This is a genomic window from Rhodanobacter denitrificans, from assembly GCF_003335105.1.
Taxonomy (GTDB): domain Bacteria; phylum Pseudomonadota; class Gammaproteobacteria; order Xanthomonadales; family Rhodanobacteraceae; genus Rhodanobacter; species Rhodanobacter denitrificans_A.
Window position 1 is genome coordinate 55,667 of record NZ_QFWQ01000010.1, and the last position, 50,717, is coordinate 106,383.

General features: G+C 65.9%; 50 protein-coding genes (1 of these 50 cut by a window edge). 30 read left to right on the plus strand and 20 right to left on the minus strand.

What is annotated here, in order from left to right; all coding sequences use genetic code 11:
• On the minus strand, positions 1-577 hold the 5' portion of the coding sequence (locus DEO45_RS15210) for a Glu/Leu/Phe/Val dehydrogenase dimerization domain-containing protein (protein WP_114345373.1). The gene continues 527 nt to the left of window position 1, outside the view; the window shows 577 of its 1,104 coding nt (coding positions 1-577); it begins with the start codon at positions 575-577; its stop codon lies off the left edge, out of view.
• Positions 578-846: 269 nt separating this feature from the next.
• Positions 847-1,644, minus strand: coding sequence for a M48 family metallopeptidase (locus DEO45_RS15215; RefSeq protein ID WP_114345375.1), 798 nt, complete (start codon positions 1,642-1,644; stop codon positions 847-849).
• 107 nt (positions 1,645-1,751) lie between these two features.
• Between DEO45_RS15215 and DEO45_RS15220 the strand changes: the two genes are divergently transcribed.
• The 7 genes from DEO45_RS15220 to DEO45_RS16525 all read left to right on the plus strand — a co-directional run bounded on the left by DEO45_RS15220 (position 1,752) and on the right by DEO45_RS16525 (position 10,570).
• Complete coding sequence (locus DEO45_RS15220) at positions 1,752-2,354, plus strand: TetR/AcrR family transcriptional regulator (protein ID WP_114345377.1); 603 nt, start codon at positions 1,752-1,754, stop codon at positions 2,352-2,354.
• Positions 2,355-2,364: 10 nt separating this feature from the next.
• Positions 2,365-3,267, plus strand: coding sequence for an alpha/beta hydrolase (locus tag DEO45_RS15225; protein ID WP_114345379.1), 903 nt, complete (start codon positions 2,365-2,367; stop codon positions 3,265-3,267).
• A gap of 191 nt (positions 3,268-3,458) precedes the next feature.
• Positions 3,459-7,082, plus strand: coding sequence for a methylmalonyl-CoA mutase family protein (locus DEO45_RS15230; protein WP_114345382.1), 3,624 nt, complete (start codon positions 3,459-3,461; stop codon positions 7,080-7,082).
• A 200-nt stretch (positions 7,083-7,282) separates the two neighbouring features.
• Positions 7,283-7,843, plus strand: a complete 561-nt coding sequence (locus DEO45_RS15235) for a hypothetical protein (RefSeq protein ID WP_223250896.1) — start codon at positions 7,283-7,285, stop codon at positions 7,841-7,843.
• Entirely contained in the window at positions 7,840-8,763 is a 924-nt protein-coding gene (locus tag DEO45_RS15240) for a Kiwa anti-phage protein KwaB-like domain-containing protein (protein WP_114345387.1), read from the plus strand. Before DEO45_RS15235 ends, DEO45_RS15240 begins: the two co-directional genes overlap by 4 nt.
• Positions 8,764-9,028: 265 nt before the next feature.
• On the plus strand, positions 9,029-9,628 hold the full coding sequence (locus DEO45_RS16520; protein ID WP_147269706.1) for a hypothetical protein: 600 nt from the start codon (positions 9,029-9,031) through the stop codon (positions 9,626-9,628).
• A 207-nt stretch (positions 9,629-9,835) separates the two neighbouring features.
• A complete protein-coding gene (locus tag DEO45_RS16525) occupies positions 9,836-10,570 on the plus strand; it encodes a sel1 repeat family protein (RefSeq protein WP_147269707.1) in 735 nt (244 codons plus the stop codon).
• A gap of 357 nt (positions 10,571-10,927) precedes the next feature.
• On the opposite strand, the gene DEO45_RS15250 is transcribed toward DEO45_RS16525, so the two are convergent.
• Both DEO45_RS15250 and DEO45_RS15255 read right to left on the minus strand, forming a co-directional pair.
• A complete protein-coding gene (locus DEO45_RS15250; RefSeq protein WP_114345390.1) occupies positions 10,928-11,266 on the minus strand; it encodes a hypothetical protein in 339 nt (112 codons plus the stop codon).
• A 284-nt stretch (positions 11,267-11,550) separates the two neighbouring features.
• Entirely contained in the window at positions 11,551-12,195 is a 645-nt protein-coding gene (locus DEO45_RS15255) for a glutathione S-transferase family protein (protein WP_114345392.1), read from the minus strand.
• Between the two features lie 201 nt (positions 12,196-12,396).
• On the opposite strand from DEO45_RS15255, the gene DEO45_RS15260 reads away from it, so the two are divergent.
• From DEO45_RS15260 to DEO45_RS15275, 3 genes are all read left to right on the plus strand, one after another.
• Positions 12,397-13,551, plus strand: coding sequence for a serine hydrolase domain-containing protein (locus tag DEO45_RS15260; protein ID WP_114345394.1), 1,155 nt, complete (start codon positions 12,397-12,399; stop codon positions 13,549-13,551).
• A gap of 417 nt (positions 13,552-13,968) precedes the next feature.
• The gene (locus DEO45_RS15265; RefSeq protein ID WP_114345396.1) at positions 13,969-15,444 is read left to right on the plus strand and encodes an MFS transporter; all 1,476 of its coding nucleotides are present in this window, start codon (positions 13,969-13,971) and stop codon (positions 15,442-15,444) included.
• A 484-nt stretch (positions 15,445-15,928) separates the two neighbouring features.
• Positions 15,929-16,567 (plus strand): PEP-CTERM sorting domain-containing protein, encoded by a 639-nt coding sequence (locus DEO45_RS15275; RefSeq protein WP_114345398.1) that lies wholly within the window; start codon positions 15,929-15,931, stop codon positions 16,565-16,567.
• 43 nt (positions 16,568-16,610) lie between these two features.
• Here the strand turns inward: DEO45_RS15275 and DEO45_RS15280 are convergent, their stop codons facing one another.
• The 3 genes from DEO45_RS15280 to DEO45_RS15290 form a co-directional block, all read right to left on the minus strand.
• On the minus strand, positions 16,611-18,086 hold the full coding sequence (locus tag DEO45_RS15280; protein ID WP_223250897.1) for a hypothetical protein: 1,476 nt from the start codon (positions 18,084-18,086) through the stop codon (positions 16,611-16,613).
• Complete coding sequence (locus tag DEO45_RS15285; protein WP_223250898.1) at positions 18,083-19,288, minus strand: SPFH domain-containing protein; 1,206 nt, start codon at positions 19,286-19,288, stop codon at positions 18,083-18,085. The genes DEO45_RS15280 and DEO45_RS15285 overlap by 4 nt, the downstream gene beginning before the upstream one ends.
• Positions 19,289-19,592: 304 nt before the next feature.
• Positions 19,593-20,495, minus strand: coding sequence for a hypothetical protein (locus tag DEO45_RS15290; RefSeq protein WP_147269708.1), 903 nt, complete (start codon positions 20,493-20,495; stop codon positions 19,593-19,595).
• Positions 20,496-20,707: 212 nt separating this feature from the next.
• Here DEO45_RS15290 and DEO45_RS15295 point away from each other — a divergent pair, with 212 nt between their 5' ends.
• The 6 genes from DEO45_RS15295 to DEO45_RS15320 all read left to right on the plus strand — a co-directional run bounded on the left by DEO45_RS15295 (position 20,708) and on the right by DEO45_RS15320 (position 25,873).
• Positions 20,708-21,538: an SGNH/GDSL hydrolase family protein gene (locus DEO45_RS15295; protein ID WP_114345403.1), complete on the plus strand. Its 831-nt coding sequence runs from the start codon at positions 20,708-20,710 to the stop codon at positions 21,536-21,538.
• The gene (locus DEO45_RS15300; RefSeq protein WP_114345405.1) at positions 21,535-21,984 is read left to right on the plus strand and encodes a helix-turn-helix transcriptional regulator; all 450 of its coding nucleotides are present in this window, start codon (positions 21,535-21,537) and stop codon (positions 21,982-21,984) included. Before DEO45_RS15295 ends, DEO45_RS15300 begins: the two co-directional genes overlap by 4 nt.
• Before the next feature lie 29 nt (positions 21,985-22,013).
• Positions 22,014-22,424 carry a VOC family protein gene (locus tag DEO45_RS15305; RefSeq protein WP_114345407.1) on the plus strand — a complete coding sequence of 137 codons (411 nt, stop codon included), beginning with the start codon at positions 22,014-22,016 and terminating at the stop codon, positions 22,422-22,424.
• A gap of 46 nt (positions 22,425-22,470) precedes the next feature.
• Positions 22,471-22,872: a DUF1801 domain-containing protein gene (locus DEO45_RS15310; RefSeq protein ID WP_223250904.1), complete on the plus strand. Its 402-nt coding sequence runs from the start codon at positions 22,471-22,473 to the stop codon at positions 22,870-22,872.
• A 99-nt stretch (positions 22,873-22,971) separates the two neighbouring features.
• A complete protein-coding gene (locus tag DEO45_RS15315) occupies positions 22,972-24,924 on the plus strand; it encodes a M61 family metallopeptidase (protein ID WP_114345409.1) in 1,953 nt (650 codons plus the stop codon).
• A gap of 100 nt (positions 24,925-25,024) precedes the next feature.
• Positions 25,025-25,873 carry a class I SAM-dependent methyltransferase gene (locus DEO45_RS15320; RefSeq protein ID WP_114345411.1) on the plus strand — a complete coding sequence of 283 codons (849 nt, stop codon included), beginning with the start codon at positions 25,025-25,027 and terminating at the stop codon, positions 25,871-25,873.
• A gap of 10 nt (positions 25,874-25,883) precedes the next feature.
• On the opposite strand, the gene DEO45_RS15325 is transcribed toward DEO45_RS15320, so the two are convergent.
• The gene (locus DEO45_RS15325; RefSeq protein ID WP_223250899.1) at positions 25,884-27,221 is read right to left on the minus strand and encodes an MFS transporter; all 1,338 of its coding nucleotides are present in this window, start codon (positions 27,219-27,221) and stop codon (positions 25,884-25,886) included.
• A gap of 221 nt (positions 27,222-27,442) precedes the next feature.
• On the opposite strand from DEO45_RS15325, the gene DEO45_RS15330 reads away from it, so the two are divergent.
• Both DEO45_RS15330 and DEO45_RS15335 read left to right on the plus strand, forming a co-directional pair.
• Positions 27,443-28,351, plus strand: a complete 909-nt coding sequence (locus DEO45_RS15330; protein WP_114345492.1) for a DUF5996 family protein — start codon at positions 27,443-27,445, stop codon at positions 28,349-28,351.
• Positions 28,352-28,669: 318 nt separating this feature from the next.
• Positions 28,670-30,244, plus strand: coding sequence for a M20/M25/M40 family metallo-hydrolase (locus tag DEO45_RS15335; protein ID WP_114345413.1), 1,575 nt, complete (start codon positions 28,670-28,672; stop codon positions 30,242-30,244).
• Between the two features lie 85 nt (positions 30,245-30,329).
• Here the strand turns inward: DEO45_RS15335 and DEO45_RS15340 are convergent, their stop codons facing one another.
• The gene (locus DEO45_RS15340; protein WP_114345415.1) at positions 30,330-30,875 is read right to left on the minus strand and encodes a peroxiredoxin; all 546 of its coding nucleotides are present in this window, start codon (positions 30,873-30,875) and stop codon (positions 30,330-30,332) included.
• Positions 30,876-30,980: 105 nt separating this feature from the next.
• Between DEO45_RS15340 and DEO45_RS15345 the strand changes: the two genes are divergently transcribed.
• Complete coding sequence (locus tag DEO45_RS15345) at positions 30,981-31,487, plus strand: hypothetical protein (protein WP_223250900.1); 507 nt, start codon at positions 30,981-30,983, stop codon at positions 31,485-31,487.
• A 126-nt stretch (positions 31,488-31,613) separates the two neighbouring features.
• On the opposite strand, the gene DEO45_RS15350 is transcribed toward DEO45_RS15345, so the two are convergent.
• The 4 genes from DEO45_RS15350 to DEO45_RS15365 form a co-directional block, all read right to left on the minus strand.
• On the minus strand, positions 31,614-33,389 hold the full coding sequence (locus DEO45_RS15350; RefSeq protein ID WP_223250901.1) for a GGDEF domain-containing protein: 1,776 nt from the start codon (positions 33,387-33,389) through the stop codon (positions 31,614-31,616).
• Positions 33,390-33,400: 11 nt separating this feature from the next.
• Complete coding sequence (locus DEO45_RS15355; RefSeq protein WP_114345419.1) at positions 33,401-33,676, minus strand: hypothetical protein; 276 nt, start codon at positions 33,674-33,676, stop codon at positions 33,401-33,403.
• Between the two features lie 127 nt (positions 33,677-33,803).
• On the minus strand, positions 33,804-34,637 hold the full coding sequence (locus DEO45_RS15360; RefSeq protein WP_189339776.1) for an SAM-dependent methyltransferase: 834 nt from the start codon (positions 34,635-34,637) through the stop codon (positions 33,804-33,806).
• Between the two features lie 45 nt (positions 34,638-34,682).
• Positions 34,683-35,525 carry a class I SAM-dependent methyltransferase gene (locus DEO45_RS15365; protein WP_114345423.1) on the minus strand — a complete coding sequence of 281 codons (843 nt, stop codon included), beginning with the start codon at positions 35,523-35,525 and terminating at the stop codon, positions 34,683-34,685.
• Between the two features lie 166 nt (positions 35,526-35,691).
• Between DEO45_RS15365 and DEO45_RS15370 the strand changes: the two genes are divergently transcribed.
• From DEO45_RS15370 to DEO45_RS15400, 7 genes are all read left to right on the plus strand, one after another.
• Entirely contained in the window at positions 35,692-36,261 is a 570-nt protein-coding gene (locus tag DEO45_RS15370) for an NADPH-dependent FMN reductase (RefSeq protein WP_114345425.1), read from the plus strand.
• Positions 36,262-36,335: 74 nt separating this feature from the next.
• Complete coding sequence (locus tag DEO45_RS15375; RefSeq protein ID WP_223250902.1) at positions 36,336-36,965, plus strand: glutathione S-transferase family protein; 630 nt, start codon at positions 36,336-36,338, stop codon at positions 36,963-36,965.
• Positions 36,966-37,133: 168 nt separating this feature from the next.
• Positions 37,134-38,504: an FAD-containing oxidoreductase gene (locus DEO45_RS15380; protein WP_114345430.1), complete on the plus strand. Its 1,371-nt coding sequence runs from the start codon at positions 37,134-37,136 to the stop codon at positions 38,502-38,504.
• 123 nt (positions 38,505-38,627) lie between these two features.
• Positions 38,628-38,975, plus strand: a complete 348-nt coding sequence (locus DEO45_RS15385; RefSeq protein ID WP_114345433.1) for a YciI family protein — start codon at positions 38,628-38,630, stop codon at positions 38,973-38,975.
• Position 38,976: 1 nt separating this feature from the next.
• A complete protein-coding gene (locus DEO45_RS15390; protein ID WP_114345436.1) occupies positions 38,977-40,227 on the plus strand; it encodes an RNA polymerase sigma factor in 1,251 nt (416 codons plus the stop codon).
• A 124-nt stretch (positions 40,228-40,351) separates the two neighbouring features.
• Positions 40,352-40,927, plus strand: coding sequence for a peroxiredoxin family protein (locus DEO45_RS15395; RefSeq protein ID WP_114345439.1), 576 nt, complete (start codon positions 40,352-40,354; stop codon positions 40,925-40,927).
• A gap of 123 nt (positions 40,928-41,050) precedes the next feature.
• Positions 41,051-41,416, plus strand: coding sequence for a YciI family protein (locus DEO45_RS15400; protein WP_114345441.1), 366 nt, complete (start codon positions 41,051-41,053; stop codon positions 41,414-41,416).
• A 34-nt stretch (positions 41,417-41,450) separates the two neighbouring features.
• Here the strand turns inward: DEO45_RS15400 and DEO45_RS15405 are convergent, their stop codons facing one another.
• The 4 genes from DEO45_RS15405 to DEO45_RS15420 form a co-directional block, all read right to left on the minus strand.
• Positions 41,451-42,161, minus strand: a complete 711-nt coding sequence (locus tag DEO45_RS15405) for a DUF899 family protein (RefSeq protein ID WP_114345443.1) — start codon at positions 42,159-42,161, stop codon at positions 41,451-41,453.
• Between the two features lie 139 nt (positions 42,162-42,300).
• Positions 42,301-42,510 (minus strand): hypothetical protein, encoded by a 210-nt coding sequence (locus tag DEO45_RS15410; RefSeq protein WP_114345445.1) that lies wholly within the window; start codon positions 42,508-42,510, stop codon positions 42,301-42,303.
• Positions 42,511-42,587: 77 nt separating this feature from the next.
• Complete coding sequence (locus DEO45_RS15415) at positions 42,588-43,205, minus strand: glutathione S-transferase family protein (RefSeq protein WP_114345447.1); 618 nt, start codon at positions 43,203-43,205, stop codon at positions 42,588-42,590.
• A gap of 47 nt (positions 43,206-43,252) precedes the next feature.
• A complete protein-coding gene (locus DEO45_RS15420) occupies positions 43,253-44,200 on the minus strand; it encodes a threonine ammonia-lyase (RefSeq protein ID WP_114345450.1) in 948 nt (315 codons plus the stop codon).
• Positions 44,201-44,335: 135 nt separating this feature from the next.
• Here DEO45_RS15420 and DEO45_RS15425 point away from each other — a divergent pair, with 135 nt between their 5' ends.
• A complete protein-coding gene (locus DEO45_RS15425) occupies positions 44,336-44,815 on the plus strand; it encodes an Lrp/AsnC family transcriptional regulator (RefSeq protein WP_114345452.1) in 480 nt (159 codons plus the stop codon).
• A gap of 118 nt (positions 44,816-44,933) precedes the next feature.
• Positions 44,934-45,656 carry a glutathione S-transferase family protein gene (locus tag DEO45_RS15430; RefSeq protein ID WP_114345455.1) on the plus strand — a complete coding sequence of 241 codons (723 nt, stop codon included), beginning with the start codon at positions 44,934-44,936 and terminating at the stop codon, positions 45,654-45,656.
• Between the two features lie 21 nt (positions 45,657-45,677).
• On the opposite strand, the gene DEO45_RS15435 is transcribed toward DEO45_RS15430, so the two are convergent.
• Complete coding sequence (locus DEO45_RS15435) at positions 45,678-46,922, minus strand: MFS transporter (protein WP_114345457.1); 1,245 nt, start codon at positions 46,920-46,922, stop codon at positions 45,678-45,680.
• A gap of 34 nt (positions 46,923-46,956) precedes the next feature.
• Positions 46,957-47,355: a DUF3224 domain-containing protein gene (locus DEO45_RS15440; protein WP_114345460.1), complete on the minus strand. Its 399-nt coding sequence runs from the start codon at positions 47,353-47,355 to the stop codon at positions 46,957-46,959.
• Positions 47,356-47,675: 320 nt separating this feature from the next.
• On the opposite strand from DEO45_RS15440, the gene DEO45_RS15445 reads away from it, so the two are divergent.
• Positions 47,676-48,830 carry a GGDEF domain-containing protein gene (locus DEO45_RS15445; RefSeq protein ID WP_114345463.1) on the plus strand — a complete coding sequence of 385 codons (1,155 nt, stop codon included), beginning with the start codon at positions 47,676-47,678 and terminating at the stop codon, positions 48,828-48,830.
• Positions 48,831-49,607: 777 nt separating this feature from the next.
• Here the strand turns inward: DEO45_RS15445 and DEO45_RS16530 are convergent.
• Positions 49,608-49,886 (minus strand): hypothetical protein, encoded by a 279-nt coding sequence (locus DEO45_RS16530; RefSeq protein WP_147269709.1) that lies wholly within the window; start codon positions 49,884-49,886, stop codon positions 49,608-49,610.
• 325 nt (positions 49,887-50,211) lie between these two features.
• Here DEO45_RS16530 and DEO45_RS15450 point away from each other — a divergent pair, with 325 nt between their 5' ends.
• Entirely contained in the window at positions 50,212-50,676 is a 465-nt protein-coding gene (locus DEO45_RS15450) for a toll/interleukin-1 receptor domain-containing protein (protein WP_223250903.1), read from the plus strand.
• The last annotated feature ends 41 nt before the right edge of the window (positions 50,677-50,717 follow it).

Sequence of the window (50,717 nt, forward strand, 5' to 3'; positions counted from 1 at the left end):
CGCGCAGCAGCTTGATGAACTCGCCGCCGACGTGGCCGCAACCCTGCACGGCGTAGCTGTACTTGCCCACGTCCTCGTTGCCGTGCTTGAACTGCAGCGCGGCCATCAGGCCCTGCAGCGAGCCGTAGGCGGTGAACGGCGACGGGTCGCCCGAGCCGCCGTGCACCTGGTGCACGCCGGTGACGTACTCGGTTTCGCGGAACACGTATTCCATGTCGTTGACGTCGATGCCGACGTCCTCGGCGGTGATGTAGCGGCCGTTCAACGAGTTGACGAAGCGGCCGAACGCGCGGAACAGCGCCTCGGACTTGTCCTTGCTCGGGTCGCCGATGATCACCGCCTTGCCGCCGCCCAGATTCAGGCCGGCCACGGCGTTCTTGAACGTCATGCCGCGCGACAGGCGCAGCACGTCGTTCACCGCCTCCTGCTCGGTCTTGTACGGCCACATGCGCAGACCGCCGAGCGCGGGGCCCAGCACCGTGTTGTGGATCGCGATGATGGCCTTCAGGCCGGCGTCCTTGTTGTGGCAGAAGACGACTTCTTCGTGACCCGTGTTGGCGATGGTTTCAAAGATCATTGGAACGGTGACTCCATGATTTACGGTGCCGGTGGGCATCTACAGAGGGTGGCGGAAGAGACCGCGGGAATCCGCCGGACGGTGATGAAAACGCCTGAAACTCATCGCCCCGACCGGAGCCGGGGCGATGAATCAAAGCGTCAAGTTTAGTACGTCGCCCCTGGCGGTCGTGACGCGGCGCAGCAAGTCGCCGGCGCATGGAGCATGGCCGGCGGCGCGCAGCGATAACCGCGCTGGGCGCACATCACCATGCCCGCTGGCCCGGAGGGTCACATGTGGCAGTTCGGCGCGTGGCCGCTGGCGCGCGCCTGCTGGTACACCGGCAGCAGTTGCTGCGCCTGCCTGGTCAGCGCCTGCGCGCGGTTGCCGGAAGACGGGTGGGTGGACAGGAATGCGGGTGGCTTGCTGCCGCCCTGCGCGCCCATCTTGTCCCACAGCGCCGGTGCCGCGCGCGGGTCGAAACCGGCCTGCGCCATGTAGCGCTGGCCCAGCGTGTCGGCCTCGCTCTCCTGGGTGCGCGAGAACGGCAGCAGGATGCCCACCTCCGCGCCTACGCCGAGCAGCGCCGCGGCGGTGCCGGCGTCGGTGCCGCGCGTGCCGGCATAGATGGTGCCGGCGGCCACCGCGGCCTGCGTCGCCATGTTGTCGGAGACGCGCTCCGCGCCGTGCCGCGACACCACGTGCGACAGCTCGTGGCCCAGCACCACCGCCAGCTGGTCCTGGTCGGTGGCGATCTTGAACATGCCCCGGTTCACGCCGATCCGGCCGCCGGGCAGGGCGAACGCGTTGGCCGTATCGTCGCCGATGATCTGCACCTCCCACTGCTGGGTGTTCCACGGCGGCGGCAGCACCGCGATCAGCGCATTGGCCACGCAGGTGGCGTAGGCGCGCTCGCGCGGCGCATCCACGAACTTGCCCTGCTTGCGCATGTCGTTGAACGCGCTCAGGCCCATCTGGCTCATCTGGCTGTCCGACACCATCATCAGCTGCGAGCGGCCGGTCGGCGAGGTGACGCAGGCGGCCAGCAGGGCGGTGGCCAGCGGGATGGTCAGGGTGCGGAACTTCATGGGGATCCTCCTTGGCATGCGGTGGGAAAGCATACCCGCAAGGTTTGCCGAGGCCGCGTGAGCTTGCGCTTGATATAGAACGAACGGTCGTGCTATTTTTCGGGGCCATGACGATCGTTACCAACCCCGGCAAGCGCGCGGCCACCCGCGAGACCATCCTCGACCACGCCTACGCGCTGGCCCGCCGCGACGGACTGGAAGGCCTCTCGATCGGTGGCCTGGCGGCGGACGTGGGCATGTCCAAGAGCGGCGTGTTCGCCCATTTCGGCTCGCGCGAAGACCTGCAGCTGGCCGTGCTCGATACGGGCCGCCAGCGCTTCCTGACCCAGGTGCTGCTGCCGGCGCTGAAGCAGCCGCGCGGCCTGCCGCGCCTGCGCGCGATCGTGGCGAACTGGTTCGAATGGAGCCATGAGCACCAGAGCGGCTGCGTGTTGCTGTCCGCCGCCAGCGAATACGACGGCCGCGATGGCGCGCTGCACGACGGCGTGGTGCAGCAGCAGGCCGGCTGGCGCGACGAGCTGCAGAAGGCGATCACACAGGCGGTCGGGCTGGGCGAGCTGCGCACCGACACCGATGTCGCCCAGCTTGCCTTCGAGATCTACGCGCTGATGCTCGGCCTGCATCACGACGCCGGGCTGTTCGGTTTCGACGAGGCCGGCCGCCGCACCCGCGCGGCCTTCGAGCGCCTTTGGCGCAGCTGGCAAACCTGAGGCAACGCCCATGTCCACGATCATCGACCGACTCAAGCTCACCACCGTGCGCACCGGCTTCGTGCTGGGCGGCCGGCTCGCACCGAAGCGCACGGTGAACCACGCCGCGCGCCTGTTCGCCACGCCGTTCGCCAGCAGCCGCAGCCGCGCCCGGGCGGCGCAGGGCGACGCGGAGATGCGGCGCGGCGAGTTGCAGGCTGGCGGTGAAACCATCGCCACCTACGTCTGGGGCGACCCCGCCACCCAGCCGTATGCGCTGCTGGCGCACGGCTGGTCCAGCTTCGGCCTGCGCTTCCTGCCCTGGGTGGCGGAGCTGCGCGCGCAGGGCCTGGCCGTGGTCGCCTTCGACCAGCCCGGCCACGGCCACAGCAGCGGCAAACTGTGCACGCTGCCGGAATTCATCACGACGATCCGCGCGGTCGGCGCGCGCTACGGCACCGCCGCGCTGGCCATTGGCCACTCGCTCGGCGGCGCCGCGCTCGCCCTCGCGCAGGGCGAGGACTGGCATGCCAAGCGGCTGATCCTGGTGGCGCCGGCCGCCGACATGAAGGCGGCGGCGGGGCGCTTCTTCCGCTTCGTGCACCTGGCCGGCTACCTGCGCGAACCGTTCTACGCATGGCTGCACCGGCGCACCGGCGTGCACATCGACGAGCTGCGGGTGGAACGCAAGCTGCCCGCGCTGGGCCAGCCCGCGCTGATCGTGCACGACCTGGACGACGCGGACGTGCCATGGGCCGAGGGCGAACGTTACGCCCAGCACTGGCCGGGCGCGCGGCTGTACACCACGCAGGGCCTGGGCCATCGCCGCGTGCTCGACGCGCCCGAGGTGATCGGCGCCGCGCTCAGCTTCGTACACGGCGGGGAGGTGGGCGTGCGCGTGGTCGGCAGCCCGAACCTGGTGCTCTGCCTGTAGGTTTGCCGTCATCCCGGCGAAGGCCGGGATCGCTTTCCTCCGCCGTTTTTCAGAAGCGATCCCGGCCTTCGCCGGGATGACGTGATGATGGGCCGTGACGCGCCATTCTTTAATGGCTAAAGACCCGAAACTCCGCGCTCCCTGTCGATCCACTAGAATCGACGCGATCAAGCACAGATGTCGGAGTTGCCATGAGTTCCCCCGCCAAGCACGTCCCCGCCAGCGCCACGCAGACGGAAACCACCCCGCTGCGCTTCGTCACCGCGGCCAGCCTGTTCGATGGCCACGACGCGGCGATCAACATCATGCGGCGGATCATCCAGTCGCAGGGCGCGGAGGTGATCCACCTCGGCCACAACCGCTCGGTGGAAGACGTGGTGCGCGCCGCGCTGCAGGAAGACGCCGACGCGATCGCGCTGTCGTCCTACCAGGGCGGCCACGTCGAATACTTCAAGTACATGGTCGATATGCTGCGCGAGCGCGGCGCCGGCCATGTGCGCGTGTTCGGCGGCGGCGGCGGCACCATCACGCCGGAGGAGATTCGGGAGCTGCAGGCCTACGGCGTCGAGCGCATCTACCACCCGAACGACGGCATGAAGCTCGGCCTGGTCGAGATGATCGAGGACGTGATGCAGCGCGCCGGCGCGGGCGCCGCGAAGCGCGCCGAATCCGAGCGCTCCGCATCGAAGCAGCACGCCGTGCCCAAGGTCGACATCGACGACGAGATCTCGATCGGCCACATGCTCTCGGCCATCGAGGAAGGCAAGCTCAGCGACGGCGAACTCGAACACCAGCGCAAGCAGTGGAAACTCGCCGGCAAGCACACCCCCGTGCTCGGCCTCACCGGTACCGGCGGCGCCGGCAAGTCGTCGGTGGTGGACGAACTGCTGCTGCGCTTCCTGCACGCGTTCCCGCACATGCGCATCGCCGTGCTCGCGGTCGATCCGACGCGTCGCCGTTCCGGCGGAGCCCTGCTGGGCGACCGCATCCGCATGAACTCACTGCGCAGTCACCGCGTCTACATGCGCTCGATGGCCACCCGCCGCCAGCACGCCGCCACCAGCGTGGTGCTGCACGACTGCATCGACTTCCTGAAGAGCCAGCCGTACGACCTGGTGATTGTGGAGACCGCCGGCATCGGCCAGAGCGATTCGGAGATCGTCGACCTGGTCGACTTCCCGGTCTACGTGATGACCAGCGACTACGGCGCCGCCAGCCAGCTGGAGAAGATCGACATGATCGACTTCGCCGACCTGGTGGTGCTGAACAAGTTCGACAAGCGCGGCGCCGAAGACGCGCTGCGCGACGTGCGCAAGCAGTGGAAACGCAACCACACCGCGTTCAAGGTGGCCGACGAGGACGTGCCGGTCTACCCGACCATCGCCAGCCAGTTCAACGATCCGGGCGTGACCTGGATGTTCGCCAACCTGTGCCGGCTGCTGCGCGAGAAGCTCCATCTTGAACCCTCCCCTTCCAGGGGAGGGCAGGGTGGGGTTGCTTCTGCCGTGCATTGCGACTGGACGCCGCAGCTCGACACCACGCTCAAGGAGCCGCGCGCCACCGTGCTGATCCCCGGCAGCCGCGTGCGCTACCTCGCCGAGATCGCCGAGCAGGGCCGCGCCATCAACAAGGGCATCGAGACCCAGGCCGAATACGCCAGCAAGGCGCAGCACTACTACGAGGCGTTGAAGGAACTCGGCGACGACAAGCTGCCGCGTCCGCTGGAGTTGTACCGTAGCGCCGACCTGCAAATGCCGCCAACCTCCCAGTCCGTCATCCCGGCGCAGGCCGGGATCGCATCACCCACGGACGATCAGCCGAAGAGCGATTCCGGCCTGCGCCGGAATGACGAGCACGCAGTGGACCGCAGCCTCCTGCTCCTGCGCCAGCGCTACAACACCGCGCTGAAGGAACTCAGCCACGAAGCCATCCATCAGCTGCGCGAATGGCCCGCGCTGTACGCCTCGGTTACCGCCGACGTCAACGAATACAAGGTGCGCGACAAGGTCATCCGCGTGGAGAACTACCGCGAATCGCTGAGCCACCAGAAGGTACCCAAGGTGGCCCCGCCGAAGTCGAAGGACTGGGGCGAACTCGTCACCTTCCTCGGCAAGGAAAACCTGCCCGGCCACTACCCGTACACCGGCGGCGTGTACCCGTACCGCCGCAGCGGCGAAGATCCCACCCGCATGTTCGCCGGCGAAGGCACGCCCGAGCGGACCAACCGCCGCTTCCATTACCTGAGCCAGGGCGGCGCCGCCACGCGCCTGTCGACCGCGTTCGACTCGGTCACCCTGTACGGCGAAGACCCCGCGCCGCGCCCGGACATCTACGGCAAGATCGGCAACTCCGGCGTCAACATCGCCACCCTGGACGACATGAAGAAGCTGTACTCCGGCTTCGACTTGAGCGCGCCCAGCACCTCGGTATCGATGACCATCAACGGCCCCGCGCCGATGATCCTGGCGATGTTCATGAACACCGCCATCGATCAAAACGTGGAGAAATACCTGCGCGAGGACGACGCGCGCTGGGCCGCCGCCGAAAAGAAGATCGCCGCGCTGTACAAGGACAAGCCGCGCCCGCAGTACCAGGGCGAGCTGCCCAAGGGAAACAACGGCCTCGGCCTCGGCCTGCTCGGCGTCGCCGGCGACGAACTGGTCGATGCCGAAACCTACGCCCGCATCAAGACCGAAACGCTGACCCAGGTGCGCGGCACCGTACAGGCCGACATCCTGAAGGAAGACCAGGCGCAGAACACCTGCATCTTCTCCACCGAGTTCGCGCTGCGCATGATGGGCGACATCCAGCAGTATTTCGTCGACCACAAGGTGCGCAACTTCTACTCGGTGAGCATCAGCGGTTATCACATCGCCGAAGCCGGCGCCAACCCGATCAGCCAGCTCGCCTTCACCCTCAGCAACGGCTTCACCATCGTCGAGTACTACCTCGCCCGCGGCATGAAGGTGGACGACTTCGCGCCGAACCTCAGCTTCTTCTTCTCCAACGGCATGGACCCGGAATACACCGTCATCGGCCGCGTCGCCCGCCGCATCTGGGCCCGTGCCATGCGCGAGCGCTACGGCGCCAGCGCGCGCAGCCAGATGATGAAATACCACATCCAGACCTCCGGCCGCTCGTTGCACGCGCAGGAGATCCAGTTCAACGACATCCGCACCACCTTGCAGGCGATGTACGCGCTGTTCGACAACTGCAACTCCCTGCACACCAACGCTTACGACGAAGCCATCACCACGCCCACCGAGGAAAGCGTGCGCCGCGCGGTGGCGATCCAGATGATCATCAACAAGGAACTCGGCCTCAACTTCAACGAGAACCCGTGGCAGGGCAGCTACGTGGTCGACACCCTCACCGACCTGGTCGAGGAAGCGGTGTACAAGGAGTTCGAGGCGATCAGCGAGCGGGGCGGCGTGCTGGGGGCGATGGATACGATGTACCAGCGTGGCAAGATCCAGGAAGAGTCGATGTATTACGAGCACAAGAAGCATGATGGGTCGTTGCCGTTGATCGGCGTGAATACGTTCCTGCCGAAGGATCATGGTGGGGAGATTGCCACCGAGATCGAGTTGATCCGGTCGACGCCCGAGGAGAAGGGGGCGCAGATCGCCAACGTGAAGACGTATGGCGAAGCGCGGAATTTGCTGGTGCCGGAGAGCCTGCGCACGCTGCAGAACACGGCGAGGGAGCGGCGGAATGTGTTTGAGCAGTTGATGGAGGCGGTTAAGTACAACTCGTTGGGGCAGATTAGTCATGCGTTGTATGAGGTGGGGGGGGAATATCGGAGGAATATGTGATCTCACATGATCAAAAAGCGTCTGAAGTCTCGAGCGCTTTTTGTTATCTATCGTTTGCTCGATATATCCCTCTGCAACAGTAGTACTGTCCGGTAGGTATTGTGGTACGGGAAGTACCTGATTTCGACATCCAATGTCGGCATGGGATATCTAAGAAACTGAATGACGGGGGCAGGATGCAGTTCCGACTGATATCTGCGATGGTTCTTTTCATCGGATCGTACTTTCCGTTGGCAGTCATAATGCTGGTGCAGGATATCCCGAAGAAATACCTGGGTGCGCCATTCTGTGGGATGGCATCTCGATCAAATTGCACCTTTCAGATATTTGAGCACCCATGTTTAGCGCTGGGCAGCGTGTTACTCACTGGTGTTTCGTTGCTCTTTACTCATTGGAGTCTTCAAAGGATAAAGCTACGGTTTGATGTGGAAGTTATTGAGACAAAGTCGATACCGAACGACCTTATCAATTATGTTTTTCCCTACATCGTCTCTTTCATGGGGTTAAGCTACGGAGACTCGGGAAAGACGATGGGTTTTGTTGTCTTTCTAATTGTCTTGTTCGTCATTACGTATAGATCTGGCCAGATTGTGATGAATCCGTTGCTCATCATTTTTGGCTGGAGGATCTACGAAGCGAAGATGGTAATCGGGCAGAACAAAGAAGTAAGAATCACTAGGGTACTCAAGCAAGGCAAGCTGCTACCAGGAAAGCAGCGAGCTGAAGAAGTGCAAGACTTTTACTTTACGGGGAATCCATGACTAAGGAAGCTTTTGATAGCCTTCAGGCCTTCGACTTTGACAATGCGGACGTCCATCTGTGGGTCTTCAAGCGAAGTACGACCGCAGCAAAGTATATTGCGAACTATGTGCGGACAGATGATGAGCTCGATTCGGCCATGAGGACATTCGCCAAGCATGAAAAAGGGCGAATCACAGAGTGGTCGCCGTACAACTATCTGGCGCAAACCAACGAAAATGGATGTCTGTCGGTCGGTGTGGGTGAGACCAACTTTGGACTGCTGAAAGAACTTGTAGATCGCCCCGAGGCAGACTGGGCGGTCAATGACATCAAGAGACTTCGTGGGACTGTTGGCTATTTGGTTAAATTCGTGCATGGAGGTAAGACTGTCTACGCAGCGAGGCGTTCACCAAATACTTGGAGGCCAGCGTACAAGAAGAAAGGCGTCATTAATGTTCTCTTTCAGAACGGCGAGCTCTCAGCAGTCCAAGGAGATGAATTTACTCTGGAGCCCAACTTTGACCTGTTCTGCTTGGATGACAGCATCCTGATAGCCAACAAGGGTGGCTTCGAGTCTGTGATGCAGTATCGGAGTGGCTATGTTGTTGCATTTGGTGATCTTCAGCAGCAGCAGCAGTTCGTTGCTCTGTTCACGGATATACAACCGCTAATTGATCACGTTGGAACCAATTCGACACACCTTCGCCGTATGGCGGTGGTCCAAGAAAAGAGTCTCTACGCGAATCCTGGTTTCATCGCAGCTGTGCAGCAGGTGAATGCCAATCGGAATTGGGGCATCGTTTTTGATGCGAGCAATCGGATCGTTCCGACTCCTGAAACTGCGGCAGTAATTTTGAAAATTCTTCTCGATCAGCGTCTATTGAGCGAAATTACCCAGATCATGTATGACGTTCCGGACGGTGTTCCAGTTCACGCGTAAATTCACAAAACGGCTAAAAAAAGCGCCACCATTTCACGGGAAAAAGGTGCTAGGGACAATTTCTGACAGCGCTTTACAGCTTACGAACAAAGGGGCCGGATTCATTTAATTTTGATTTTCGGCGGGCTTGGGGGGTCTTCTGCGGAGCCTTATGCCGGCTGACCGCTGGGCATCCAAAAAAAGGGGTGGCGTTAATTTAGCTGCCGGAAAAGTGATCGAGCTCAACAGATTATTTAGGCGGTACGTTTAAAAAAGGAGGAGGGGGATGAACGCAGCGCTTACGGTGTCCGGGGCTTTGGTTGTATTTCAGTTCTTTATTGCGTTGATATTATCTATCGGCGTTGCTATCACGTCTCGTGGATATAATCCTGAGCATGGTATTAGGATTCAAGCTGCCAAGAATCCGGTTGTCATTTTGTCCCTTATTTTAGTATCAACGATTATCACTTTGGGGCCAATCTTGGTTACTGATAGCTTTGCTGCCACGTGGGGTCCTGCCTATGGCGCGACTTCGCATTTCGGATTTAGCATTGGTCATGTGAAATTGTGGGTATTTGTTGTTGATATATTAATGATATCGTGGATTATATCTAAGACGGGTGGTTGGAAATCCAGTCCGTTTCCGGCATTGCCTTTCAATATCCCAGTGATAGCCATTTTGCTTGGAGAGAGTGGCTTGCGTGTGGGGGCCTATGTTTGCCTGATATCAGCTATATATGGTTTGTCGCTTTACGTTGGGCGAAGTCACTTCGTTGGCTCAAGGGCAGGAAGGGCGGAGGATGATGTATCTTTGTGGGTGGTAACTGTCTTGGCACTTACCATGACGACGCTTATTGGCGTGTTTACGCGCCATGTTGTTCAGTGACATCGAGAAAAGGTGTCAGGGACATATTTTTTATAGCCGCCGAAACCGGGACGGAGGAAGTTAAATCCGACCCGTTTAACTTCCTCCGTCCCCTTTGCTCTGCTTTGTAGAAGAAACAAAACCGAGGACTGGGAAGAATGAGCGCGCGCACATGTACCCATAGCTGAACCAAGCATTGGTTCTAGAATTGGCCAAAGGCATCAACGCATGAATCTGTTTCAAGGCAGCTGGTTTAAGAGCACGAACGACTCGATTGAGAGCCGGTATCAACAAGGTGTCAGCTACTTAAAGGCTAACTATCACTCCGGCGCCGACAGATGCCTTCGTGAGGCCGCGGCCGGTGGCCACGCGTCGGCGTTGTACAATCTCGCAATACTTCATGGCTGCGGCGTGTTGAGTCCGTATGACCTCGACTTTGCTGCTACGTGCTACTACAAGGCGGCAAAGCTTGGACACCCATCCGCCGCAAAGAGTGTTTTCATGCTAGAGGCCGCAGATCGTGGCGGCTTCGGCTCCGATAACTTGGCCCAACTAGCAGCCAAGACTCCACCAGACCGGTGGTTTAGTTCGATCCTGATGATTTGTGCGACTCGCTATTTCAGCGCCGTCTCAAAGCTCCATGGTGCGACCGATTTGGTGATCGCAAGTGAACTCCATGGTGCGTCCATTAGTGAATGCCCAGGCATTCTTAGCTTTATTGAAAGGACGGGCGTGCCGACAAGCCTCTATAGCGACCATCGAACGTATCTTGAGCCAGGGTCGGCGGCGGATCAGATAACGGATGGACTCAATAGTTTCTCGGCCGCGCTGAGGGCGGCCGGCAACGAAAGGATGCTTTGGATTGCAGCAAGGTGCACGATCGTGGGCTATATGATTTCCAAAACATCTCTAGGTGACAGCAGCAAACCACTACTTGGTCTGGTCGACTTTTACAACCAGTAGCTGTCGAGGTCGGTAGCGGAAAACCGTCTGAAAAAGGTGTCAGGGACAATTTCTGACAGCGGTTGGGGGTTTGGGACGAGGCGGCCGCTGGAACTGTGCTGATGGTCGTCGGCGGGCCGGGGTGGGACGCTGTCGGGCATGGCTCGACTTCCACGTTTCGACCTTCCCGGCATTCCCCAGCATGTGGTGCAGCGGGGAACAACCGACTGCCTTGTTTCCTGGATGACCTGGATCGCCAGCGCTACCTGCAGTGCCTGCATCATGCGCTCGAGCGTTTCGAAAGTCGGGGTCAGAGTGCACTTTTCGCGTGCGCACTCTGATCCCGGTTTCTGTTCGACGTTCAGTACAGCACGTTGTCTAAATCGATCGGGCAGGTATGGGCAACTGGCTGAGCTGTTCGGCTTGCTCGCTGAGGAAGTACAGGGCGGCGAACAGGCCTTCGGTGGTGGGAGCATCCAGCGGGCTGCAGCCGGGTTCGATGGCGTCGCTTTGGCTGTTTGCGTGGAGGTCGCGGAAGGCTTCGCTGTTGGCGAGGACGCGGGCGAGGGCGCGAATGGCGATGGTGATGCCTGCCAGGGTGGCGGCCTCGTGTTGGCCGAAATCGGCCTCGGCGAGTGTCCAGTAGGGGCGCGAGAGCGGGTTGGTGGGAAGGCGCGCAGCGTCGCGCGCGACTGCCGTATGATCGGACTTAGCCATGATCAACTCCTTCGAAGTTGGTTGTGGTCAGCGGGTCACATGGGTTGCAGCCCATGCGGCCCGCGCTGGTTTTGGTCTTGAGGATTTCCTTCGGTGGCGGTTTTCTCCGGCCGGTGGCTATTGCGCTTCGGCGGTTTTCATCATAAGGCGCAAGGAAAAAAAGTCTGTCAGGTGGGTGGGTTTAATTTGTAGGGAATGGACTTTATTTTGTAATCCATGTTTTTGATTAATTCATGGGGTGTTGTTGGCGCTTTTCGGAATGAATGCGAATATGCCAATAGTGGTTATTGAACAGGCGTTCTGGCGAACCATGCCTTCCTGGATTCACAGGTCTCCATGGCGCGCTGGTAGCCTTCGCGGGCGCTGGTGCGGGCGATATAGGATTTCTCTGTTTCGCCAAGGGCGATGCCTGCACCGTATTGCGCCAGTTCCAGCGCGTACGTCACCGAAATGTCGGCGGCTGTAAACATCTCACCGGCGAGATAGGGCGTGTGCGCCAGCTGCCGCGTCACCAGGCCCAGCCGGCTTTGGAAAACGTCCAGCGCCTGACCGGCGCTCCAGTTCTGCCGCTCGGACTCCGGCGCAAAACCGCGCGCGCCGACGACAAAGTAGATGGAGGCCGCGAGGCCGGCTTCACCAAGATGAAGGAACTGCTGGTAAGCGGGGAACGCCGGATCGTGCGGTGCGGGCGCCAGCGGCGTCGGCCCGTAGCGGGCCATCAGGTACTCCATGATCGCAATGGACTCGACCATGGTGACGTCGCCGTCCCGGATCGCCGGGATGAAACCGGCAGGGTTGATGGCCAGGAACTCTGGGTCTTTCTCGACGCCGGCCAGCAGGTCCACCGGCCGCAACCGGTACGCGAGCCCCATCTCTTCCAGCAGCCAGACGACCCGAAAACCTCTTCCTTCGCCAAAGACGGTAATCATCGCCAGTCATCCTCCTGTGGTTCGGCCTTGTCGGCCCTGCCACAGGAAGACGAACGGGGCCTTCGACAATCGACATCGACCACTCGCCCGTTGGGCGAGGCCAGCGAGGGAAATGGTGACACCTTTTTACTCATATGCGCCGAGGCCTCCGTCTGGAAGAATGGCCCATCGCCCCGCCGAGGGCTTGCTTGAGCGGGATTCATGATCAAGGAAGGTCGCCTCCGTCGGGTGGGGCTCGTGGTGTTGCTGCTGGCGGCGCTGGCGAGTGCGTGGTGGGCATGGTTCCGGCCCGTGGGGCCGCGCCAGGGACCCGCCCCGGTTGCACTGCAGGATGGATGGACCGTGTCCTCCCCCGTGGCCGAAGGGCTCGACGCGCGCGCGTTGGAGCAGGCCGTCGGGGGCGTGCTGGATAAGCCGCTCGACGTCCACGCTGTGCTGGTGGAGCGCCACGGGCGGCTGGTCAGCGAGTCCTATCAGGGCGGCATGGACCATTCGGTGTATGCGCTGGTCTCGATCAGGCAAGGCTTCGGACCGCAGCAGCTGCACGACGTGCGGTCAGTGGGGAAAAGCATCACCAGCCTGCTCTATGGCATCGCTCTCCGCGAGGGGCGCGTGCCGGATCCGTCGGCCCGCGTGCTGGCCTCGTACCCCGCCCTGGAACGCACCGCCTCGCCCGAATCGCGTGCCATCCGCATACAGGACCTGCTCGACATGAGCAGCGGTCTCGACTGGCGCGAGGGCGAGCCCGGACGGGACGACGAACTGCGCCTGTTCTGGAGGCGCGACGTGCCGGGCTACGTGTTTTCCCGCCGGGTCATCCATGCGCCCGGTACGGCGTTCAACTACAACGGTGGCGGCACCGCGGTGCTGGCCGACCTGATCACGCGGGGCGCGGGCATGCCGCTCGATGCGTATGCGCGCCAGCGCCTGTTCGCGCCCATGGCGATCACGCACTGGGCTTGGATCGAGGACCTGCACGGTCGGCCCATGGCCTTCAACGGACTGCGCATGCGCCCACGCGACCTGCTGAAGATAGGGCAACTGGTGCTCGCGCATGGGCAATGGGACGGGCGCCAACTCGCGCCCGCGACATGGATCGATCGTTCGATGCAGCCGCACCTGGCGACGGGCGTGAGCGATTTTCGCTACGGCTCACAGTGGTGGAGCGGCAGCGTGCGGTGGCACGGGCAGCCGGTCACCTGGCATGCCGCGTTTGGCAATGGCGGGCAACGCCTGTTCGTGCTGCCGGCGCTGGACCTTGCCATCGTCACCACCGCTGGCGCGTACGACCAGCTGACCACCGCCATCGCGGTGAACCGGCTGGTGCAGGGCGTGGTGGACTCGGTGCGGGAGTGAGCCGGGCGCAGCTCGCGCTCCGTTCGCCATGTCCAGGTTCGGGTCGTCTCCGATCGTGCCGCGTATTGTCCGGGACATATGGGGACAGAGGGAATTAAACGTTCCCCCGGCTGGATGCCGGATCACCGTGGCCGGCCGCGCCGGCGCAGTCGGGCAGGGCGACCCTGGGCTTTTCGATCATGGCCTGGAACGTGACGTCGTCCGGCGCTTGCTCTTGTTCATGCGGATGCCCGGCAGTTCGTCCTTGCCCCAAGACAGCGGTAGGTTCACTTCCTGATCACGCAGGACGCACAAAATCAGCGAGGTCACGGAACGGCGCCGGGAACGACTACGGGGCTCTCATTCGGGGCTATCGAGAAGTGAGCCGGGCCCCTTTGCTGCGGTCGTCGAAGATGGCTTGAACCCCGAGGAGGTCGCATGAACACCGTCGCCGCGCCCGGTCAGCCATCCACGCCCTTCCAGGGCAACGACCGCCTGCTGTTCGGCATCATCATGGGCGTGGTCGCGTTCTGGCTGTTCGCCCAGACCACGCTCAACATCGCGCCGGACATGCAGCGCGACCTTGGCATCGGTGCCGCCACCATGAACATTGCGGTGGCGCTGACCTCGCTGTTCTCGGGCATCTTCATCGTGGTCATGGGCGGGCTGGCCGACCGGGTCGGGCGGTTGCGGATCACCCGCATCGGTTTCTACCTGAGCATCGCCGGCTCGCTGCTGGTGGCGATCACGCCCACCGGCGCGATGGCCGCGCCGGTGCTGCTCGCGGGGCGCGCGCTGCAGGGTTTGTCGGCGGCCTGCGTGATGCCGGCCAGCCTGGCGCTGGTGAAGGCGTACTGGGATGGCGCCGCGCGCCAGCGCGCGGTGTCGCTATGGTCGATCGGTTCGTGGGGCGGCGGCGGGCTGTGCTCGCTGGTCGGCGGCTTGATGTCGCAAAATTTGGGCTGGCGCTCGATCTTCTGGCTGGCGATCGCGGTCAGTGCGCTCGGCCTGTGGCTGATGCGCGGCACGCCCGAGAACAAGGCCGAGACCCACGGCGACTACAAGTTCGACCTGCCCGGGGTGCTGGCCTTCATGGTGGCGATGCTGGCGCTGCAGGTGTTGGTGACCCAGGGCAACACGCTGGGCTGGAGCAGCCCGTCGGTGCTCGGGCTGATCGCTGCGACGCTGGTATTCGGCCTGCTGTTCGTGCTGATCGAGCGGCGCTCGGCCAATGCGTTCTTCGATTTCCGGCTGTTCGGCAACCCGACCTACACCGGCGCCACGATTTCCAACTTCCTGATCAACGCCACCGCCGGCACGCTGATCGTTTCGCTGCAGCTGGTGCAGCTGGGCGGCGGCATGAATGCGCAGCAGGCGGGCATGCTGACGCTGGGCTATGCGATCGCGATCATCGCCTTCATCCGCGTGGGCGAGAAGTTGCTGCAGCGCTTCGGCCCGCGCAAGCCGATGATCTGGGGCTGCCTGATCACCGGAGTGGCGATCGCGCTGCTGATGCCCACGCAATTGCTGCTCGGGCAGTACAAGGTGCTGGCGGTGATCGGCTACTCGCTGTTCGGCCTGGGCCTGGCGTTTTACGCCACGCCGTCCACCGATGCGGCGCTGTCCAACCTGCCGGCGGCGCAGGGCGGTTCGGGCTCGGGCATCTACAAGATGGCCTCGTCGCTGGGCGCCGCCTTCGGCGTGGCGATCTCCGCCGCCGTATTCACCGCGCTGGCAGGCGACAGCAACAGCGTGCGCTGGCTGGAGGGCGTGATCACCTTCGCCGGCCGCCAGGACAACCTGGCGGTGCGCGAAGCCGCCTTCGTGGCACTGGGTTTCAACGTGCTGATGGTGGTGGCGGCGATCGTCTCGATCGTTCTCACCGTGCCCAGGGGCCGCAAGACGCACGACTGAGCGCGGGTGGGCGGCTCGGGTGTGGTTCGCCGGTCGATACAGCCACGCCGAGGCCGCGCCTGCATCGCCCGTGCGCCGACCTCGGAGGTCGATTCCGGCGCCGGGCAAAAAGCTCGTCGTTTCGAGCGGGTGGACCCGGAACGCCGAGTTGTCTGCTCGGCATGCCGAGCTCCGAACTCAGCCGCCCGACACCAAGGCCAACCGGATGCACGTGGTTGCCCATCAGAACGCAGACGTGGATTCCCAGGCCATGCTTCGCGGCGCTCTCGCCCAGCAAGTCGAGCCAGTGGCGACAGTCGTCGTCATCCAGAAATACCGTCCCGTTTTCCGTCGAAATTCTTTACAACTTTCGCGTGCCCGGGAAATTGTGGAAACCGCAACCTGTTGAATAATTGGCAACTCATTGGATGGCATAAAAAGTGCCCGTTGTCGCTGGCCGGGAATGAACAGGCCGGAATGAGCAACCACTCGCAGGAGAAATTCAATGAGCAAGCTCTCCACTCTTTTTTTGAAGCGGTTGATGCCGTTTGGACTAGCGGCATCGTTGGCCGCCGTGCTGCTGACGCCCGGGGCCGCCAACGCCACGCCGTACGTCGTCAAGCTCGTTCAGCAAGGAACGAATGTAGTCACCACCGGAAGCGGGGCCATCGACCTGACCGGCCTCACGTTTGAATACGGAACGGTCACGGGAGGAGCCACCCTGTGGCCATCCTCCGGGTTTGTGATGACTGGGCCGCAAACGAGTGTGGCTCTTGACACCTACACCGGCTTCGCGGGGCCCACAAGTTTTGGGAGCGGCAACGTGGTGGCTCCCAACGTCAATACCGGTGACACGGTTGGAATCTTCGGCTCTCCCTCGTATTACGGTGTCAGGAACCTTTGGGTGCCCTCCGGCTATGTTTCCGGGGACGCGCTGTTCGGCACCTCAACCTATTTCAACGCAAGCTTCGCCAGTCTCGGCGTGACGCCCGGCACCTTCGTATGGACCTGGGGGACCGGGGCGGACCAGAGCTTCACGCTTGACATCGCCGTCAACACGCCCGAACCAGCCGCGCTCGGCATGTTCGGTTTCGGCGTATTGCTGATCGGCGCGTTCGTGGGACGGCGCCGGCGCACGGCGTAGACCGTCGTTCAGAGGGGAAACTCCACTCTGCCCCCGGTTTTCCTCAGTCCCGCAGGCTCACCGTCTGCCCGCGCCAGATCGCATCCTGGTAGCGGTAGAACTGGCTCAGCGAGGAAGGCTTGTCGGCCTGGCGGGTGGTGGCGAGGGACGCCATGTCCAGGATCTCGAAGCGGTGGATGAAGCGGCCGTTGACCCGGGCTTCGCGCGCCGCCAGCATCAGGCGGTCGCCGGGCACCCAGCCGGCGAATTCGATGTAGCCCAGCTGCGGATCGTCGTCGGCCGGCGGCAGCACGTCGATCACCCACTGCTTGCCGACCACGTGGAACAGCCACAGCTCGCGCCAGCTGGTCATGGGCTGCACGGCCAGGGCCAGCGCGGTGCCGCCCGCATTGGCGCGCGCCGAGCCCGCCCAGACCGCGCCGTAGGTGCAGCGTTGCGCCAGTGGCGACTTCGCGTCGTGCTTGCGGTCCAGCAGCGCGATGCAGGTCTCGCCGGGGTGGCCAGCCGCGGTGACGATGTGCAGGCCCTGCGGCGTCTTGAACGCCGGCTCGGCTGCCCAGCGCGAAGCGCCCACGCGCACCGCCGCGTCGTTGTAGTCGTCGCGGTCGCTTTCGACCAGCGCACGGGTGTCGACCGCTGCCAGTTCATCGATGGCGCGCGAGGCGGCCTGCTGCGCCGGTTGCTGGCTGCGCGTGCGCTCGAAGGCGATCGCCGACCATACCGATGCCACGCGCATGTGCAGGCGATTCTGCACGTAGCGGGGCACGCCCTCGCGCGGCACGCGGTCGAGCAGTTCGGCGCGCCAGGTGTCGAATGCGGCTAGCTGCACCGGCGTCAGGCCCGGATCGACGCAGGCCGGATCGGTCAGGGCCAGCGCGGCGGTGGCCTTCTGCGTCGCGCTGGCGTTCAGCGCCACGGCGCGGCGGAAGGCGTCGCCGTCGTAGCACAGCCGCACGCTGCCGTCGCGGGCGATGCTATGGATCGCGACGCCGTAGTCCGCCACCACTTCCAGTTGCCCGGACAGCGCCTGCTCCAGCGCCTTGCTGCGGTTCGTGGATGCGCGCCGGGCCAGGCGCCCGGCCATCACGCCGAGCGCGTCGAACGGCTCGGCGTCGATGGCCTTGCCCGGCGCCGCCTTCAGGTAGGCCGCCGCATACGCGATGCCCAGCGCCTCGCTGCCCGGCATGTCGCGCAGGAAGCGCACCACGGCCAGCAACTCGGGCGCATCGTTTGGCTGCATCGAGACGATGCGTACCCGGCTGGCGCGCACGAAGCCGGCACGCTCGATGCGATGGTCGTAGACCTGCAGGTAGTCCAGCGTGCGCCCGCGCACCTCCAGGGTCTCGCCCTGCCACAGCACCGCCTGCGGTGTCGCCGAGTGGCGCGCCTGCGCCCGCAACGCGGTGCCGTCCAGGGTGACGATGGCCAGCGGGTTCGCGGGCGTCGGTGCCGGCTCGGCGGCATGCGCCAGGCCCATGCTGATGCCCAGCAGCAGGGCCATCCATGCCCGGGCCTTCATGGCGCGCTCCCGGAATCATTGCTTGCTGCCGGCGCCTGATGCGCAGCGTCGATCAGGGCCTGGCCGATGAATCCGCCCGCGGCGGGCGGCGGCGCCACGATCACCGAGATCTTGTCGGACAGCTTGTCGGCCAGGGTCTTCTGGATCAGCAGCGGGTGCTTGTCGATCAGGGCGCCGTCGCGCGCGAGCTGTTCGCTGTTGACCTTGCCCAGCGCTTCCAGCCGGTAGGCGTCGGCATCGGCGAGCTTGCGGCGCGAGTCGGCCTCGCCGGTGGCTTCGATGCGGCGCGCTTCGGCGGTACCCTTCGCGTTGCGGATCAGGGCGGCGCTCTGGGCTTCCGCTTCCAGCTCGCGCTGCTCGATCTGCTTGCGCTTGAACGGCAGCACGTGCTTCATCGCCTCTTCCTGCCCCTTGGCTGCGATGATCTGCTCGTCGGCCGCCGCCTCGGCAGCGGTGTCGCGCTGGGCCTTTTCGGCCTCGGCCTGCAGCCTCGACTCCTGCACCTTCTTCTCCTTCAGCTGCAGGGTGTATTGCATCTGCTGGTTCTCCAGCTCGGTGGCCAGCACCTTGTTCATGCCCTCGCGGTAATCCGGCGGCAGATCGACGTTGCCCATCATCACGTTGCGCAGCACGATGCCGTCGGTCGCCAGCATCGGCTTGAGCTCGCTCTCGATCAGCGTCTGGATTTCCTGGCGCCTGGTCGAGAAGATCTCGCGCACGGTGTAGCGGGTGAACACCTTGTAGATCACGCCCTGCACCAGTGGCTCGACCATGTCGCGGCCGACGTCGTCGGGCAGCACCTTCGCGACCCTGGGCAGGCTCCGCGCGTCGATCGCATAGCGGATCGCCAGCTCGACGCCGATGGACAGGCCCTCGGACGACTGGAAGGGCGCCGGGCCGTCCGCCTTGGCGCTGCGGGTGGGGCGGTAGACCTGATCCACCAGCGGAAACCGGCGCAGGCTGTGGATGCCGGGAATCACCAGGCAGGGGCCTTCGCCCACCTCGCTCACCGAGCCGGTCCACGCGTTCGACCGGATGCCGACCTGCTGCGGGCCGACGGTTTCGATCGGTGGATGGCGGTACAGCCCGTAACCGCCCAGCGCGAGGATCGCCAGGACCAGGGTCTTGCGATTGAGTACGCGTGTCGCTGCATTGCCGAGCCTGCTCGACGTGTCCATCTTGATGCCGCCCCCTTGCTGCATGGCTTCCATTGATGCGCGCCGTCCCGTTGCGGGTCCCGGAGCGTGACCTTCCATGGGCCCGGGGCGGTTGCCGCCTGCGAGCCGTTGGTTGGAGCCTATTAGGAAGGCAGGCGGGGCCGCGCGCGGGCCGGAGATGCGGCAGGCCGCGGACCGGATGTGGCAATTGGCGGGCGGCCGAAAAGGTGTCGGTAATGCCATTGGCCGGGATGGCGACAGAAACCGGGGCGCCTCCGGGGCAATGTATTTCCGCCCCAAATGACGAAGGCGGCCGCAGCCGCCTTCGCACGGGAACGGATGGCGCAGGTCAGGCGGCGATTGCCGGAGCCATGTCGCTCGTGATGTCGTCGTCGCACACGTCGCGCCACAGGTGGTACATCACCCCGAACATCACCGAGAACATCGCCAGGAACAGGGCGATATAAAACGGGACGATCACCACGAATACCAGCCATGGGCTGATGAGCTTGGCGAGCAGGGTGAGCACGAGGACCGCGATCGCCAGGGCGATGGCCACCACGATCCAGACAAGGATGGCGCTCAGTGCAAATACGAGCAGCGGCAGCAGGTTTTTCAGCGCGCCGACCAGGCCGTCGCCGATCGCGCCGAACACGCTGCGGCCGCGCAGCGCGACCTGGCCAAGGCTGATCGCATAGAAGCCCATCATGAAAAGGCCGGCCAGCATCAACAGCGCCACGGTGATCCCGAAGCCGTCGGGCAACGCCGTCGGCGGCGGCTGGTGGCTGGCCTGCGCGGCCAGTGCTTGCGCGTACCACCTGCCGATGCCGCGTCCGGTTGCCGCGATGACGATGCCGAACAAGGCGACATAGACCACGATCATCGCCAGCCCATAGCCGATCAGGCGCAATGCTTCCCCTTGCCGATAGGGCTTGAAGACGTCGCGTGCGCGGACCGGCAGCCCGCGCTCGGCCGCATCGACCACCTGCAGATAGCCCGCGTAGAGCGGCACGACCAGCAGGCCGATCAGCAGGGAGACCACCATGATCCCGCCGAAGGTTGCCGGGCTCAGCGGTGCGCCCGTGCTGACCGAGTGGAATTGCATGGGAAGCGTGACCAGCGATGGCAGCAGGCATGCCAGCACCATGAAGGCTGCCCCTCCGAGCATTGGCCTGGGATGGCGGTAACCCACGCTGATGCCCTGCGTCAGCCAGCCGAAGCCAGCCAACGGTCCCCTGGATCGTGTCGTCATGTGTCGATTCCCCGATGATCGGCGCCCCCGCGCCGTGTCCGTCGAGCATAGCGGGTGACGGCCGATGTGTGGGATGCGGGAAGCCCCATCGCCGGATCGGGCGCATCGGTGGCGCGCCTGATCTGTGCACTTCCCCGATCGGGTTGCCGATATTTCCTTCGGGGTATCCTGTTCTCTAGTTGGCTCTGCAAGTCTTGCATGGAGATCCGGGCATGACGTTTCCATCGGTCCTTATCGCTGCCTTCGTGCTTTTCGCCGGCGTGGCCAGCCCGCTGTATGCCACCGGCCAGGCCGCGGCCTCCACCTCGGCGGTGCCCGTCGCCATCAACCCGCTCTACACCATGCCGCCGGCGTCGCTCACCGCCGAACAGGCCGCGTCCATGCAGCAGCAATTGCTGGACTGGCCGCAACTGGCCCGCTACCGCGACGACAATGCGCAGCTGCCGGCGCCTGCGCCCGGCGCGGCGCGCGTGGTGTTCTTTGGCGACTCCATCACCGACGCGTGGGGGCGTGCCGAGGGCACCCGCTTTTTCCCCGGCAAGCCGTACGTCAACCGCGGCATCTCGGGGCAGACGACGGCGCAGATGCTGCTGCGTTTCCGGCAGGACGTGATCGCGCTCCGTCCCGCGGCGGTGGTCGTGCTCGCCGGCACCAACGACATCGCGGGCAATACCGGCCTCGCCACGTTGCCGATGATCGAGGACAACTTCCGCTCCATGACGGAACTGGCGCAGGCCAACCACATCCGGGTCATCCTCGCCTCCGTGCTGCCGGTCAGCGACTATCCCTGGCATCCGGGCCTGCAGCCGGCCGACAAGGTCCGCGCGCTCAACGCGTGGATCAAGGCTTATGCGTCGTCGCGTGGCGCCACCTACCTCGACTACTACGGCGCGCTGGCCAACGCGCAGGGCGGCATGGATTTCCGCCTTGCCAGCGACGGCGTACACCCGACGCCGGAGGGTTACGCGATCATGGCGCCGCTCGCGCAGCAAGCCATCGAGCGGGCGCTGGCGAATCCCCGCACGGGACGATCCCGGCAATGAACAGCCGACCCGCGGCAGCGCAGGACCTGCGCGACCTCGCCCGGCTGCGCCGCGTGCGCGATCGGATCGACCGGGAGTATGCGCAACCGCTGGACGTCGACGCGCTCGCCCGCGGCGTGCACATGTCGGGCGGTCACCTCAGCCGCCAGTTCAAGCTCGCCTTCGGCGAGTCGCCTTATTCGTATCTGATGACGCGGCGCATCGAGCGCGCGATGGCGCTGCTGCGTCGTGGTGACCTCAGCGTCACCGAAGTCTGCTTCGCCGTGGGCTGCGCGTCGCTGGGCACCTTCAGCACGCGTTTCGCCGAGCTGGTCGGGGTGCCGCCCAGCGTCTACCGGCGCGACGCGGCGCAGGCCACGGCTGGCATGCCGTCCTGCGTGGCGCGGCAGGTGACCAAACCGGTCAGGAATAGAGAAGCGCCTGCCACCGAGCCGGACTTAGCATGACGGCTCCTTCCACCGCGAGCAAAGCCGTCATGGACATCTCCATTCACGCGAGTTTTCTTCCGCAGACCGATCCGGATGCCTCGCTGGCGTTCTATCGCGACATCCTCGGCTTCGAGGTGCGCAACGACGTCGGCTACAACGGCTTGCGCTGGATCACGATGGGGCCGCCCGACCAGCCTGGCACCTCCATCGTGCTGTACCCGCCGGCCGCCAGCCCCGGCGTGAACGACGACGAGAAGCGCACCATCGCCGGGATGATGGCCAAGGGCACCTACGCCATCATGCTGCTGGCGACCCGCGACCTCGACGCGGCCTTTGAGCGGATCCAGGCCAGCGGCGCCGAGATCGTCGAGGAGCCGACCCGGCAGCCGTACGGCGTTCGCGACTGCGCCGTGCGCGATCCCGCGGGCAACCTGCTGCGCGTGCAGGAACGGCACTGAGTTTGTCCGGCGGGCGATGACCACCATGAAGCGAGGGACAGTCACCATGAAGAACGGGGAGATCGGCTCGAAAGAAGCCATCGCGGGCGACACGCCCTCTCGGCTGATCGATGCGAGGATCGCGGAGCTGGGCGACTGGCGGGGCGCGACGCTTGCCCGCATCCGCGCGCTGGTCAGGCAGGCTGTTCCCGAGGTGGTGGAGGAGTGGAAGTGGCGCGGGGTGCCGGTGTGGTACCGCGCCGGAATGATCTGCACCGGCGAGACCTACAAGAACGCCGTGAAGCTGACCTTCGCCAAGGGCGCCTCGCTGGACGACCCTGCCGGTCTATTCAATGCCAGCCTCGAAGGCCATACCCGGCGCGCCATCGATATCCATGAAGGCGACACCATCGACGAAAAGGCGTTGAAGGCGCTGTTCCGCGCCGCGGTGGCGCTGAACGAGTCGTAGCCCGGTCAGCCGCCGGCGAGCGGGTGATGCCATCCGGTTGCATCAAGGGCCGGCGGTGATAAGTTGGCAGCCTCTTCATCCAAGCCACTGGGGTCCAACATGCTTCGTGCCTCTTCCGCTGCGTTGCCGGCGGCCGTGCATCGCCGGTTTTCACGTCTCGCCCTTGCCGTATTGCTGGCGCTTGCCGCTGGTGCCGCGGGGGCGCAGCAGATGCGGACGGCTGAGGTGCCGCCGCCGCAGGACACGCCGTATCCCGGCACGGTGGCGCTCCATGTCGATGCCAGCGATAACGCGCAGGGCATCTTTCGCGTGCGCGAGTCGATCCCGGTCAAGGCCGGCGCGCTGACGCTGCTCTATCCGCAGTGGATTCCCGGCGACCACTCGCCGACCGGCCCGATCGCGATGCTCGCCGGCCTCCGGTTGAGCGCCAACGGCAAGCCGCTGGCATGGATGCGCGACAAGTACGACGTGTACGCGTTCCATCTCGACGTGCCCGCGGGCGTCGCCAGCATCGACGCGGAGTTCCAGTACCTGTCGCCGCGCGACGGCGGGTTCGAGATCACCGACCGCATGATGGACATGGAATGGAGCAAGGTGGCGCTGTATCCGGCCGGCCATTACACCCGCGGCATCACCTTCGCGCCCAGCCTGACGCTGCCGCATGGCTGGCGGCTCGGCAGCGCACTGGAGCCGGCCTCGCAGTCGGGCGATACCGTCACCTTCAAGCCGGTGACGTTCAACAACCTGGTCGATTCGCCGGTCTACGCCGGCCAGTACTTCAAGCGCGTCGACCTCACGCCGTCCGGCGGTGCGCCGGTGCATATGGACATCGTCGCCGACGCGCCGAAGTATCTGGAGATGACGCCCGGGCAGCTGCAGGCGCATCGCGCGCTGGTGGTGCAGGCGACCACGCTGTTCGGTTCGCACCATTACGATCACTACGATTTCCTGTTCTCGCTGTCCGACCAGCTGGGCGGCAACGGCACGGAACATCACCAGTCCAGCGAGGACGGCCTCGGCGCGGACTACTTCACCGCCTGGAGCGAGGCCGCGCCCGGCCGCGACCTGCTGGCGCACGAGTACACCCATTCGTGGAACGGCAAGTTCCGCCGCCCGGCCGACCTGTGGACGCCCAACTTCAACGTGCCGATGGGCGATTCGCTGCTGTGGGTGTACGAGGGCCAGACGCAGTACTGGGGCTTCGTGCTCACCGCGCGCTCGGGCCTGTGGTCGCCGCAGGAGTTCCGCGACGCGCTGGCGATGGTGGCGGCCAACTACGAGCGCAACCGCGGCGGTTTCGGCTGGCGCACGATCGAGGACACCACCAACGACCCCACCGTCGCCCGCCGCTCGGGCCTGCCGTACCGCAGCTGGCAGATGAGCGAGGAGTACTACAGCGCGGGGCAGATGATGTGGCTGTCGGTGGACGCGAAGATCCGCACGCTGACGCACGACAGCAAGTCGCTGGACGATTTCGCCCGCGCGTTCTTCGGCGTCGACAACGGCAGCTACGTCACCCGCACCTACACCTTCGACGACGTGGTGGCGGCGCTGGACGGCGTGGCGAAGTACGACTGGGCGGGTTTCCTGCGCGCGCGCGTCGACACGCTGAACCCGCCGCTGGGCGAGGGCCTCGAAGGCACCGGCTGGAAGCTGGTCTATACCGACCAGGAGAGCGCCTACGAGAAGCAGTACAACAGCCGTCCCGAATCGCCGCGCCACTTGTACAACTACGCCTGGTCGATCGGCCTGACCATGGCCAAAGGTGGCCAGATCAACGACGTGCGCTGGAACGGGCCGGCGTTCAAGGCCGGCGTCAGCACCGGCGCCACCCTCGTCGCGGTGAACGGCCAGGACTACAGCGACGACGCGCTGAAGAGCGCGATCACCGCGGCCAGGACGGACAAGGCGCCGATCAAGCTGCTGCTGAAGTTCCAGGGCGGCTACCGCACGGTGGCGGTGGATTACCACGATGGCCTGCAGTACCCGCACCTGGTGCGGGTGGCGGGCACGCCCGACTACCTGAGCGAGATCATCGCCGCGCGCAAGTGAGTCCGGCAGCATGCGCCTGAAGGGCGGGTGCCGCCCGCGCGTGCATCGTTGCCATTTCACGGGGCGGCGGGTGCCGCCGCCGTCTGTCGGGAGGTCGAGCATGACTCGCCAGGTTGAGCCATCCGCCGGCGCGCCTTCCGCGCCGGACGGCCGCGATCCGCCGCTACCGGTATCGCCGGCTGGCGGCGACGAGCCGCGCGGTGCCTCGGCGGTGGGCCTGGACGATGCCAGGCTCAGCGGCTGGTACCGGGAAGACAGCGGGGAGCTGTTCCGCGGCGTCCCGATCGGCGCGGACGACGTGGTGGTCGACGTCGGCTGCGGCGCCGGGGTCAACAGCATGTTCTGCGCGCGCCACGGCGCGCGGGTCGTCGCGATCGACCGCGAGGCGCAGCTGGTCCACGAGGTGCGGGCCCGGCTGGCCGCGACGGGCACGCGCGCACACACCGGCCTGGTCTCCGATGCGAATCCGCTGCCGCTGGAGGATGGCATGGCCACGCGAGTGATCTGCACCGAAGTGCTGCAGCATTTGGACGATTCGCGGCAGGTCCTCGCCGAGTTGTTCCGCATCGGTGCCGAGGGTGCGCTGTACCTGCTGAGCGTGCCGGGCGCGTTGCAGGAGGATCTGCAGGATCGCGTATTGCCGCCCGAGTACCGCGGGCAGCCCGGTGGCCCACTGCGCGTCATCGGCGGCGACGAATTTGCGCAGATGGTGGGCGACGCCGGCCTGGTCGTGGTGGAGCACACCTCGTACGGATTCTTCTGGTCGATCTGGTGGGCCCTGTTCTGGGCCTGCAAGGTCGAGCTGTACGATCCCGCCCACCCGGTGCTGGATCACTGGACCGCGGCCTGGCGCGCGCTGCTGGAGATGCCGCAGGGGCAGCAGCTCAAACAGCAGCTCGACCAGTTCATGCCGATCAGCCAGGTCATCGTCGCGCGCAAGCCCGGGTGAAAGCGGACGGTCAGTCGCGATGCCCCGGGGCGGTGAAACCCCCTCGGCTGATGGCCGCCGTGCCCTGTCTGGCCACGCCCGGGCGCGTCTCCGGCATGGTCAGGAGCACCGGCAACACGGCCAGGGCGACCGCGGCGATCATCGCGCCGGGCAGGGCGGTCCATCCGGTCAACCGGACGAACAGCTCGGCGAGGAAGGGCGTCAGGCCGCCGAAGATCACCGTGGCCACCGTCACGCCCAGGGCCAGGCCGCTGAGCCGGCCTTCGCCGGGAAACTGCTCGGCGGTCGCCGGGGCGCCCACCGCACTCACGCCGCCCGCGAGGCAGGCCAGCACGATCGCGCCAGCGGCGACGCGCAGTTCGCCGCCACCGGCCATCAGGCCGAACATCGACAGCGGCAGCAGCATGCCGGCGATGCCCAGTCCGATCAGTACCGGCTTGCGCCCGACCCGGTCGGAGAGCGCGCCCGCCAGTGGCGTGACCAGGATGACCGCTACCGCGGCAAGGGTCGCCAGCCAGAGCGAACGGCCTTCGGCGAGGCTGCCCGACGAGCTGAGGAAGGCGGGCACATAGGTGATGCCGACGTAATAGGTGATCGAGCCCAGCGCCGAGATGGCGAAGGTCCGCAGCAGCGCGGGCCGATGCTGGGCCAGCACGTGGCGAAGCGGCGATTCGGGCACGCTGTGCTGCTTCAGCTGGCGCAGGAAATCCGGCGATTCGTCCATGGTGGAGCGGGCGATCCAGACGCCGCCGGCCAGCACCGCGCCGGCCAGGAACGGAATGCGCCAGCCCCAGGTGTCGAGATGGACAGTGCTCATTGCGCCGACCACCAGGGCGGCGATCGCCACGGCCAACAGCGCGCCGACCTCGCTGGCGGCGGATGCCAGCGAGGTGATCAGGCCGCGCCGGTCCGCGCGCGCCCCTTCCAGCAGGTAGGCGACCACGCCCGTGTATTCGCCGCCGACCGAGAACGCCATGAAGCAGCGCAACAGAAGCAGGAGTCCGCCTGCGGCCGGGCCGATCGTGGCGTAGTCGGGCAGCAGCGCGGTCGCCAGCATCGCCAGCGTCATCAGCATCATCGACAGCACCAGCGTGCGCTGCCGCCCGATGCGATCTCCGATGTGGCCGAACACCATCGCACCCAGCGGCCGCATGCCGTAGGCAATGGCAAATCCGGCGAGCGTGGCCAGCAGCGAGCCGTTGCCGCCGCCGAAGAACACCCGCGCCAGCACCGTGGCGAAATACAGGTAGAGCGTGAAGTCGTACCACTCCACCACCGTCGACAGCGCCGCGACCACCATGGAGGCACGCGAGATCTCGGGAGCGCCGTGCTGTTGGGTCGAGGCCATGCCGGCAGGTTACCGGAAGCCGACTGGGGCGGGCAAAGTCAGGGCGCGCGCGTCCCGCATCGCTGCTTTTCGCCGCAAGCGCCTTCTTCGGCAGCATCAGCGACATGCGACCGGCGGCAGCGAGTTCCCCGACTGCCTATCGGGAAGGGCGACAGGGCCGCCGGCCCGGCGTCGATCGGGTATCGTGGACGGGCGCAACCGCAAACGATGGGGTGGCGAACATGGCGACGACCGTCGAAACCCGTTGGCCCGCGCTGCCTTGCGAGGCCTGGAAGGACACCTACGCGACCCTGCACATGTGGTTGCAGGTGGTCGGCAAGATCGCGCTGGCGCAGGCGCCGCCGCTCAATCATTGCTGGTCGGTGGCGCTGCATGTCACGTCGCGCGGACTGGCGACGCGCCCGCTGCCGCACGGTGCCCGTTCCTTCACCATCGAGTTCGACTTCATCGACCACCAGCTGGCCGTCCGCGCCTCGGATGGCGAAACGCGGACGCTGGCCCTGGCGCCGCGCAGCGTCGCCGATTTCTACCGTGAATTGATGGCCACGCTGCGCGCGATGCGCCTGCCGGTGGAGATATGGCCCGTGGCCGTCGAGGTTGCCGAGCCGGTCCGGCTCGACCTGGACACGCAACACCACACGTATGATCCCGGGTACGCCAACCGCCTGTGGCGCATCCTCGTGCAGGTCGACCGGGTGTTCACCGCCTCGCAGTGCGCGTTCGTCGGCAAGTGCAGCCCGGTCAACTTCTTCTGGGGCAGTTTCGACCTGGCGGCAACGCGTTTCTCCGGTCGCCGCGCGCCGCCGCGCGAAGGGCCGGCGTTCGAGCGCGACGCGTATTCGCACGAGGTCATCAGCCATGGCTTCTGGCCCGGCAGCGGAGCGTTGCCGGAACCCGCGTTCTACGCGTATGCAGTGCCCGAACCGCCGGGGCTGAAGGAGGCGCGCGTGCAACCGCAGGCTGCCTATTACCATCGTCAGCTCAGCGAGTTCATCCTGCCCTACGAAGCGGTGCGGCAGGCCGATGCGCCCGATGACATGATCCGTGCCTTCATCGACAGCACTTATGCCTGCGCCGCCGACCTGGCCCAGTGGGACCGCGGCGCACTCGATCGCCCGGCCCTGGCGTGAGACAAACGGCAAGCCGGCGAAACCGGAATCCCTGACCCCGGCTCCGGTGCCGATCGGCGCTCATCGCGTTTGCCCCTGCCGTCGGCGCCAGGGCGACGGATTCACGCACGACGCCTTGCGGTGGCCTCGAACACGCTTCGCTTGCAATCGGGGCCGGGTTCCACTTGAGGAAATATCGATGCTTCCTCAGGGCCGGTACGCGCAGTGGACTGGCGTCTGCAACATGACTAAAGGCCCATGAGCGCGGGGGTGCGGGGCGCTAGATTCGAAAATTCTTGCGTCCAGTCAAGCCAGGGGGAAACCGTGATCAAGCGTTGCATGTTGGTGTTGTGTCTGGGTCTCAGCGGCATCGCCGCGGCCCAGGAGCCGGTGGACCTGGACATGGTCAGCCGCATCCGCCAGGAGGCTTTCCATCGTTCGCAGGTCATGGACATTTTCAGCCATCTGACCGAGAGCATCGGCCCGCGTCTGACCAATTCCCCGCAGATGGGCCAGGCCAATGCCTGGACCCGCGGAAAGTTCAACGACTGGGGCCTGGCCAACGTCCACGACGAGGCCTTCGACGATTTCGGCCGCGGCTGGGAATTCAGCAGCGCCAGCGTGGAAATGCTCAGCCCGCGCACGCTGCCGTTGCATGCATTGCCCAAGGCATGGACGCCCGGCACCGACGGTCCGGTCGAGGGCGAGGTGATGGCAGTCAGCATCAAGAAGCTCGCCGACCTGGAACAGTACAAGGGCAAGCTGGCAGGCAAGATCCTGCTGTTGAACGAAGCGCGCCCGTACAAGCGTGGCGTCGAGGCTGATTCGCATCGCCACGACGAGGCCGGCCTGGCCGAACTGCAGGCATTCGCCGTGCCCAGGGACGCCGACAAGGATCGCGCCAGGCGGATCAAGCAATACACCGAGCGCCAGGAGCTGGCCCGCGCCACCAACGAGTTCTTCGTCGCCGAGGGCGCGCTGGCCACGCTCGGCATCAGCGGCTGGGACAACGGCATCATCCGAGTCACCGGCGGCGGCTCGCGCAAGGCCGGGGAGCCGGTGGGCGTGCCCGAACTGGCGATGGCGGCCGAGCACTACAACCAGCTGGTGCGTGCGGTCGAGCGCAAGCAGGCGGTTAAGTTGCGGGTGAACGTGAAAGCGCGTTTCACCGACGAGGCCGACCAGCCCGGCTACAACACCCTGGCCGAGATCCCGGGCAGCGGCAGCAAGGCCGGCGAGATCGTCATGCTGGGCGCGCACATGGACTCCTGGCACGCCGGTACCGGCGCGGCCGACAATGCCGCCGGCGTGGCCGTGATGATGGAAGCCATGCGCATCCTCAAGGCGGTGGGCGCCAAGCCCAGGCGCACCATCCGCGTGGCGCTGTGGAGCGGGGAGGAGCAGGGCCTGATCGGTTCGCAGGCGTACGTGGCCACGCATTTCGCCGCCCATCCGGAACCCGCCGATCCCAGGCAGAAGGCGTTGCCCGCGTCGCTGCGCGAATCGACCGGCGCATTGCAGAAGAAGCGCGATTACGACCGCTTCTCGGCCTACTTCAACATGGACAACGGCTCGGGCCGCTTCCGCGGCATCCATGCCCAGGAAAACCTGGCGGCGATGCCGATCTTCCAGGCCTGGCTGGAGCCGTTCCACGACGTCGGCGCCACCACCGTCGCCACCCGCAATACCGGCAGCACCGACCACGTTTCCTTCGATCGCGTCGGCCTGCCGGGATTCCAGTTCATCCAGGACCGGCTGGACTATTCCAGCAACGTCCACCACAGCGACCTGGATACCTGGGACCACGCCGAGCCGGAGGACCTGAAGCAGGCGGCGGCGATCGTCGCGTCCTTCGTCTACCACGCCGCCATGCGCGAGGAAAAACTGCCGCGCAAGCCGCTGCTGGAAGGCTGATTTCCGGGACTGGTTGCACTGACGGGCCGGCAAAACCGGCCCGTCAGCATGTCGGGAAAGTCGCCATGGGCAAGGCAAGTTCGTCTTATTTCTCGAGCGCCTTCACCGCCCCCAACGTCTCTTGCACGTGCTGCTTCGGGTTCAGGTTCGAGTAGACGTGCACGATCTTCCCCGACGGGGCGATCACGTAGGACGTGCGGTCCGACCAGCCGGGCCTCATCAACAGCAGTGCGTCGTATTCCTTGGCGATCTTCGCGCCTTCGTCGGCGGCGACCGGGAACTTGCCGCCGCAATGCTCGGTTTCCTTCGAGAAAGCCGCCAGCTCCGAGGTATTGCCGGCGGTGACGCCGATCACGGTGGCGTGCTGTGCCTTGAACTGGTCGATGGCCTCCGAGAACAGGTGCGCCTCCAGGTTGCAGCCCGAGGTGTGCGCGGCAGGGAAGAAGTACACCACCACGGGTCCCTTCTTCAGGGCGTCGGCGAGCTTGAACGTGAAGGGCTGGCCGGCGAGATAGGCCGGCGCGGAAAAATCGGGGGCCTGGCTGCCTTCCTTCAGCGCCGCAAACGCCGGCGAGGCGAGGGTGGCGGTGCCGACGAGGGCGAGGGCGGCGAATTTCAACAGGGCGCTCATGGGCGTGATTCCTCTGGCTGGGGTCAGTCGAGTTATACGCCAGAAGTGCCGGGGCGGATGCCACCACGACCCCGGAGTTCAGGTTGATTGCCGTGGGCAGGTGGCATGGGTGCTGGGCCCGTCCCCTTTTTGCATGGCGCAGCCGCCGGGCGGGAGTTCTGCTATGTTGGCTGCGGGGTCGTGCCTGCATGTCCATTCGCATCCATCCGGCGGGAGGTCAGCCACATGGGCCACAACAAGTCACGCTCGAGCGTTTCGGTGGGCCCGGTCGACTGGAGTGATCCGAACCTGGATGCACTGCTGCAGAAAGTCGACGGCTGGAAGCTGGACAACCGCAGCAGCCACGCGCCGCAGGAAGTGCAGATCCACGTCAGCTCCGGATGGACGGCGGGCTCCGTCATCAGCAAGCCGGCGCAGCTGATCTCCATGGATGAGCAAACCATGATACTGGCGACCCGGTTTCCGGTTCCGAACGGCGAGCACGTGCGCGTGGACACCCAGGATGCAGACGGCACGCATATCGTGTGGGCCTGGATGATGGAAGGGCGCGAGGGTTGCCGCGTCGAGGATCGCGAACGCGGCCTGTTCCTGAGCAAGCTGCGTATCGGCTGACGGTCTGAAGGCAGATACCGAAGGCGTCGCCGAGCATGCCGGCGCTTGCCGCACATCTTGTCGCGGCACGAGGTTTTGCCGGTCGCGGACGGTACTCGAAATCCGGCTCCGGGTCGGCCTGGGATTTCAGGCTTCGGCCAGGCTGCCGTTTCCGGCGTCGGCGATGACGCGGTTGCGCCCGGTACGCTTGGCGCGGTACAGCGCGGCGTCCGCTTCCTTGCAGAGCCGTTGCAGCCCATAGCCGCAGGTGTCGGTGAAAGCCAGGCCGACGCTGGCGGAAATCCATATGTCGCGCCCATCTTTTTCGATCGGTGCCGTTTCAATGGCAACGCGGATGCGGTCGGCGATCTCCAGCCCCTGATCGCGGGAACACTCGCGCAGCAGGATGCCGAATTCCTCACCACCCAGCCGGCCGAACAGGTCGGCGGGGCGCAGGTGCTGCTGGCAGATGCCGACGGCATGCTTCAGCACGGTGTCGCCCATGACGTGGCCATGGGTGTCGTTGACCTGCTTGAAGTGGTCCAGGTCGATCGAAGCCAGGCAGGCGTGGCGGGCATGCTTCTCGGAAAGGCGCAGGGTGCGCTCGGCTTCGCCGATGAAGTGCTGGTGGTTGTAGATGCCGGTGAGACCGTCGTAGTGCGACAGACGCTTGAAGCGGAGCTGCGAGCGCTTGAGCCGGAACAGCCACAGCGCGATGGAGGCGAGCGCCATCAGCAGCAGCGCGATATACAGCCGGCCGGTTTCCACCGTCTTGCCGGCCAGCGCCTGATGCATGCGCAGCACGGCGTTCTGCCGGCCCAGCTCTTCCGCTTCCATCTGCCGGGTCAGCACCTGCTGCTGCACCGTCCGGTACGCGAGTGTGCGCGCGCCGACGTCGTTGAGGTAACCCTTGTCCTGGGCCGCGTAGTGCTCGTGGTAATCCAGCGCGGCGGCGGCATGGCCCTGTTTCTTCTCGACCTGGTAGAGCACCTCGTAGGCATCCTTCAGCCATTCGTTGATGTCCCCGGGATGGCCCATCGCCACGGCGGCGAGTGCCGCCGTGCGCGCCTCGGCGTCGCGGCCCAGCTTCGCGTAGGCCATCGCCCGCTTGGCCTGGGCCGACAGCATGTGCAGGTAGTAGCGGCTGGCCTCGATGGCGGGGGCGATGCGGTCGAGCAGGGCCAGCGCCTTGCCGGGCTGCTCCTGGTCCAGGTAGAGGCTGTCCAGCGCCAGTTCCAGGGCATGGGTGATGATTGGCTCCCCGGCTGCCGTGCAGGTATCGATGGCCTGTTGCAACTCCGCGCTGGCGGTCGTTAGCCGCTTGCCGTTGTACAGTGCCGCGACCTGCAGGTAGCGGGGACGACACAGGCTGCCGTCGGGCGGAACGACGCTCTCCATCATGCGTGCGTAGTTGACGGCGAGGTCGGTCTGGCCGGCGTAGTTCAGCATCTGCGAGAGGTTTTCCAGCAGGATGAAACGGGCCTGCGGATCCTTGACCGCGGGCAACGCGGCCGTGAGCTGGTTGGCCAGCCGGTAAGCTTCCTCGTAGCGCCGGCTGAATCCCAGGTTGCTCAGCAGCAGGGCCGATGCCTTGGTGGACAGGGCGGCATCGCCCGAGCGGCCGATGACCTCGCGCAGCTGGCTTTCGGCGCTGGCGGCGTAGCCTTCGTAGCTGGCCTCCCAGGCATCGAGGTAACGCAGATGCCATTGTTCGGAGGCGCTCAGTCGGGGCACCTCGCGATGGAACTCCGCCAGCATCTGTGCGAACCGCGGGTGGTCGGTGGTACGCAGGCGCTCGATCCGGTCGAGCGCCTGCTTCGGATCCGTGACGGGAGTGGGGGGATTGCCGGCATGCGCCAGCGCGCACCACGCCATGGCCGCCATCGCAGGCCACATGCGGATGCGGCTGGACAGCACGGGCATGCCGGTTTCGTCTAGGACAAGGACAGCGGACGGTCGTCGGGTGCCGGGTCTTCGCCGTCTTCTTCCTCTTCCTCCTCGTGCGCGGGGCTCTGGATGGACTCGGTGGCCAGGTTCACCTTGTTCCCGAACTCCGCCGCCAGCATCGCGCTGTCGCCGCTGGCCACCGCCGAGATGAGCGCGGCTGACGCCTGGGCCCCCTCGAGCACGTTCGCCAGGTCCCCTGCCGTGGCGTGGCGCAACGCGGCATCGCTGCCGATGGCTTCCAGCAGGTCGATCGTGTCTGTCATGGTTCTTCCCCGTTCCGTGATGATCGTGCGATTGGCATGGCGGGTCCGCCGATGCCGGTGGCGTCATGGGCCGGTGCGGACCTTTCCCCAGGGCAGGCACGGCCGGCGGGCCATTATGTGCGCTAGTTCACGTTTTGGCACCTGCCTCCAGCCGGTCCAGCGCCTCAATCCGGTCCAGCACGGCGCGGTTGGGCTTCATCGCCGCGGCCGGGGGCAGCACGACTGTCTCCTCGGCGCTCAGGGGCACCTGCGGCAGGTCGCGCAGCGCGATGCGACGGATCCGTGGCTGCTGGATCGGCAGGGTGGCCGCGCGGTAGACGATGACCGGGTGATCCAGCGGGTAGTCCCGGGCCAGCAGGTCCACCAGCACCTGCCGATAAGCCGGCCCGGTCCGGGAGATCCCCAGCGACCAGTCGCCCGCGTGCGCCACCTGCCACAGCACCAGGTAGCCGGTGTTCTCGATGCGCCGTTCGTAGAACAGCAGCTGGCTGGCCTCGAAGTGCTGGCAGCCGTAGCGGCCGGGGTCGATGCCCAGGTCGGCGTAGAGGCAATCCTCGGCGGAGATGCCTGGCTCCATGTGCGCCTCGTAACCTTCCGCGCGGGCGGCCTTGATGGCCTTGTGCGGCGACCAGGCGAAGATGCCGGGATGGCCGTAGAACACCCCGCAGACCCGCTTGCCGGCGCGCACCTCGGTCATCATCAACTCGACCCATTCCCGGTAGGTCTTCAGCCGCGACTTGCCCTCCGCGTAGCAGGGCTGCAGGCTGCGCACGTCTGGGTGCATGCGCCCGAGCCAGACTTCCACGATGGCATCGGACAGCCCGGCGAACACTACGTCCGCCCGCTGAATGTGGCTGCGCGCCAGTGGCGTGAGGTGGGAACCGAGGGTCATGCCGAGGCCCACGCAGGCCAGGCTGCCGCGGGACGAGCCGTTCGATGACGGGAGGGGTGGGGTATCCATCGGCCCGGATGGTAGGGCAACTCCGGGCCGGGTGGCGCGGCGCGTTCAGCGCCGCGTGGCCAGTACTCCGTCCAGCGCCAGTTCGGCCCTGAAGCCGGCCTGTTCCAGCCGCCGAGCCACTTCGCGTGGCACGTCGCGGCCGCTGGTGAGCTTGTTGGGGCTGCCGGTGTAGTGAAACAGGCGGCCGCCGCGTCGCAGCACGCGGGCGAGCTGCCGGTAGAACTCCAGCGAGTACAGTTCGCCGGCGATGCCGAAGCGCGGCGGGTCGTGCAGCAGCGCGTCCACCGAGGCGTCGGCGAGCTGCGCGACGGCCCGCGCCACGTCCGCGTGCTGCAGCCGCAGGCGGCCACCGTTCTGCGGCGCATCAGGATCCGGCGACCACGGGTTGAGCGTGCGCAGCCACAGCACGTCGGGATTCTTCTCGAACGAGTGGATGCGCGCCGCGCCGGCCTCCAGGCAGCAGGCGGCGAAGTAGCCCAGGCCGCCGCAGGTATCCAGCACCACCTTGCCGCGCGGCTCGACCAGCGTCACCTTGCGGCGCGCGTCGTCCAGCGGCGACTCCTTCGAGGTGGGCAGCATCTTGATGCCGTCGATCTCGAAGGTGGGCGCGCCCCACTCGGTGGGCACCAGCTTGATCAGCGAGCCGGCATAGCGCGCCACCGGCGCGAACCCGTCGCCGTCCCAGTAGTAGATCGTGCGGTCCTTCAGCGCGGACGGATACGGGTAGGGCTGGCCTTGCCACAGCCAGGCGTCCGGCTGCAGCGATGCGCTGCCGTTCGAGCGATCCAGGTCCAGCGAGCCGTCCCATTCGTGCGCACTGGCATCGCGTGCGGCCAGCAGCGATGCGGCGACGGGGCGGGTGAGCAGCGGGCCGGAGTAATGCGACACGGCAGATTATCCCGAACAACGATGGCAATGCGCCGCGGTGCGGCGAAGGAGCGGCATCGTAACCCAGCCGCCGCCTGGCGTGACGGGGGCAAGCCGGCCCGGTTGCCATCCGCGTCACCGTTTCCGCATTACCCTTGCCACTCCTGTCGCTGCTCCGAGGTGGAACATGGCCGTTCTGGTGGGTTTTTCCGGCAGCCTGCGCAAAGGCTCATTCAATGCCTCGCTGCTGCGCGCCGCCGTCGCGGCGATGCCGGGCGGCAGCCGGCTGCAGGTCATGTCGATCGCCGCGTTCCCGTTGTACAACGGCGACGATGAGGCCGCGCACGGCATTCCGGCCGAGGTGACGGCGCTCAAGGAGGCGATCGCCGCGGCCGACGGCCTGCTGATCGCCACACCCGAATACAACAACAGTATTCCCGGCGTGACCAAGAACGCGCTGGACTGGCTGACCCGGCCGCCGGCCGACATCCCGCGCGTATTCGCCGGCAAGCCGGTGGCGCTGATCGGCGCATCGCCCGGCGGCTTCGGCACCATCCTGTCGCAGAACGCCTGGCTGCCGGTGCTGCGCACGCTCGGCGCGGAACTGTGGACCGGCGGCCGCCTGATGGTGTCGCACGCGGGCAGCGTGTTCGATGCCGATGGCGCCATCGCCGATGCGCGCACCGGCGACCAGCTGAGCAAGTTCGTGGAAGGCTTCGTCGCGTTCGCGCATGGCGGGTCGACGGGAAAGGCGTGAAAGCCGCGGTTGGTTGATGGAACGCAGGAGGTGGCGCCTTGTCCCGTACGAGTGATACGACCGACGTGAGTCCGGTGCCGCGGATCACCGGCCGCAGCAGTTCGCATTTCACCCGCCTGGTGCGCGTGTTCGCGCAGGAGCTGGACGTGGCTTGCGAGTTCGTCCCGGTCTACGACCTGGCGTCGCTGGATGCGCGCGACTACGCGGGGAACCCCGCGCTCAAGCTGCCGGTGCTCACGAAGGACGGGGCGACGGTATTCGGTGCCGAGAACATCTGCCGCGTGCTGGCGGAATCCGCACCGGCGCAGCGGCGCATCGTCTGGCCCGAGGATGCGCGCGACCTGCAGGCGCGCAATGCGCAGGAACTCGTCTGGCACGCCATGCAGGCGCAGGTGCAGCTCGGCTTCGGCACGCAGGTCGCGCAACTTCCGGCGGACAGCATCTACTTCGTCAAGGCCGCCGCGGGATTGCGCAATGCCCTGCAGTGGCTCGACGAAAGGCTGCTGCCTGTCATCGCCACGCTGCCGCCGCGCGACCTCAGCATGCTGGAGGCATCGCTGTTCTGCCTGGTCGAGCACCTGGCTTTCCGCGTCACCGTCCCGCTCGCACCCTATCGCCACCTCGCGGCTTTCGCCCGGGAGTTTGGCAAGCGGGCATCGGCGCGAAGCACGGCTTACCTGTTCGATGTGCCGCCCGATGGTTGAGGGGCGGGAGGCCACGCTGTTCCCCTGGACGGCGGCTTCACGGAAATTTGTCGGGCCTGTCCGGTGGTTCGCGTTACAACAACCGCCTTCATGCAGGAGTGACGACATGGTTCTCCACGGCTATGGGTCGACGGCGCGCGGTGCGCTGCAGTTCGCGGCTGCAGCGTCGTGAGCCGCCGTTTCGACGCGATCATCGTCGGCGCCGGCCAGGCCGGGCCACCGCTCGCGAGCCGGCTGACCGGCGCCGGCCGATCAGTGGCGCTGGTCGAGCGCAAGCTGTTCGGCGGCACCTGCGTCAACACCGGCTGCATGCCGACCAAGACCCTGGTCGCCAGCGCGCGAGCCGCGCACATGGCCCGGCGTGGGGCGGATTTCGGCGTGGTGCTGGCGGGCGGCGTGGGCATCGACATGGCCAAGGTGAAGTCGCGCGCCGATGCGGTCATCGCGAACGCGCGCCACAACGTGCGCGCATGGCTGGACGGCATGGACGGCTGCACGGTGATCGAGGGCCACGCACGGTTCGAGGACGCGCAGACCTTGCGCGTCGGGGAGGAACGATTCACCGCACCACAGATTTTCCTGAACGTCGGTGCCCGCGCGTCGGTGCCGGACATGCCCGGCGTGCATGACATTCCCTATCTCACCAATACCTCGATCCTTGACCTGGACCGCGTGCCGCCACACCTTTTGATCGTCGGTGGCAGCTACATCGGGCTGGAATACGCACAGATGTATCGCCGCTTCGGCGCGCGCGTCACTGTGGTGGAAAAGGGTCCGTACCTGATCGGGCACGAGGACGAGGACGTCTCGACGGCCGTGCGCGGGATACTGGAAGGCGAGGGCATCGAGATCCGCACCGGCGTCGCCGAGCTCGCGTTCGAGCGCGCAGGCGAGGGGATCCGGGTGACCGCCGATGGCGGGCGGATCGACTGCAGCCACGTGCTGCTGGCGGTTGGGCGCGTGCCCAATACCGACGATCTCGGCCTGGAGCAGGCCGGCGTGACAACGGACAAACGCGGCTACATCGGCGTCGACGACGGGCTGCGCACGAACGTGCCGGGCATCTGGGCGCTGGGCGACTGCAACGGGCGGGGCGCGTTCACGCATACGTCCTACAACGACTTCGAGATCGTCGCGGCGAACCTGCTCGACGGCGAGCACCGTCGCCTCAGCGAGCGCGTCAGCGGCTACGCGTTGTACATCGACCCGCCGCTGGGGCGTGTCGGCATCGGCGAAACCGAGGCGCGCAAGCGCGGCCGCCCGTTCCTGGTCGGCAAGCGGCCGATGGCCCGGGTCGGGCGTGCGGTGGAGAGGGACGAGACGCAGGGTTTCATGAAGGTGATCATCGACGCCGGCACGAAGGCGATCCTCGGTGCCGCGATCCTCGGCATCGAGGGCGACGAGGCGATCCACGGCATCATCGACATGATGACCGTGGGCGCCACCGCCACGCAGCTGCAGCGCACGGTGCCGATCCATCCGAACGTGTCGGAACTGATCCCCACGCTGATCGCCGAAGCGCGCCCCGCGGACGGCTAGGGCGGCAGTCCGGATGCATCGCCATCGCCCTGGGGGATCGGCCGTGTCCAAATCGGGGAACCACGCACGTCATAGGCATGGTGGAGCATGCTGCCCGCCGATCACCTGGAACGGAGAATCACGATGCAATATCTACTGATGCTGTATGCGGAGGAAGGCGGCTGGTCGCGGATGTCGCCGGCCGAGCAGGAACAGGGCGTCGCGGCCTACGGGGCCTATACGCAGGCGTTGAAGACGGCGGGCGCGCTGGTCGGCTCGAACCGCCTGCAGGGCACGGCGAACGCGACCACCGTGCGCGTGGCGAACGGCAAGTCGCAGGTGCTGGACGGCCCCTACGCGGACTCCAAGGAGCAACTGGCCGGCTACTACCTCATCGACGTCGCCGACCTGGACGCCGCGCTCGCCTGGGCGGCGCGCTGTCCGGCCGCGAGTCACGGCATTGTCGAAGTGCGGCCGGTCTGGAGCATGTAGCTTGGATCGCACCGCGCAGGCACGCCGTGCGGCGGATGCGGTGGCCCGCCGCAGCTACGGCAAGCTGGTCGCCTTCCTCGCCGCTGCCATGCATGACGTGGCAGCGGCCGAGGATGCCTTGTCTGAAGCCTTTGCCACGGCCCTGGCGGACTGGCCGCGCAACGGCTGCCCCGCGAATCCGGAAGCGTGGCTGCTGACCGTGGCCAGGCGCAAGGGGATCGACCGGTTCCGGCGCCATCGCAACGGCGAAGCGGCGGCCGTGCAGCTGCGCATCCTCGCCGAGATCGAGGAGAGCGCGGTGGCCGAAGGGGATGACGCCGCCATCCCCGATCGGCGCCTCGCGCTGTTGTTCGCCTGCGCGCATCCGGCCATCGATGCCGGCATCCGCGCGCCGTTGATGCTGCAGGCGGTGCTCGGGCTGGACGCGAAGGCGATCGCCGCGGCCTTCCTCGCCTCGCCGGAGGCGATGGGCAAGCGGCTGGGGCGGGCGAAGCAGAAGATCCGGCAGGCCGGCATTCCCTTTGCCGTTCCTGCGCGCGACGAACTGGCCGGGCGGCTGGACGGGGTGCTGGAAGCCATCTACGCCGCCTTCGCGGAAGGCTGGAGCGATCCCGGCGGCACCGATGCGATTCGCCGCGACCTCACCGCGGAGGCGCTGTTCCTCGCCAGGCTGGTGGCCGGCATGCTGCCGCAGGAGCCGGAGGCGCTGGGCCTGCTGGCCTGCATGCTGCATGCGGAAGCGCGCCGTTCCGCGCGCCGCACGACGGCGGGTGACTACGTGCCGCTGGCCGAACAGGATGTCGCTCGTTGGGATGCGGCGATGATCGACGATGCCGAGGCGCTGCTGCTGCGTGCCAGCCGGCTGGGCCGTATCGGCCGCTACCAGCTCGAAGCCGCGCTGCAGTCGGCCCATGTCGAGCGTTGCCGCAGCGGCCGCACCGACTGGACGCCGGAGGTGCAGCTCTACGACGCGCTGTTGGTGCTCAGCGACTCGCCGGTCGTCGCGCTCAACCGCGCGCTGGCCATCGCGGAGCTGCAGGGCCCGCAGGCGGCGCTCGAAATCATGGATGCGCTCGCCGCCGATGGCCGGCTCGTCGATTACCAGCCCTACTGGGCGGCGCGGGCGGCATTGCTGGCCAGGACCCACGCCTGCCATGACGCGCGACACGCCTTCGACATCGCGATCGGCCTTGCCGCCGATCCCGCCGTGCGCCGTTTCCTGCAGGGTCGCCAGGCTGCGCTGCCGGGCTGAGCCTGCGGCCATTCCTCGCCGGCAAGCGGCACGCCGCCGGGGACGGGGGGAAGATGTACGCTGCACGGCTGAAGTCGTGTCTGCTGCAGATAACGCGTCTATACATCGAGGAAGGAGATTTGCGATGACGCCGGAACCGGCCCCCGAGTGGCGTACCGTAGCCTGGCTGAACAGCCCCCAGCCGCTGGGCCTCGGCGATTTCCGTGGCCGGGTGGTGTTGCTGCACGCCTTCCAGATGCTCTGCCCGGGTTGCGTGGCGCACGGCATCCCGCAGGCGCAGCGCGTCGTGAAGCTGTTCGAGGGCGCGCCGCTGGCGGTGGTCGGCCTGCACACGGTGTTCGAGCACCATGCGGCGATGGGACCGGAATCGCTGCGCGCGTTCCTGCATGAGTACCGCGTGCTGTTTCCGGTCGGCATCGACGCACCGGGTCCGGCCGGCGACCCGATTCCCTGCACGATGCGCGCGTATGCCATGCAGGGCACGCCGACCACGATCCTGATCGACGCGCAGGGGCGGCTGCGTCGCCAGGTGTTCGGCGTGTACGACGACCTGCTGCTCGGTGCGGAGATCGGCACGCTGCTGGTCGAGGCGGGGCAGCAGCGCCTCGATGCCACCGCCGAGGCGCCCGCGTCGGAACGTTGTGCCGATGGTCGCTGCGATGTGGGTGCCGCGGCGATGGAGCGGCACCCGCTTTCGTAGCAGTGCGCAGGCGGCACGTGTCGATCCGGCCCGTATTCGTTCGTCGCCATGGCAGGAGCGCGATGGGCGGGCCGGCATGGGGCCGGTCGCGCGGCTGCGCCATGACCTGCGGGAGCGACGACGATGCGATTCCTTTCGATGATCCGGCTCAACGAGAACACCGGGCAACGGCCCAGCCAGCAACTGATGGACGACATGGGCAAGCTGATGGCGCAGATGATGGCCGACGGCACGTTGCTGGACACCGCAGGGCTGCGGCCGACCGCGGAAGGCACGCGCACCCGGTTGTCGCACGGCAAGCTGACGACGACGGACGGCCCGTTCACCGAGACGAAGGAAGTGATCGGCGGCTACGCGCTGCTGCAGGCCGATTCGATGCAGCAGGCGCTGGAGCTGACCCGGCGCTTCCTGCAGGTGCATGGCGACGAGTGGGAGATCGAGTGCGAGCTGCGCCAGCTGGACGAGAGCTGCGTTCCACCGCGTCCGTGAACGGCTGGCGGCGGCTGCACCGCCGCCGGCAGCATCAGTAGTCGAGCTTGGGGTACCAGTCCGTGCCGCGGCCTTCCGGCGTGCAGTCCAGGATGGTCCACAACGGCATCAGGTCCGGCGCGCCGCGCGGGTCCTGGCCGGGGTCGGCGCTCTCGAAGCCCATCTCGCCGCTCCAGAAGTGGCGGATCGTGCCGTCACGGCGGGTGAATACGTTGAAGGCGGCCTGGTCGCCGTCGCCGCCGTCCGGGTCGACGGCGAAGTAGTCACGGCTGTAGGCGCCGTCGGTATCCGAGTACAGCCGCAGATCGCGCCAGCCGCGTTCGTTCTTGAACGCGACGAGGCGCTCGATCGGCGAGCGCGCCACCACGGCGAGAGCCACGCGCTGGCCCACGTCGCGCGCCTCGCCGTCCCACGCGCTCAGCAGCGAGGTGCACATCGGGCAGGGCCGCGCGCGCTGCGGGCCGAACATGTAGCTGTAGACCACGAGGGTCTGCCTGTCGCCGAACAGGCCGGCGAAATCGACCGGCCCGCGTTCGCCCCGGAAACGGTAGTCGCCGGTCACCTCGCCGCCGGGCGGCAGCGCGCGGCGCAGTTCGGCGACACGCTCGATGTGCCGGCGCAGCTCGATCTCCTCGGCCAGCAATGCGGTGCGCGCGCGGCGGTAGGCGCCACTTTCGTTGGGGAAGCGCATGGGGTTGCGCGCAGCCAGCTCGGCGGCGGGCACGAGGGTGGGAGTGTTTTTCATGGTCGGCCTTCCTCAGGTAGGAAAAAGCGGCTGCTTTCTCCAGACGACGAACGAGGTCGAAATAATTCGACATCCCCGGGGAACATGGTTGAACGGCTCCTGCCACGGCGATCGAACCGGAAGCGAGGCGCAAGTCAAGTCACTGTCTATGCAGCTCGCCGCTGCCAATCCCAAGGCACAGGCGCAGCGTCAGCATGCTTCGGCGCGGCAGTGTGGCCTGTTGGCCGGGGGCTTCGACGACGGGTTGCACGGGAGGCGCCGGCGCAGCCGCGCGGGACAGTCGTTGCGCCAATCGCCAGTCAGCGACGTGGCCGTGCAGGAACAGAAGATCGGTCCAGAGGGAGCTCATGTTTCTTGCCTTGGTGGGGAGGGGTGAGGCGGTCGTATGCGCGCCATGCGCCACGGCTATTCCGCTCGTTGCGTGGATCAGTCGCTCGTATCGCCGCGAAGAGTCGTCGCGCGCATCGATGGCCGCGTGCAGAACCCGTCATACCAGGACGACAGGCGTGGTCGTCCCACCCGGAAAGCACAAACATTGCGGAATTCGATCCAGCTCAGGGTGGTCGCCAAGGCGATGGCACCGATATCGACGGCGTCGTGCGTGGTCATTTCCCGTTCCAGGTAATCGCAGGCTGCGATGACTTTCTCCAGCTGGCCGTCCCGCATCGCGGGCCATCGCAGCGATTCGGGGCGGCGCTCGGCTTCCCATCGCACGGCGATGCCGGCATCGGCCATGCCCTGTGCAAGCGCCTGCCATTGCAGTGCCCTGTAACGCCGCTTCGGATCGGCGGGGATCAGCGTCGAGCGCCCGTGCAGGTTGTCCAGGTAGTCGCAGATCACGTTCGAGTCGAACAGCGCCAGCCCGTCGTCACACAGCAATACCGGCACCTTGCCCAGCGGGTTGAAGGCGAACACTTCGGCGTTTCGCCGCGTCGGGCTGGTTTCGTGATGGATGACTTCCACTGCCCCGGCCAGGCCCAGTTCATGGACGACGACAAGCACCTTGCGGGCGTAGGGCGAGTGGGTTTGATACAGGAGTTTCATGAAGCGGCTGCCTCCGGAGAATGTTCTGGCGCGCGTGATGCGGCGGGTCAGCCGGACGCCGATAACCGGTCGCGCATCTCCAGCGAGACGTTTCCGCCACTCAGGACGGTGGCGACGCGGCGGCCTGCGTAGCGCTCACGATCGGCCAGGATCGCGGCGACTCCGACCGCACCGGCGGGTTCCGTCACGCGATCGAGATGCCGGCGGACCAGCAGCATGGCATCGAAAATATCTTCCTCGGACACGGCTACAACGTCGTTGCAACAAGCACGCAGGTTGGCGAGCGTGGATGCGATCGGCACGCGTACCGCGATGCCGTCGGCGAGGGTTTCTGCGCGATCGGTTTCAACGGGCAAGCCGGCCTCGAGCGAAAACTTCATGGCAGGGGCGTTGCGCGCCACTACCGCAATGATTTCGATATGCGGTGCCAGCTGGCGCAACACCGTACCGATGCCGGCAAGCAGCGCGCCGTTGCCCAGTGGCAACACGATGGCGTCGAAGGACGTGTCGTGCAGCAATTCAAGCGCGATCGTGCCCGCGCCTTCGGCAAGCGCCGGTTCGACGCCATCCTCGACGAAGCGGAGGCCGTGCTCGTTCGCATGGCGTCGCGCGACTGCTTTCGCCGCATCGAAATCGACGCCGACGAGACGGACGTCCGCACCGAACCGACGCATGGCGTCGACCTTGACGCCATTCGCGTTTTCCGCTGCAAACACTGTGCAGGAATGGCCGTGCCTCGCTGCCGCGCGTGCAAGCCCTTGCCCGAAGTTGCCAGCCGAGGCGCAAACGAGGCCTTCCGTTTCCCTCAGGCCGGTCGCGCAGAACAATTCGGTGCCGCGGCCCTTGAACGAGCCGAGCGGATTGTCCAGTTCGACCTTGGCCAGCACCTGGCAACCCAGGTGCATGTCGAGCCGGCTGTCGGTGGCGACCGCCGAGTCGAGAAATACCGGATCGATGTGGCGCGATGCGCTGAGGATATGTGCAAGATTGGGCATGGGTGCAGTACCGGAGAACGCGAGGCGCGGGGTGGGACGACCGACGACCCATGCTAAGGTTCGGCCCCGCGGCGTTGCCGCATTTCCCGCCCGCCCGGCGGGTTTTTTCCCTGATCAGCGGCGGATGGGCGCCTGATGCCGATGGAACTCGACAAATTCGATCGCGGGATTCTCGCGATCCTCCAGCGCGATGCGCGGCGCTCGGCCGAATTGATCGGCACTGCCATCGGCCTGTCGGCATCGGCGGTCCAGCGACGGATCGCGCGCCTGCGGGAGGAAGGGGTGATCGCGGCCGAGGTGGCCATCGTCGATTCCAGGGCGATCGGGCGTCCGCTCACCTTGATCGTCGATGTCGAGGTGGAGCGGGAACGTTCCGAACTGCTGGTAAGCCTGAAACAATGGATAGCCGCCGAGCCTGCCATCCAGGAGGCGTGGTATGTGACGGGAGAGGGCGATTACGTCTTGATCGTCACGGCGCGCGATGTCGACGGCTACGATGCGCTCATGAGAAAACTGATCGCGGAGAACGCCAATGTGCGGCGCTTCCAGACCCGCGTGGCACTCGGAACCTTGAAGCGGGGGCAGCTTGTTCCCGTGGAACCGACCTCCGAGTAGCGCCAGGCCCTGGGCCGGCTGCGAGAATTGCCGACCGCGCGATCCGGTCGCCGCTACTGACACAATGTTGTCAGCAACCCGTCGACACACTGTCCGTACCTTCCCGCCGAGTTCGCCCATGTCGTCAACCGGTCTCACCCTGTATGCCAGCCGCGCGGGTTTCGGCCTGCCGGACACCAGCCCGTTCGTACTCAAGACGGAGGCGCAACTGAAGATGGCCGGCGTGGCCTATGAGCGCGCCTCCGCGATCCCGCCGCAGGCGCCGAACGGCAAGCTGCCCTTCATCGACGACCATGGCGAGGTGGTGAGCGACTCCACCTTCATCCGTGCGCACCTCGAGCGCAAGTACCGCGTGGACCTGGATGCGGGACTGGATGCGCGCCAGCGCGCACAGGCCTGGGCGATCGAGCGCCTGCTGGAGGATCATCTCTACTTCGCGATGCTCTGGTTCCGCTGGATCGATCCGGACAGCTTCGCCAGGGGGCCGGCGCACTTCGCCGACGCTGCGCCGGAAGCCGAACGCGCGGCGCTGCGCGAGCAGATGCAGGCGCGCAAGTCCGCCGAGCTGCATGCGCAGGGACTAGGCCGGCATGCGCCGGCGCGGATCGCCGAACTGGGCATGCGCTCGATCGACGCGCTGGCGCTGCTGCTCGGCGACCGGCCCTTCCTGATGGGCGACGAACCCAGCGCCGCGGATGCCACCGCCTTCGGGATGCTCGCCTGCACCGTCACGCCGTTCTTCGACACGCCGCTGCGCCGCGCGGTGGAGGCGCAGCCGAACCTGGTGGCCTATGTCAGGCGGATGATGCAGCGCTTCTATCCCGGACACGCCTGGGCTTGAGCGCATCCTGCACGGCGTTGTTCAGCCCGGCGCGGGCCGGTTCCTGCGCACCCGCCGGGCCACCGGCACCAGCGCGAGCAGCGCCACGATCGCGAAGCCGGCACCGACGAGGAAGGTGGCGCGCGAGCCGAACGCGTCCCACAAACCGCCGGCCACCACGCTGGCCGCCAGCAGAGCCAGCCCGCTCACCAGGTTGAACATGCCGTACGCGGTGCCGCGCAGGTCGGCCGGTGCGGTGTCGGCGACCATGGCGGCCAGCAGGCCCTGGGTCATGCCCATGTGCAGGCCCCACAACACCACGCCCAGCGTCAGGCCGGCCAGCCCGCCGACGAGGGCCAGCGCCAGGTCCGACAGCACCAGGATCAGCACGCCCAGCCCGAGCAGCATGCCGCGGTCGAAGCGGTCGGCCAGCACGCCGACCGGGTAGGACGACAGGGCATACACCACGTTCATCACCACCAGCACCAGCGGGATCAGCACTAGCCCCAGACCCAGTTCCTGCGCGCGCAGCACCAGGAAGGCCTCGCTGAAACGGGCCAGGGTGAACACCGCGGCGATCGCCACCACGCCCCAGTACAGCAACGGCAGGCGCGCCAGTTCGGTGCGCGACAGCGGCGAGCGCGCTCGCTTCTTTTCCACGCTGTCCGGCACGTCGTGCACACCGAACACCACCAGCGCGAACGCGGCGAAGGCCGGCAGCACCGCGAACCAGAACACCAGCCGGATGTTGTCGGCAGCCAGCCACATCAGCGCGATCGCCAGCGCCGGGCCGAGGAACGCACCGACCGTATCGAGCGACTGACGCAGGCCGAAGGAAGCGCCCCGCAGTCCGGCCGGCGCCAGGTCGGCGATTAGCGCATCGCGCGGCGCGCCGCGGATGCCCTTGCCGATACGGTCCACGAAACGCGCGGTGACCACCCAGCCGACCGTGCTCGCCAGCGGAAAGATCGGCTTGGTGAACGCGGCGAGGCCGTAGCCGATCGCCACCAGCAGCTTGCGTCGGCCCAGCCAGTCCGACAGCGCGCCGGAGAACACCTTGGTGATCGCCGCGGTGGATTCGGCGATGCCCTCGATGAAGCCGACGGCGAGCGCCGAGGCGCCGAGCACGCTGACCAGGTACACCGGCAACAGCGCGTGGATCATCTCCGAGGAGGTGTCCATCAGCATCGAGACCATGCCCAGCGCCCAGATGCCGGCCGGGATCCGGCGCAGCACGGAGGGCGTTTTCGCCATGGTACTGCTGGGTACTTCCATGTGCTGGTTCATCGAGGTGCTTCCGGGGGGTGCGTGGTCGGGTCGCTCAGCGGCCGGGCAGGGTGTAGCCGAGATCGTAACCGTGCTTGCCGTCGGCGATGGTGATCGTCATCGTGCCGCCGAGGCCGGCGAGCTCGCCCGTGCCGGAGCCGGGTACCACCGCCACGGTCCACTCCTGCGGCGTGCCGTCGACCATCAGCGCGCGGTGCACCAGCACGAACGTGCCACTGCGGCCGTGCAGCTTGCCGGCGACCTTCTCCAGCGCCACGTAGGCGCCGGAAGTGGTGCCGTCCCCTGCCGCCAGCATCTCGCCCTGGCTGGTGGCGTCGAGGTCGCCATGGAACTGCTTGTCCAGCGACAGCCGCGTGAGGCCGGAGGCCCGGGCCTGCGGGTTGTCGGGGGTTTGCGGGGTGATGCTGACGTCGAAATGGCCGGTGGCATGCATGGCGATGGGCTCCGGGAGGGCAGGTGCAGGTGCAGCGGTGGATACGCCTGCAGCGAGGATGGACACGGCGAGCATGGGCAGGCGAGGAGCCGTGGCTTTCGTGGAAAACTCCTGCGCGGTTTCAGCGTGCTGGCAAAGTGTCGCCCGCAGAGTATGCGCTGCGGGGGCGGGTGCGTTGGGGCTGGCACGGCGTGGTATCGGCCGGGGATGCCGGCATCCTGCCGTGCTACCTTGCAGGGCGTGGCGGCCCGAAGGTCCCGCGTGCGCATGACGGAAGCGGCACGCCGGCCCTGGCTTTCGGTCTGCATACGGGACTAGGCATGCACTTCGACCTCTTTACGCTCGGCGTCATCGGCGCGGCCATCGGCATCGCCATTTCGATAAGTTTCACCCTGCTCGGGCTGGTGCTGCGTGGCCTGCCGGCGCTGCGCATCTGGGCCACCGCGTTCTGGGTGATAACCGCCGCCGCGCTCACCCAGGGCCTGAACGAAAACGGCAGCCTGCTCTCCACGGTCGTGGGTGGCGGCCTGATCGCGGTGGCCAATGCGCTGATGCTGATGGGCATCGCCATCCACCTGCGCTACCCGCTGCGCTGGCGCTGGCCGCTGGCGGTGGTGGGCCTGTTCGTAGCCTGCCAGGTCCATGTCTACCTGTCACCGCCGACGCAGACGGTCTCGGCGCTGATGTTCGGCGGCTACAGCGTGGTCTGGGACGCATGGATGGTCTGGGTGCTGATGTGGCGCTCGCCGCGGGACATGCGCAATACCTGCGGCTTCACCGCGCTGATCTTCATCATCGATGCGCTGTTCTACCTGCTGCGTTCGGTGGTGGTGCTGTTTCCGCAGCTGTTCGCGCACTCGCCGCTCGACGAACTGCTCACCACCTGGAACTACCTGTTCGGCATCCTGTCCTCGTTCCTGCTGAGCACCGGGTTCACCCTGATGCTGGCCGAACGGCTGACCCTGGACCTGCGCCGGCTGGCGCGCACCGACGGGCTCACCGGCCTGCTCAATCGCAACGCCTTGATCGAGGCGGGCGAGCGCCTGGTGGAGGCCTGTCGCGCGCGCGGGCAGGCCTGCAGCGTGCTGATGTTCGACCTGGACCACTTCAAGTCGATCAACGACAACTGGGGCCATGCGGCGGGCGATGCGGTGCTCAGCCATTTCGTCGGGGTGATCCGTGGCACGGGGCTGGCCCGCGAGGCGCTGTTCGCGCGTTACGGCGGCGAGGAGTTCATGCTGGTGCTGCCGGCCATCGCGCCCGCGGCCGCCGACGCCCTCGCCGAGCGCATGCGCGCCGCCGTGGCGGCGGAACCGGCATTGTTCGAGGGCCGCAGCATCGACATCACCACCAGCGTGGGCGTGGCCACGGCCGGCGACGCGAATTTCGAACAGCTGGTCAATGCCGCCGATGTCGCGCTGTATCGGGCCAAGCACCAGGGCCGCAATCAGGTGGCGTGGAATCCGGCGGCGTAAAGAGAGCCGGGGCATGGGCGGGTGGGCTTTCCGTCCCGGAAACGCGAACCCACCTCCTTATCTCCCCGGTGCGCCTGCACCGACCCGGCAGCCACGGCATTTCCGCACACGGTCATACCCGCACTTTTGCCTGTGTAACTCGTACACCCTCAAAAGGGTTGGATAACACCGCTGCCTGTATCTGCGCCGATGCCGGAGCTGGTGCGCAAGGGCCTGATCTGCTTTAGGAATTGTGCGCTTGTGCGGTCAGGGGCGGAGCCGCATACTCGGTGCAATACCCCACTTTTGGGGTCTACTAAGCGTTAGATTTGTCGCCAACCAAAACAGGGGGGGTTGAGATGGCTCTTTGCAAGAACGGTCAACGTTTGACGCAATCACAAGATGCAGCATTCGATGCTACGCATGGTCCAGGTACAGCAGCGCCACACCCTGGCATCTACCGTTGCACTTCATGTGGTGACGAGATCGCAATTGCGGGCGGGCACACGCTGCCACCTCAGAATCATCGGCAACACAATCCGGCCAATGGTCAAATTAAGTGGCAGCTTCTGGTATATCCAGTTCAGCAAAACTGAGAGACAAGTCTAACAGTTCGTTCAAGGCGGACGGCTACGCCGCCGCTGAACTCCAGCGTTAGCGCCTATGAGATCACTACAATTCTGTACAGCGTTTTGGTTGATTCTTAACCTTAGCGGCTGTGCTTCTCAGACAGCGCCTTGGAAGCAACTTGTTGCGCGCAACACTACGACGACAGCGAAGGTGGTCAGTACAAACTGTTCAGATCATGGCAGCGTTGTATACCGCTTCACCGCCAATGGTCATGACTACACAAATGTCTCGTATTGGATTGATCATCCATGCGACCAAATCAGGCCGGAGGACCCGATCTTGGTTTACTACGATCCGGTTGTCCCAAACACGAACACAACCATGAGCCCAGCGGATGCCTTGTGTCACTATCAAAGTGAGGCCGTTGTTCCATATTTCATCGCAGCCTTTTTGGCGGTCGTAGGCGCGATTCAGCTCGCTCGCAAATTGCGTTAACAATTCGTTCAAGGCGGACGGCTACGCCGCCGCTTAACTCCAGCTTTAGAGCGAACTAATCACTACTCCCTGCACGTAAACATTCAGCCCAACATCGAAGGATTGATATATGGCCAGATGCACAGCACCAATACGGGGACATAGTTCGGCGGCTGCCGCAGCCGCGTGTCCAGCTTGCCGTTATCGCAGCAGTTCACGTTACGGCGGTGGTTATGGCAGCTCGTACTATCCATCCACGAGCAGCTCCAGCTACAGCAGTTCACGCGGCGGCGGTCGCAAGAGTTCAAAGCCTCGCTGGTCCAGTGTAGGATCTGCGGTCTTCTACACACCTCAAGAGGTGCAATCGCTAACGCCAATCCGTGAATCGGTGGAGGCTCAGGCTACCCGACATCCGGACCGGCGCGATGTGTTTCTTTGCCACGCGTGGGATGACCGGCAGGGGGCAGCAAAGCAACTGCACGACCTGCTCGAAGCTGTTGGTGTCAAAGTCTGGTTCAGTGAAAAAGATCTTGGTCTCGGCGTTCCCATGATGCGCGCAATTGATAAGGGGCTAGCCAACTCGAAGGTCGGCCTAGTGCTTGTAACGCCAGCGCTTCTGGCACGCCTTCCGAAAGAGAGCGTCGCTGACAAAGAACTCTCAACACTACTCGCAGGAAATCGGCTTGTTCCTATTGTGCACAACACAACATATGAAGCGCTTCGCGAGGTGAGTCCGATGCTAGCCTCAAGAACGGGCCTAGATACCGCAGAGGACTCCATGTCGGAAGTGGCTGCAAAAATTGCCGAGCTTGTTGCACCGTAAAGACGGTGCGCTCTAACAACTCCGTAGGAGACTTCCCCGTC

Excerpts from the sequence above, each read along its gene's own strand:
- DEO45_RS15215 (WP_114345375.1), bottom strand. The coding sequence starts at position 1,644 with ATGAAGTTCCGCACCCTGACCATCCCGCTGGCCACCGCCCTGCTGGCC.
- DEO45_RS15220 (WP_114345377.1), top strand. The coding sequence starts at position 1,752 with ATGACGATCGTTACCAACCCCGGCAAGCGCGCGGCCACCCGCGAGACC.
- DEO45_RS15225 (WP_114345379.1), top strand. The coding sequence starts at position 2,365 with ATGTCCACGATCATCGACCGACTCAAGCTCACCACCGTGCGCACCGGC.
- DEO45_RS15230 (WP_114345382.1), top strand. The coding sequence starts at position 3,459 with ATGAGTTCCCCCGCCAAGCACGTCCCCGCCAGCGCCACGCAGACGGAA.
- DEO45_RS15235 (WP_223250896.1), top strand. The coding sequence starts at position 7,283 with ATGGTTCTTTTCATCGGATCGTACTTTCCGTTGGCAGTCATAATGCTG.
- DEO45_RS15240 (WP_114345387.1), top strand. The coding sequence starts at position 7,840 with ATGACTAAGGAAGCTTTTGATAGCCTTCAGGCCTTCGACTTTGACAAT.
- DEO45_RS16520 (WP_147269706.1), top strand. The coding sequence starts at position 9,029 with ATGAACGCAGCGCTTACGGTGTCCGGGGCTTTGGTTGTATTTCAGTTC.
- DEO45_RS16525 (WP_147269707.1), top strand. The coding sequence starts at position 9,836 with ATGAATCTGTTTCAAGGCAGCTGGTTTAAGAGCACGAACGACTCGATT.
- DEO45_RS15250 (WP_114345390.1), bottom strand. The coding sequence starts at position 11,266 with ATGGCTAAGTCCGATCATACGGCAGTCGCGCGCGACGCTGCGCGCCTT.
- DEO45_RS15255 (WP_114345392.1), bottom strand. The coding sequence starts at position 12,195 with ATGATTACCGTCTTTGGCGAAGGAAGAGGTTTTCGGGTCGTCTGGCTG.
- DEO45_RS15260 (WP_114345394.1), top strand. The coding sequence starts at position 12,397 with ATGATCAAGGAAGGTCGCCTCCGTCGGGTGGGGCTCGTGGTGTTGCTG.
- DEO45_RS15265 (WP_114345396.1), top strand. The coding sequence starts at position 13,969 with ATGAACACCGTCGCCGCGCCCGGTCAGCCATCCACGCCCTTCCAGGGC.
- DEO45_RS15275 (WP_114345398.1), top strand. The coding sequence starts at position 15,929 with ATGAGCAAGCTCTCCACTCTTTTTTTGAAGCGGTTGATGCCGTTTGGA.
- DEO45_RS15280 (WP_223250897.1), bottom strand. The coding sequence starts at position 18,086 with ATGAAGGCCCGGGCATGGATGGCCCTGCTGCTGGGCATCAGCATGGGC.
- DEO45_RS15285 (WP_223250898.1), bottom strand. The coding sequence starts at position 19,288 with ATGCAGCAAGGGGGCGGCATCAAGATGGACACGTCGAGCAGGCTCGGC.
- DEO45_RS15290 (WP_147269708.1), bottom strand. The coding sequence starts at position 20,495 with ATGACGACACGATCCAGGGGACCGTTGGCTGGCTTCGGCTGGCTGACG.
- DEO45_RS15295 (WP_114345403.1), top strand. The coding sequence starts at position 20,708 with ATGACGTTTCCATCGGTCCTTATCGCTGCCTTCGTGCTTTTCGCCGGC.
- DEO45_RS15300 (WP_114345405.1), top strand. The coding sequence starts at position 21,535 with ATGAACAGCCGACCCGCGGCAGCGCAGGACCTGCGCGACCTCGCCCGG.
- DEO45_RS15305 (WP_114345407.1), top strand. The coding sequence starts at position 22,014 with ATGGACATCTCCATTCACGCGAGTTTTCTTCCGCAGACCGATCCGGAT.
- DEO45_RS15310 (WP_223250904.1), top strand. The coding sequence starts at position 22,471 with ATGAAGAACGGGGAGATCGGCTCGAAAGAAGCCATCGCGGGCGACACG.
- DEO45_RS15315 (WP_114345409.1), top strand. The coding sequence starts at position 22,972 with ATGCTTCGTGCCTCTTCCGCTGCGTTGCCGGCGGCCGTGCATCGCCGG.
- DEO45_RS15320 (WP_114345411.1), top strand. The coding sequence starts at position 25,025 with ATGACTCGCCAGGTTGAGCCATCCGCCGGCGCGCCTTCCGCGCCGGAC.
- DEO45_RS15325 (WP_223250899.1), bottom strand. The coding sequence starts at position 27,221 with ATGGCCTCGACCCAACAGCACGGCGCTCCCGAGATCTCGCGTGCCTCC.
- DEO45_RS15330 (WP_114345492.1), top strand. The coding sequence starts at position 27,443 with ATGGCGACGACCGTCGAAACCCGTTGGCCCGCGCTGCCTTGCGAGGCC.
- DEO45_RS15335 (WP_114345413.1), top strand. The coding sequence starts at position 28,670 with ATGTTGGTGTTGTGTCTGGGTCTCAGCGGCATCGCCGCGGCCCAGGAG.
- DEO45_RS15340 (WP_114345415.1), bottom strand. The coding sequence starts at position 30,875 with ATGAGCGCCCTGTTGAAATTCGCCGCCCTCGCCCTCGTCGGCACCGCC.
- DEO45_RS15345 (WP_223250900.1), top strand. The coding sequence starts at position 30,981 with ATGGGTGCTGGGCCCGTCCCCTTTTTGCATGGCGCAGCCGCCGGGCGG.
- DEO45_RS15350 (WP_223250901.1), bottom strand. The coding sequence starts at position 33,389 with ATGCCCGTGCTGTCCAGCCGCATCCGCATGTGGCCTGCGATGGCGGCC.
- DEO45_RS15355 (WP_114345419.1), bottom strand. The coding sequence starts at position 33,676 with ATGACAGACACGATCGACCTGCTGGAAGCCATCGGCAGCGATGCCGCG.
- DEO45_RS15360 (WP_189339776.1), bottom strand. The coding sequence starts at position 34,637 with ATGGATACCCCACCCCTCCCGTCATCGAACGGCTCGTCCCGCGGCAGC.
- DEO45_RS15370 (WP_114345425.1), top strand. The coding sequence starts at position 35,692 with ATGGCCGTTCTGGTGGGTTTTTCCGGCAGCCTGCGCAAAGGCTCATTC.
- DEO45_RS15385 (WP_114345433.1), top strand. The coding sequence starts at position 38,628 with ATGCAATATCTACTGATGCTGTATGCGGAGGAAGGCGGCTGGTCGCGG.
- DEO45_RS15395 (WP_114345439.1), top strand. The coding sequence starts at position 40,352 with ATGACGCCGGAACCGGCCCCCGAGTGGCGTACCGTAGCCTGGCTGAAC.
- DEO45_RS15400 (WP_114345441.1), top strand. The coding sequence starts at position 41,051 with ATGCGATTCCTTTCGATGATCCGGCTCAACGAGAACACCGGGCAACGG.
- DEO45_RS15405 (WP_114345443.1), bottom strand. The coding sequence starts at position 42,161 with ATGAAAAACACTCCCACCCTCGTGCCCGCCGCCGAGCTGGCTGCGCGC.
- DEO45_RS15410 (WP_114345445.1), bottom strand. The coding sequence starts at position 42,510 with ATGAGCTCCCTCTGGACCGATCTTCTGTTCCTGCACGGCCACGTCGCT.
- DEO45_RS15415 (WP_114345447.1), bottom strand. The coding sequence starts at position 43,205 with ATGAAACTCCTGTATCAAACCCACTCGCCCTACGCCCGCAAGGTGCTT.
- DEO45_RS15420 (WP_114345450.1), bottom strand. The coding sequence starts at position 44,200 with ATGCCCAATCTTGCACATATCCTCAGCGCATCGCGCCACATCGATCCG.
- DEO45_RS15425 (WP_114345452.1), top strand. The coding sequence starts at position 44,336 with ATGCCGATGGAACTCGACAAATTCGATCGCGGGATTCTCGCGATCCTC.
- DEO45_RS15430 (WP_114345455.1), top strand. The coding sequence starts at position 44,934 with ATGTCGTCAACCGGTCTCACCCTGTATGCCAGCCGCGCGGGTTTCGGC.
- DEO45_RS15435 (WP_114345457.1), bottom strand. The coding sequence starts at position 46,922 with ATGAACCAGCACATGGAAGTACCCAGCAGTACCATGGCGAAAACGCCC.
- DEO45_RS15440 (WP_114345460.1), bottom strand. The coding sequence starts at position 47,355 with ATGCATGCCACCGGCCATTTCGACGTCAGCATCACCCCGCAAACCCCC.
- DEO45_RS15445 (WP_114345463.1), top strand. The coding sequence starts at position 47,676 with ATGCACTTCGACCTCTTTACGCTCGGCGTCATCGGCGCGGCCATCGGC.